Below are 56,828 nucleotides of genomic sequence, written 5' to 3'. Positions count from 1 at the left end.
TTCTGACCGGGTACATGGTCATCGCCGCAGACGGGGCCGCGTCTCGATTGGCGAAAGCAGCGGGATTGCGGGAAACACCGGAACAAGGCTATGGCACCGCGCTTCGCGGTTATGTCGATGGCTGCGGAGACACTCCGCCACTGCTGGAAATAATGCTGCCGTTGACTGATGTTACGGACCGGTATTTGTTGCCGTCCTATGGCTGGGCGTTCCCAACGGGGAAGGGAACTGCAAATGTCGGTGTCGGGCTGTTTTGCAGGGCGTTTGATGCCAATGTCAGGACATTGTTCGATCAATTTCTGGACGTGCTCCGCAAGGATTATCCGGAATATTCGGGCATTCAGTTGTCCGGCACGACCTTGGGGGCACCGCTGAGATTCGATTTCGCACCGGAACGCGCCGCCCATTCGGGTCTGTTGCTGGTTGGGGACGCCGCCGGTCTTATCAGCCCGTTTACAGGCGAAGGAATCAGCTTTGCGCTGGAATCCGGTGCGCTTGCGGCGCAAACCACTGATCGGTGCCTCCGCACCGGGGCAGGCCCCTGGGTGGCGGCGGAAGACTATGCGCTTCTGCTGGGGGATCGCTTTGCCGGGTACTTCACGCTCGGGAACCGCGCAAGCCGCCGATACGAGTTCATCTGGCGCGTGTTGGACGATACGTTCGAAAGCGAAAAGCCGGTTCACAACATGCTGCGCCGTGCCGTTTTGGTGCCTGAAGGCACTGGCGGTGATGTGGAAAGCGCCATGTTGGATGACGTATCGCCCCTTGTGCGAGTGCCCGAGATGCCGCTTGGGGACGACCTGCGCGATGTGGGCGCGCGCCTCAATCACATCGTGCGCACCGATTGGCCGTTTCTGACGCGCATGTCCTTCGCGGGCAAGCGAGCTGACATGGTTGCCTTTCGACCTTCGCTGTTGCTTTTGCTGACGTCCTATCTGGGTGATGTCGAGGCAAAAAGACGTCGGGCCGCGGCCACGGCGCTGGAACTCGCGTATCTGGGGTTTCTTGCCCAAAGCGGCATTCGGGGGATCGAGGCTGCGGCAGCAACAGCCGACGCCAAGGCCAACTGGGGCGACAAGCTTGGGATACTGACAGGCGACTACTTGTTGGCGAAAGCACACGAAGTCGGCGCACGGGACTGCCCGGATCTGGTGCCATCAATTCTGAGCGCCATGGCCTCGGCATGTGAAGGCCGAGTGTCCGAGCTTCGGTCCGCATGGCAACCGGATTTGACGGTCGAAATGCGCATCGCGCAGATCCGGCAATGTATGGCTGCATTTTTTCGACTGCCTTGCGAACTCGGTGCGATGCTTGCCGAACAATACGAACTGTCAGTCGCCTTTCGCGATTATGGCGAAAATCTTGGCCTGGCTTACCTGCTGACCGAGGATGAACTTGCCCTGGACCGCCCTGCGGGCAGCACACCTTTTGCGTCAGACCTTTCCAGCGGGCTATTCAGCGTGCCTATTCTCGAGGCGACGCGGGGGCAAACAGGGGGCGCGGCAGCCCGTGCTTTCCTTAGCCACCGCGACCCCGCGCGGTTTTTGGCAGAGCTTTCCCCGGCCACGCGCCATATCAAGAGGCAGCAATTGCCTGAAGAATACCGCGATCAGGCAATAGCGGCGCTAAGCCCCGTGCCACGGGGCGGCGTGGCAAAATCGCTTTCGGCGCTTGCAGGTTACGCGGTAAGTCGACAGGTCCCAAAACGCCGCGTGCTGTAAAAGTGTGATCCAGGTTCCGAGGTGTCCCGCTGTCGGTCAAAAGCGCAGTGATCCACCTTTCCTTACCTCATGCGCCGGATGCTTCACTCAGGGGCAGGGGGTATGTGTGGACAGCCCATGTTTCGGACGGAGGGTTCAGGTTCCAACCGGCTGCCATGAGCATGCCGCCTAGGGCGATTTCCACCCGTGGTTCAATTTGGTTCGATAATGTCGACACAGCGCCTCGTGGATGACCGCCTCTTCCGCGGCGGTTCCCCAGTGGAGGATCCGGTTGATGGACATATGAGCGAGGCTTCCCAGAAGGTCGGCCAAGCTGTTTCCCAACCGGCCATCCTGTTCTTCTCGCTGAAGGCGTCCAATATCCGGATAAAGCCTGGCCGCACGAGCGTTCCAGCGCGATGGCCGCGAATGAATGCCTTTGCCTACACCGAGTTCACTCAGAACAACGCATGCACTTTTCCATTCCTTTCCAGTAGCACGACGCGCAATCCGGCGCGACGCCGGGCCGCCCCCGTAGTTTTGTGAACAGCGCTCGGAGATCGCCAGCCGAACACCTGTGGGCAGTTCCAAATCTTCGAACAGGGCATCGATACTGGCGGCTGACGCCATCCACCGTCTGGACCGGCTGATCTTCGGATCGTTGAGTACGTCAAGCGCAGTGATCGAGTCGGCGCCGAATATCCTCTCGCATGCGCCGAGCCCCAGTTCTCCGCCGTAGCGCGCCGTTTCAGGCAGGTATTCGTCAACAAGAAACCTGTCCACCAATCCACCGGCCGTTTTCTGCAAGTGAACAAGCACCCGGTTCCTCAGAACTCTGTCATGATCGTTTGAAAACTTGATGCGGAGGCGCAGTTCAAGTTCCGGGTCTGCATATCTTACGAAGAACCAGTTCTCGATCAGGTTGCGTTTCTGCCAAAGCGTCAACCTGTTCGATTGCAGTTTCAGGAACTGTTCCAGCTTTATGGCATCCCCGAAAAGCCGCAGATACAACCATGATCCGGCCTCTTCAGTGCCGTGCCCCAGCGGTTGCCATGCGGTCGGGTTGGCATCGTATTCGACAAAGGACGTATCAACGGGCTTTGCGGGGGCATGAACCAGTTCAGAGGCCAATCGACCATGCGGTGAGTCGATCCACCAATCCTTGGGCGTTGGAAGGTACTCGCAGATTGAAAGCGGCCCTTTTTTCAGCGTCTTGATCAGGTTGGCAGTGGAAAAGGGGTTGTCCAGATCCCATGGCGTGGCCATATCGCTGGCCTCATCCGTGGGGGCCACATATCGCGGCAACTCCAGTTTTTGCCGCGTTGTTTCCAGCCAGCTTTCCGCTTTGCCTGACCTGACCACCTCTGTCGGGATACAAAGCCGCCACCGTTGCGGTGCAAGGACCACATTTCCAGCACAGACCCTGGGAAGCCGGTTCCGATTGCTTTGCGATTGCCAGGACCAGATCACCGACGGTTGCCGCATGTGCATGGCGATGTCGATGAGCAGAAGATAGACAGCGGGCGCCCCGGGAGGGCTTTGGTGCGCAGCATGCAGCTGTGGAATGACCTCGACGCCTTGGCTGCCCCAGAACAGCCGGAGCCGACTGCCATCGTGACGAATCCACAGATCGTGCAGCGGAATCCTCTGTTCGGACGGTAACCCGCTGTCGCCGAGGATCTCGATGACATACCGGGAAAGGCTGGCGCGCCTCAGGATGTTTGATGACCGGGGGTCCGTGGCGCACAGGATGTCTGCTTCGACAATTGTCGAATCCTCTTCACGCGTGGGGCTGTGTTGCATCAACGCGTCTGCGATCAACTGATTTCGCCTTGAGAAACGGCCGAAAATCGCCTTGGGCCCGCCCGGAAAAATTCCTTCGGGATAGGCCGTCCAGACGGGGTTGTGCCCGGAACTGCGTCCTACCTTGCTCAGAAGAACGCCGTCCTGGATGGCGAAAGGGGGCTGGTCCGTGTTGCGGGCATGCAGGATCTCGATATCCTGCGCGCAAAGCACCCACTTGCGCGCGTCCCAATCGGGTTCCAGAGGAAATTCCTGAAGGTTTTGCCTGGGGGCGTCACTTGACGACTCCGTACCTGTAACGAAATCCATTCGCAGCGGCATGCCGAGATATGCAAGCCCGCTTTCGGCATCCACGGCCTGACCCAGCAATACGGCGCGGTCACCGTATCGGTCAAGGAAACGCCGTTCAAATTCCAGAAAACGGTTTGGCTTTGGCACGCGAAAGCCGATCTTTTCCAAAATGTTCCATGCGTCGGTCAGTGCCTGCACCGCGCGCAGTGGAGTTTCCAACGTGCCGACGCAATGCGCATCGACATGCAGAAAATCACCTCTCCAACCCGGGGCGAAAGAGTCAGCTGTTCGCCCCAGTTGCTTTAACGCGATCATCGAAGGGGTTTCACGCGCGGCATCAAGAGCATGCCCGAGCGCCGCCAAGCCTCTCTTTTGACGGGCGGTCATATCTCTTTCCAGCCGCTTCAGGGTTCTGGCGGTTGCGTCATGCCCCAGAAGTATTGGGTCTTTCTGTGGAATCAGAGCCTCGGACCGACAGAGATCCGAGATTGTCACGGCAGATTTGAAAGGGCGGTCTTTGAGGGCCGTTTCCAGATCGGAAATCGGGACGGAATCGACATCAAAGATGAACTCTGCCAGATCGGAATCCGCCGCTGCAATGATCTGTTCGTGGTTCCAGGGCCCGTCGAGATCACCGTTGGTTATCCAGTGCAGAACGTCCTGTTCCCACCAGGCCGATGGATTGCACCGCACCCTCGTGCTTTGCGTTTCGGCGAGTCCGGCGGCAATATGAGACAAAAACCCACAGTCCAGATCCATATCCAGATGGTGGTCTGCCACGGTGACGATGTCCTTGCCTGCAACAGGTATTGCCGTGCCCACTGCCGCGAATGCGCCGAACGGCGTCGGGCGAAAACACATTCTGTAAACAAACCGATACAATGTGCCGAGGACCGCGGGGGAGAGGCCTTCGCCTTTCTCGATTTCCCGCATGACCTTCGAGAAAAAACCGGGTCGTGCTATGAACAACGACAAGGCAAAGGACGGATCGCGAATTAAATCTGAAGCACGCTTTTCCAGATCCTTTTTTCGGGTGCTTTTTGTGACTCCGCCAAGATCGTGCTTCGGTGAACGCGTACATACACGAATTCCGAGGAACGGACGAGAGCTGTGCGGTTCCGGATGGGACGGGCAGTGGACATTCTGTTCAACATCCAGCCCCATGAACTTCAGATATCCGAGGTAACCCGGGTCCCTTAGGGCAAGCAGTGCCAACAAAACGCCGCTCGACCCGGTCAAAAGATCCGTCGATTGAAACGTCTTCCAGCCTGCGCCGATCGCGGGAAGCCCGTCCGGGCTCAATTCCCGTTCAACGAGGGACAAAAGCCGTTTGGCGTGCTTTTCAATCAGAGGATCGACGTCTGCTTTGGAATAAAGCGATCGAATGGCAAGGGCCATCACCACAATTCCGGCATCGCCATGGCACAGCCCGCCGTCATTGATACCCGTCTCATGAAAAGGTCTGTCGACGCAGGATATCAGAACCCGCGATGCGACATCACGTATTTCGTCCTCCATACCCACCAGCCTCGCCGCCGCGAGCGCGGTGTATATGATGCCAAGGTCGCCATAACACCACGCAAGACGTGACGGTACCTCCCAAGCATGACTGAGCGCTGACATGCAGGGAAAGCAGGATGACAGGCCGCTGTCTGAAAACGCGCCCTGGTGCGAAAGCAGAAACAGGACCGCGTCTTTGAGGTCTTCGATGTGTCGTGGCGTGAACGCGTGCCGCCGACCCAGGCGGGCCAGAGCCAGAACGGCGCCGGGAGAACCATGCGCCAGCCCCATGTTGACGAGGTACCGCGTTGTTTTCAGGGGGCCGGTCTCGTCTTCCGGTGAGGAAAAAGGTTCTGTCCACGCAAGCCCCCGTTCTGTTCGTGCCGAGTGCCTCCAAAGCTCCTCTGACAAACGCAGGCACAGCGACTTTCCCCCAAGACGGGCCGTCCGGGATTTCGGTTCGCACAGAAATACGGATATACCCGCAAGACCGGACACGTGATCGAAGTGCCCCATCCAGGGGGCTTCGAGAAGGCGTTGCGCAACCGAACGCAGGGCACGGTCAAGCGCCAGTTGCGCTTCGGGATCGTGTGGATTGGCGTCCAGAGCATGACAGGCCAGCAACCCAAGGCCGGCGCGGCCATCGAACAGAGAAACAGGGGCTCCGCGCAGGTCTCGGTCGCAAGCCCAAATGGTCGCAAGGCGACGTGACGCGGCGGATCGCACGCGATCATCTTTCAGAAACTTGTCTGCCGCCAACAATGCCAGCGCCTCTCCGGCGACGGCGCTTCCCAGTCCGATTGCATCAGTTCTGATCGGGGCCGCAACAATCGACCCTGCAATGGACTGTATTGCCGCATCAATCCGCGTTGTCGAAATAGACATGGAACAAAACAGTTTTCTCCGCCAAACGGGATTTGTCATTCAGCAGGCGTTTGGATGGCACCCTTTGCTGCTGGCACGGATGCTGCACCAGTTCTTGCAGCAATTTTTGGCCCAGCTGAACGTGCGGCGCGTCGGAGCGCCAACGCTGCCGGCGTCAACGAAGCCGAAGGCAGGACCGGTGGACGTGGGGTTGAAATCAGAAGAATGATTACCCAGCTCGCCCAGGGATTCGATGGATGTCAAAAGCGCGTCCACACGATGTTCGACGGTTTCCAGCCTGTCTTCCGGGCCTGGTTCCATGACGCGCATCAACTGGTCGAGGCGCTGCTCGATCGCGGTCAGCCTGTCATCGACAGACCGGCATTCCGGATCTGTCTTTTCGCTTTCGGTGTATTCGTGTTCTTTGCGATTGTCGTTTTCGTCAGCACTCATTTCTCTCTCCGGAATCTGAGGTGGTCGAATAGTCGACTTGGGACCGCCTGTGGAAAAACGTGTCGTTCAAATATCAACTCCGATGGAATCGGAGCGTCTTTGTAATGAGAGATTTCAATAATATACGAAAATGACCGTTTTGTCATGAAGCCGTCAGAACAGCGCGCGGATACCTTGATGGCATTGCACACGATGCATGAGCCGGTTTCAGTCAGGCGAACCGGCGCGGTCCGCTTTGCCTATGGTTCTGTGCGTCAGCCGTTGTCCGCTTCTTTCAGCCCCTCGATCTGCAAATCGAACCCGGCCTGAATATGGGCGGTAAAGGTTTCCAGTGCTTCTGTCACGTCTCCGGTTTCAATCGCGTCGACAAGCGCCTGATGATCACCCAGAGACTGTGAAATGTCGACATTTTCGATGGCGGAAAACAGGTGAAAGGCCATGGCCTTGCCCCAGATCATGTCGAACATGTCCAGCAGGAACTTGTTTCCCGCTTCAACCATGAAGGCGCGGTGAATGCGCCGGTTGGCAATGAAATAGTCGCGCGTCGTAGGGTTGGTCAGGTTTTCCTCACGACGAATCAGCTCGCGCAAACCCTCCAGAACCGCGGGGTCTGCGTGGGCCGCAAGAATCCGGGCGGCCTGACCTTCGATCGCGGCGCGGGCCTGATACAGTTGCCGGACTTCGGCTTGATCCATGCGTGCCAGCCGGAAACCACCGCTTGCGGCGACTTCCAGAACCCCTTCGGTTTCCAGCCGCATCAGGGCTTCGCGAACCGGGGTGCGGCTGATGTTCAGTTCCGCTGCCAGCTTTTCCTGAACCAATCGATCTTCGGCAGAGATCTCGCGGCTCATTATGGCTTCGACCAACTGATCATAAACCTCGTCCGCCAGCCGTCTGCGCTGTGTTTTTATCTGTTTCAGAGCCACTCGGAGCCTCTCTTTCCGTGTTTTGTGAATTCTGTATTCAAAAAAGCATCTGGTGCCAAGGCGAATGGGCTTGCTATTGTCCGTGTACTGTATACAGTATACAAACGCAGTTGAACAGGGAGCTCTTCATGTGTGGAATCGCTGGAAGGATTCTTACCGCACCCGGGCAGGTCGGGGCGGACCTGGTAGACCTGATGGATGCGCAGGAACACCGTGGCGCAGACAGCACCGGGTTTGCAGTTTATGGGCCGCCACGAGACACCGGATATGTTTTACGAGGGATGGGATTTGACAAATCCCGGCAGGATGCTGACCTGAATGCGTTTGAGGCGGTGTTGAAGGATCACAGCTCTGGCTTTCTGTCCGATCCGAAGATCGTAACCGATGAGAACCGGCATTATTGCTTTCGTGCGGAAATCTCGGACCCGACTGATTTGCAGGCCTGGGTGCGGGATGCAGATGAGCTGACGGACCGGTTCGAAGTGCAGTCCTGCGGCCGTAGTCTTGAGATCATCAAGGATATCGGCGGGGCCGAAGCGGTTGCCGAAAAGCATGGCGTGCGCGACATCATCGGCACCCATGGTCTTGGCCACGCGCGGCTTGCGACGGAAAGCTCGGTTCTGCCCAACGCTTCACACCCGTTCTGGGCGCGGCCGTTTTCGGATGTGGCGATCGTGCATAACGGCCAGATCACCGACTATTTCACTTGGCGCGACAAGTTGAGCCGAAAGGGCTATCGCTTTCTGACCGAGAATGACAGCGAGTTGATAGCGGTCTGGGTCAGTGACCAGATGAAAGCGGGCCTGACGATGGAACAGGCGCTGAAAAAGTCGATTACCTCTATCGACGGGGTATTCACCTACATGATCGCAACGCCGGACGGGATCGGATTTGCCAAGGATCGGTTCGCGATGAAGCCGCTGGTTGTGGTCAATCGCAATGGGGATCTGGCCGCCGCGACCGAAGAACAGGCGGTGCGTCGCGTGATGACCGAGGAATGCGACGTGATCAACTATGATGGCCCATCGCTGACCGGCATCTGGGGTGTCGGCAACCGGAGCCTGGCAGCATGAGCGAGGTAGCAAGACAGATGGATGAAATCGTCATCGAAGTCGGCAAGCGGCACATTCGTGAGGTGAACCGGGATATCATAGCGGCCTGCGTATCAGGACGGCCGATCCGGGTTGTCGATACGCTGTCGCGACACAATCTGGGCGTGGGCCTGCCGGACAATGTGGACATCACTTTCGAAGGTTCGGTGGGGTACTATTGCGGCGGTCTGAACACTGGCGCCAACATTTCTATCGAACGCAATTGCGGGTGGGCCGTGGGCGAAGGGATGGCCAAGGGTCACATCACTGTCGGTGGCTATGCGGGCATGTCCTGCGGGGCGGCGATGATTGGCGGCACCATTCATGTCAAAGGTGATGCCGGGCCGCGTGTCGGTGTTGCCATGAAGGGCGGCAACATCGTGGTCGAGGGCAAGATCGGATACCAATCCGGTTTCATGGCGCATGCGGGACGCATCATTGCGCTGGGCGGTGCGGGTGAATCCTGTGCGGACGCGTTGTGGCAAGGCGAGGTTTGGGTCGCAGGCGAAGTCGACAGTCTGGGTGTGGACGTCTCGGTGATCGAACCCACTGCCGAAGAGGTGGCCGAGGTCGATGCGATCCTAGACCCTCTGGGGCTTGTCGACAGCTCTCGTAACTGGCGCAAAATGGTCTCTGGCCAGCGCCTTTGGTATTTTGAAAGCAGGGACGCAAGCGCATGGCTCATGATCTGAGTAAACCTTATGACTACCCGTTCGAAGTCGCGTCAGAGGAAGAAATACGGTTCCGCGACGCAGGCGCGGTCGATGGACGACCGGCCGGTGTGCCTTCGTCTTATGATGAGGGGGGATCAACCCGCTGGACGCCCGAAGCGATATCGGAAGTTCACGCATTGGCGCAGCTTGGGCGGTATCAGGTGCGTGGCTACAACACGTTCAACAAGCAGTTGCCGACATTCGACGATCTGACATTTGTCCCAGCGACGATGACACGCCTGCCGCTGGAAGGATACCGCGAGAGCTGCGATACGACGACGATTCTGGGCGGCGGGCGCGGATTGGTGGAACGGCCACTGGAACTGAAAATCCCGATCTATATCGCATCGATGTCTTTCGGCGCGCTCTCGGCCTCGGCCAAGGCGTCGCTTGGTTATGGTGCCTCGAAGGTGGGCACCATGACCTGCACCGGCGAAGGCGGCATGCTGGAAGAGGAGCGCGAAGCCTCCCAACGCCTGCTCTACCAGATGTCGCCCGCCCGCTATGGGGTCGATCTGGATCACCTGCGCCGCGCCGATGCACTTGAACTGGTGGTCGGGCAGGGGGCCAAACCGGGCACCGGCGGTCTGTTGCTGGGAATGAAGGTCAGCCCGCGGGTCAGCGAAATGCGCACTTTACCCGAAGGGGTCGATCAGCGATCCACTATCCGGCATCCCGATTTCCTTGGGGCCGACGATCTGGCCGTCAAAATCGAGGAATTGCGGATCGCCACGAACTATCAGGTGCCGATCTTCATCAAGATGGGGGCCACGCGACCACGGTTCGACGTGGCCGTGGCTGCAAAGGCGGGCGCGGATGTGGTTGTGGTGGATGGGGCCGAGGGCGGCACCGGTGCGTCACCCGAGTTGCTGCTGAATCACACGGGCATACCGACCATGAGTGCCATACGAGCGGCACGCGAAGCGTTGGATGAGTGCGGGATGAGCGGCAAGGTCTCGCTTGTCGCCGCGGGGGGTATTCGATCAGGGGTGGACGCGGCCAAATGTCTGGCGCTTGGGGCGGATGCGGTCATGATCGGGAATGCCGCGATGGTCGCGCTGGGATGCAATACTCCCAGATATCTGGACGATTACCAGGCGCTGGGAACATCGCCTGGGGCGTGCCATCACTGCCATACGGGCCGTTGCCCGGTTGGGATCGCAACGCAGGATCCTGACCTTGAGGCGCGAATGAACCCGCATGCAGGTGCAGAGCGCGTCGCGCGGTATCTGACCGCGATGACAATGGAGATCACGGCGCTTGCCAAGGCCTGCGGCAAATCTTCGGTGCACAATCTGGAAACCGAAGATCTGCGCGCGCTCAGCTTTCAGGCCTCGGCCTTTACCGGCGTCAAGATGGCGGGCATCGACCGGGCCTTCGACTGGTGAGGATAGCACTTCTTGAGTTGACCCTTCATCCATTGCCGCTGCTTGAGGGGCTGCCGCGTACGGCCCAGCAGATCCGCGCATGGCTTGAACCACATCTGCCCGAAGCCCGATTTTCCACGGTGGATGTGGTCGACGGCGAGGCATTGCCTCAGCTCGGGGATTTTGATGGGGTTGTTGTCGGAGGGTCCGAATTCGGCGTCTACGATGACACGGAGTGGATGCGGCCCCTTCGCGATTTCCTGGAGTTGTGCCGGGATCATGCCAAGCCGGTCTTTGGCATCTGCTTTGGTCATCAGATCATGGCGGATGTCTATGGCGGCAAAGCCGAGAAGGCCGAGATCGGCAATGTCGTCGGCGCGCGAGGCTTTGACTATGGCGGGAGCAGCGTTGATGCCTTTGTCTGGCATCAGGATCAGGTCACGCATGTTCCGCCTTCGGCGCGGGTGACAGGGTCGGCGGATCACTGCCCGGTAGGGGCCTTGGATTATGATTTCCCGGCCCGTTCCGTGCAATTCCATCCCGAATACCGGGCAAGCCATCTGCGTGAATTGTTCGTGCGCGGGCGCGACGTGTTCCTTGCACCGCAAGAGGCGGATGAGGGGCTGGCCTCGATTGAAATGGCACATGTGCCGAAGGATCTGGCCGCCGCGCAGGCGGTTGACTTGTTTCGCAAGGCCTGCGGTCGGCCGTAAGACCTGAAAACCCGCTTGATCCTGATCAATTCCGGCTTTGAAACACTGTGTATACTGTATCCATAACGTGGTGGAGGAGGCCGCGAGATGTCGGGATACACAGATTTCTTTCATAAAATAGCGCGCATTGTCAGCTCGCCTCGGGATGAAAACCTGAGTGACCGAGAGCTTTCGGACCTTGGCTTGTCCCGCGCGGATCTGGCCATGTTGCGATCGGGCGCACCGCAGGCACGAGAGCGTATACTCGCCATGGCCGGACAATTCGGACTGACCGAGGCAGACCTGAACGCGCACCCGGAGCTGGGGTTGGAACTGGCGGAAAAATGCGGGCACTGCCTTCAGGCCGAAACCTGCCGTGACGCAATTCGGGCGGGCGCGCGTCTTCCCCAGGGCAAATGCCCGAATGCTGGAATTTATCGCGCCCTTTTAGATGGTTAGCGTCCGCTGGGGCTTTCCTTCGGGCTCAGCTTTCTGCGGCCGCTGATCTTGAACCGGTCCGCGGTCCCAAAATCCTTCAGCCCAACGCCTGCGGCAAATTCTGCAAACACCGGGGCGTGCTTGAACAAATGGCCAGAGCATCCGCCGGCGAACAGCACGTTTTCATGCTCGGGGTGCCAGTCGACAATGAAATGTGTATCCGGGGTCAGAATGATCTGGTTGAACTTGGAATCCACAACCCGTTGCCCCTCCAAACCCGGAAGCCGGTGGCGGATATAGCTGCGTGTGCGGCCAAGCGTTTCCTGGCGGATCAGCCGTTCATCATTGTCCAGATCGATCTTGTCCGGGATGACAACCGCCGCCTTCACGCCGGATCCTTCGGACGAGGGCAGACCAAATGACCCTTGCCCGTGATCGATCCAGCAGGGCATCCGGCTCATGTCGAAATCCTCCGACCCGTCGGGTGTCGAAGTGTAGAGGACATTGACGCCGACCACGGTCGAGATCGGCTTGATCGTTCTGGGAAACATGTCGGCCATCCATGGGCCGGTCGCCATGATGATCAGATCAGCCTCGAGCGGTTTGCCGTCAAGCATCGGACGTTCCGATCCATCCGTGGTGACGCGACCGCGCCGTATTCTGCCTCCTGCCTTTCGGAACAGGTCCAGACCGGTCAGAACGCATCGATGGGCCATCAGCATTCCGGCTTCGGGTTCGAACAGCGCATATTCGATATCGGCGACCTTGAACTGAGGGAACCGCGATTCGATATCCTGCTGACCGAATTTGTAGTAGGGCACCCCGACCCGGTCGAAAGTCTGTGCGGTTGCGTCTTCCCAGTCGCAATGTCCCGCAGTCGCCAGAATCAAGGCGCCGCATTCGTACATCAGGTTCTGGCCGCTTTCGGCCTGCAACTCCAGCCAGCGCAGGCGGCTTTCGCGCGCCCACCGCGTATAGAACTCGTCCCGCCCGGATATGGCGCGGATCACTCTGTTGTAATCCGTTGAAGATGCACGGGAATGTCCCGGCTCCCACCTGTCGATCAATGTCACGGCCTCGCCGCGCCGTTGCAGTGTAAGCGCCGTCATGACGCCAACTATGCCGCCTCCGACAACGATGACCGAGCTTTTGGACATGGCGCAGATTTTCCTTGTTTCCTGACTGGCTTTGTGAATACTGTATACAGAATACAGCAATTATAAAGCTAAAAACAGGGAGCACGCGCAAATGAGTTCGGGGTTTGATCTGCCCGAGGGCACACATACCGTCATTCTTGGTGTCGGGGATCTCAACGGCATCATGCGTGGCAAGCGCATTCCGGCCAGCCATTGGGATCATGTCTGCAAAAGCGGCAATGCCTTGTCGATTGCGCTGCTGGCGATCGATATGACCTGCGACGTCTGGGATACGCCTTACGTCAATTTCGACAACGGCTATCCCGACATGCATGTCTTTCCGATGACAAAGCCTGTCGCTGTCCCGTGGGAACCGGGCGTGGCCGTCTGTTTTGGCCGCGCTGAGGGCATGGATCACAAACCGGTGCCGATCGATCCGCGTCAGGCTTTGGTGCGGCAGGTGGACCGGGCCCGCGACATGGGGTTCGAGGTGAATGTCGGCACGGAACTGGAATTCTATCTGCTGGACCCGGAAACCGGCCAGCCCCGCGACACGGGCATCCAGGTCTACGGCCTGGGCCGCGCCGCCCGGATGGAACACATCGTTGGCCCGATCCGTCAGCAGATCAACGAATGTGGCATTCCCATCGAACAGTCCAACCCGGAATATGCGGCCGGCCAGATCGAGGTCAACATTCGTTATGGTGAAGCCCTGGCAGCTGCGGATCGTGTCGTTCTGTTCAAATCCCTGATCCGGCAATTGGGGATCGCGCACGACTATCTGGCGACATTCATGCCCAAGCCGTTTTTTGATCAATCGGGCAACGGGTTTCATACGCATTACTCGTTGTGGAAAGACGGCAAAAACGCCTTTGCCGACAACGGCAAGATCAACGACACCGGAAAATCCTTCATCGCAGGCCTGCAAAAGCGCATGTGCGAGACGGCGATTTGCGGCAGCGGCACGGTCAACGGATATCGCCGTCGCCAGCCCTATACGTTCTGCCCGATCAACGCGAGCTGGGGCTATGACAACCGGACGGTTGGTATCCGTGTCATCGAAGGCTCGGACAGTGCCGTGCGGGTGGAAAAGCGCGATGCCGGTGCAGACGCCAACCCGTATCTGTTGCTTGCGGCCGAGATTGCCGCCGGGCTTGACGGGATCGAACAGGGGCTGTCCCCTTCGGAACCGACGACAGGCAACGGGTATGAAGAAGGGATCGGAGACCCAATTCCCACCGATTTGCCAACCGCCATCGATCTGGCGCGCGGATCGGAATGGCTGCGCGATGTCATGGGCGAAATGCAGTGGGAACTGGTCCTGCAACAGGCCGAGCGAGAGCTGGAATTCTTCAATCAACAGGTCACACAGGTCGAGCTGGACCGCTACCTGAGGGCGTTCTGATGCACTTGGGCAAGGTCGCTGGAACTGTCACGGCAACTGCCAAGGATGCCAGGCTGGTCGGAGCAAAGCTGCTGGTGACGGATCTGGTCGACAGCAAGGGCAGCCTGATCGATCCCGCGCGGGTTGCGGTCGATACCTGCGGCGCTGGGGTCGGGGATACGGTGCTGGTTGTCAGCGGGTCTGCCGCCCGCATGGCCGCCGGGTTGTCCACGGCCCCCGTGGACATGGCCATCATCGCGGTGATCGACCGCGTCTCGACGACCTGAATCACACTACGCGAAACATCTATTTTTGGAGGAACAGAAAATGGCGAAACCAGTGGCGGGGCAGATGGCCCTGGGCATGATCGAAACACGCGGCTTGGTCGGCGCGATTGAAGCCGCGGATGCGATGGTCAAGGCAGCCAGCGTTGCCATCGTGGGTCAGACCAAAGCTGGCGGCGGGCTGGTGACAACCCTTGTGCGCGGCGAGGTCGGCGCGGTCAAAGCCGCCACCGATGCAGGCGCGACAGCGGCCAACAAGGTGGGTGAGGTGGTCTCGGTTCACGTGATCGCACGGCCGCATGACGAGCTTGAGGCAATCATCGACGGGCTGGGTGCCGGGTCGTCGGCCTGATCAACCCCTTTGAGGAGGTACCATGTCAGCCGGTTTCGAGGATTTCACGCGCGCGGTGACACGTGGCGCGACACGGGATGCACCCGTTGCCCAAAGGTTTGAGCGCATTGCTGTATTGGGTGGCGGCCCGGATGCCCGTCTTCTGGCAGCGCTGTGTCTGGCCGAAGGGGCTGAGGTTACGCTGTTTTCGGCCTATGGGGCGGAACTGTCACTGCTTGCGCAATCCTCGGGCATCGGTATTCGCGGCGAAGGGCCTGTGGGCACGTATCAGGTGGATCGCGACGGGCCTTCAATCCGCACCACGGCAGAGTTGGATGCAGCAGTGCGGGACGCACAGGCGATCTTTCTGACCGGGCCGATCCACAAACAGCGCACCTATGCGATGGTGCTGGCCGATCATCTGCACGATGGGCAGGTGCTAGTTCTGGCGCCCGGTCGCTCTTTGGGCGCGGTCGAAGCGGTCTGGATGCTGCGAATAGGCGGCTGCACTGCCGACGTTACTCTGGTCGAGGCGCAGGGCCTGCCATACTGGTATCAGGCCGAAGGTGCGGGCCTGACCCTGACGCAGGCGGCACCGATGGCTGCTGCGACATTGCCACGAGGCCGCGCGGACGTTCTTGAAGCGCTGCAACCCTATCTTTCGAACATCCAGCCGCTGGATTCGGTTCTGGCCTCAGGCTTTGCCGATCTTTCCGCTGCGGTCGAGATTCCGGCGTTGATCCTTGGTGGCGCGGGGCTGGGGTCCGGTGGACCGGAGGTGCCGATGGGCGGGGTGCCGCTGGAAGGCAACCGGACATTCTCTGCGCTCATAGGGCCGGAACAGCATGAGGTGATCCACGGGTTGGCTGGCGAAAGGTGGCAGGTCGCAAAGGCCTTTGGCGTTCGAAACCTGCCCGAGACCGATGACTGGATCGCGACCTATGCCGGCGCCGAGCGGGGGGCGGGCGCGCGTCCGGTCCCGGATCGGCAGGCCGCGCGCCAATTGATGCGCGACGGCGTCTTGGGGTCATTGGTGCCCCTTGTTTCCGCCGCACAGCTCGCAGGTTTGACTGCGCCTCTGACGGAAAGCCTGATCTGCATGACAGATCGCATCCTGGGCGCTGACGTGGCCGCGTCCGGGCGCAGGCTGGAAACCATCGGAATTTCCGCAGGCGATGTCGATCAGGCCCGCCGTATCTTTGACACCATTGCCACCGGAGCCTCGTGATGGACGCTGATCTGAAATCCATCGCCGCCGCACGGCGCGCTGCTGAAACGGCTTTCGAAGCCTATCGCGCCTTTCTCGGCACCGACCCGGCACAGGTGGATGCCATCGTCGATGCCATGGCTCGGGCGATCGAACCTGAAGCCGAACGGTTGGGGCAATTGGCGGTCGAGGAAACCGGGTACGGCAACGTAGCAGACAAGCGGGTCAAGAATCTATTCAACGCCTTGTCGGTCGCCGATTACCTGCGGGATGTCACGACGCTGGGTCTGTTGTGGCGGGACGATGCGACAAAGATCGCGGCCTTCGGAGAGCCGATGGGTGTGGTCGCGGCGCTTATCCCGGTGACAAATCCGACCTCCACGATCATCTACAAGGTTCTGTCTGCGGTGAAGGCGGGAAATGCCGTTGTCTGTGCCCCGCATCCGCGCGGCGTGGAATGCGGGAAGGAAACCGTCCGCATCATGGCGCGCGTTGCCGAACAGATGGGCGCACCCAAAGGGTTGATACAATGCCTGGACGCCGTGACCATTCAGGGCACCGCCGAGTTGATGAAGCATCGCCGCACGTCGGTTGTCATGGCGACAGGTGGCCCTGCCATGGTCAAGGCCGCCTATTCCAGTGGCAAACCGACGCTTGCAGTCGGGGCGGGGAACGTGCCGTGTTACGTGCACAAGTCCAAGGCGCGCGATCTGTCCGAAGTTGCCGAGATGATCGTGACGTCAAAAAGCTTCGACTATGGCACGGCCTGTGTCAGTGAGCAGGCCGTGGTCGCCGATCCTGAAATTGCACGCGATCTGCGCCATGAACTGAAACTCAAAGGCGCCTATTTCTGCACCCTGGCCGAGGCTGATCGGCTGGCTCGGGTCATCTTCAAGGGTGTTCAGGCAATGGATCCCGAACGCGTCGGCCAAAGCCCTCAGGCGCTGGCCGATGCTGCGGGGTTCTCGATTCCGCCGCGCACGCGCTGTCTGGTGTCGGAAGAAACCGAAGTGGGGTGGCAACGCCCGCTTTCGGCCGAAAAGCTGAACCCGGTGCTGGCCTTTTACGAGGCGAAGTCCACCGATCACGGCATCGAACTGGCGCAATCCATTGCCAAATTTGAAGGTTGGGGACATTCCTCGGTCATCCATTCCGATGATCCCGAGGTGGTCGCTCGGTTTTCCACCGTGCCCACGGGGCGGGTCCTGGTGAATACGCCTGGGATCATGGGCGGCATGGGGTACTCCACCGACCTTGAACCATCCTTCATGCTGGGTACCGGTACGTGGTCGGGGTCGATCATCTCGGACAACGTCACCGCCCTGCATCTCATCAACATCAAGCGGGTTGCGTATGAAAGCAGACCCTGGCGCGACATTTACGAGGAGTATGGCGCATGAGCGAGATCACGATCCGGGCGCTGATGCAGATCGACAACCTGCAACCGAAATTCGCCGCCTACAACGGCGCGACGGTGCAAGGGTCAGTGCCTTTGTCCGGTGACACCGTGCTGATCGGAGAGTTCGCGCCGGGCAATGGCGTGTTCTCGCTGATCGACCGGGCGCTCAAGGCGTCTTCGGTCGAAGCGACGACGCAGATGGTCGAGCGCGAATTCGGCTTCTTCATCCTCCGCTCACCTTCAAACGCCGAAGTATCCGCTGCACGGGACGCGATGCTGGCCGAACTTGGGGCTTCCATGACAGACCGGTTGAAGCCTGCCATCAGTTCCACGCAAATCATCACAAGTGTCGAACCCTATCAGGCGCAGCTTTTGAACAAATGGCGCAAGGGCGCGTTGATCGTGCCGGGGCAGACGTTGGGGATCGTGGAATGCGCGCCGGCCGCATATATCTCGATTGCCGCGAATGAGGCCGAAAAGGCCGCCGAGATTGACATCGTCGAAGTGCGCGCGGTGGGGCGGTTTGGCCGCTTGTTCATCTCGGGGTCTGAAAATTCGGTCAAAACCGCCGTCGAGGCCGCGACGCGTGCAATCGAGGCGGTGGACGGACAGGACGGCTGATGGCAACCCCTCGCGTCATAGGCTCGGATGCGGTCGAGGATGCGCGCCGCCGGGGCAGGATCGTGTTCGAGGTTTTGCCGGGTGACATCGTGACGGCCCTTGCGCGTGAAACCGCAGAGCGTGTTGGTATCGCCTTGGTGGATGGCCCGCTGGAGAGACCGAAACCGCCGCGTACGGATGGTGCTGTTTCCATGCGCCGGGTGCTGTACCGCCGTTCACCCAAATGGGTTGCCCCTTCGCGTGCGCCGCGCAAAGCCCGCAGGCTGGGCAAACTTGCCTTGATCGGGGCAGGGGGTGTTGGCGGCAATGTCGCGCATCTGGCGGCGATGGCGGACATGGCGGATGAAATCGCGCTGATCGACATCACTCCGGGATTGGCGGCTTCGACTGCGCTGGATCTCAATCATACGTCCGGGATCACCGGTGCGCGGGCCCGATGTGTCGGTGGCGAAGCGATGGATCTGGTGGCCGGGGCGGATGTGGTCGTCGTCACGGCCGGACGAGCCCGCCGTCCGGGCATGACACGTGCCGATCTGATCGATGTGAATGCCCGCGTGATCCGACAGTCGGCCGAAGCGATCCGGTCGGCCGCGCCAAATGCCATCGTGATCGTGGTGACCAACCCGCTGGACGAAATGACGGTCGAGATGCTGCGTGCAACAGGTTTCCCCCGCGAACAGGTTTTGGGTATGGCAGGAACTTTGGACAGCAGCCGGTTTCGCAACGCGCTGGCGATGGCCGCGGGTGTCACGCCTGCGGACGTCGAAGCCTTCACGCTTGGCAGCCATGGGGACGAAATGGCCCCGATCCCCAGCCGTGCCAGGATCAAAGGCCGTCCGCTGGATGTATTTCTGTCCCGCGAACAGATCGAAGCCTGTGTTCAGGATGCGATCACCGGGGGCGGTCAGGTGGTTGCGCTTCGGAAGTCAGGCTCTGCAACGATAGCTCCGGCTCATGCCTCGATCGAATTGATTGATCACATTCGGGGCGCGCGCACGGGCCCGGTTCCGGTTTCGGTCATGCTGCACGGGGAATACGGCATCGACGGTGTCGTGCTGGGCGTGCCAGCCCATCTTGGTGCAGGCGGATTGGTTGAGGTCGAGGAGTTGCGGTTAACCGCCGAAGAAAATGCGGCATTGCAAAACGCGGCTGAAGCGATCCGGGTGAGGCTGGGCCTGTGACCCTGCGTTTTTGGAAATCCGGCGGACGGTTTGAAGAGGTGGCCTCGTACTCTCGGGCCAAGCGCATCGGCGCCTTTGTCTGGGTTGCCGGGACAACGGCCATCGAGCCGACGGGCCGCATCCACGCGCCCGGGGACGTTGGTGCGCAGACCTTTTACATCCTGTCACGCATCGAGGACGCACTGAAAGAGGTTGGCGCCGAACTGCGACATGTGGGGCGGGTGCGCGCCTACCTGACCGATCTGTCCCAAGCAGGCGCGTTTGCGCAGGCGCATGGCGAAGTTTTCAAGGGGATCGATCCGGTTCTGACCGCCGTTCAGGCTGGGCTGACGCAGCCGGGGCTGATGGTGGAAATCGACGTGGATGCCGTGATCCACGATGAAAACGGCGAAATCAGCGGATTCTGAACATGAGTCTTCAAGAAAGGAATTGATCGAACCATCTTCTTGTGTACTGTATACAGAATACAAGAAGGCATAATGAGACACAGGGAGCTAATGTGATGATCAAGACAGCGCTGCTCAGCGGAACATGCATCGCGCTCATGGCCTCGGCGGCCGGAGCGGAAATCAAGGTAGGATTCATTGGGTCGCTTTCCTCGGACACCGGATTGTCGACGCTGCGCGGGGCCGAGATTGCGATTGAAGAGCTCAACGCAAATGGCGGCGTGATGGGCGAACAGATCACCCTGGTCTCGGCGGATACCGGACAGGACCCGACCGAGGGCATCCGGGCCTATGAATATCTTGCGGAAACGGAAGAGGTTGATTTCATCATCTCGGGCTCGATTGACGATGTGTCTCTGGGATGGCTGCCCCGAATGCAGGAGTACCGGATTCCGACGCTGGACACCTGGACATCCTATATCGGCATCATCGACATGGTGGTCGAAGACCCTGAAAGCATGGCGCCCTATTTCATGAACATCGCCTCGGATGAGGCTCTGGCCACGTTGTACATCAACTTTGGCGCGGATGTTCTGAAGGAGAAAATGGGGTGGGATTCTGTCGTCATTCTGGCGGAAGATACGGCCTTTGGCGAGGCGATCACCGGCCTTGTCACCGAAGCGCTTGCACCAGTTGCGGGTATCGAGGTCAAGGACATCATCACTTATGACGTTGCCACCGTCGATTTTGCTCCGATCTTCAGCCGCGCGCAGGACACCGGGGCGGACTTCATCTATCAGGTCTCGTCGGTCAATTCGCAGGTTGTGTCATCGCAATACGTGAAACTCCAGGTGCCGATGGCGATGACGGGCGTGAACGTCGCTGCGCTGGGTATGGAGTATTGGGAAGATACGGGCGGTGCCGGTGGCGGTATCTCAACCCTGTCTCCGATCCCTTCGGTCGGGTTTCGGCTCGATCCGGCCAGCCAGGAGTTTGTCGATACCTATCAGGCGAAGTATGACAGCCGCCCGCTGCTGCCGCATTTCAACGGGTTCAATGCCTATCATGGGCTGAAACAGGCGATGGCCGCAGCCGAAGAGGCCGGCGGTTTCGACAATGTCGAAGGCTGGGCCGATGCGATGAAGAAACAGGATCTGGTTCTGGAACTGGATGGCCAGCTGTGGCTGCGTTACGCCTTCTGGGGCGATGACGAAGTAGAGCCCGTGACAGGCCGGACTTATCCGCACAATATCCGTTTTGACCTGTCCGAGCCGTTCGACGATGCCGCGCCGTCAATGGTCGTGGTCCAATGGTACGAGGACGGCACCGCCGCCGTTGTCTATCCCGAGAAATACGCGACGGGTGAATTCACTTTGCCAAGCTGGGTCAAACAGTAACCTGTCCGTTCGCTTAGCTTGAAATGGGTGCGCGGGTGCGCGCACCCGCAGCCAGGGATCCTTACATGTTGCAAATACTGATCCAGGGGCTTTTGCTCAGCGGTCTCTATGCGCTTATCGCAATGGGTTTCACGCTGATCTTCAGCATCGGTCGGGTCCTGAACCTGGCCTACGGTGCCTATCTGATGGTCGGCGGGTACATGTATTTCTGGGTGTCCCAGACGCTGGGAATGCCAAAGCTGATGGGCGTTGCGGTGGCCGTGGTTCTGGGCGTTCTGATGGGGGTTCTGAAATACCGCCTGATCGTCAAGACCCTGAAAGGGGATCACGTAGCCGTCGAGATCTCGACTCTGATCCTGGCGGTCGTGATTCAGGCCGGGATCGTTCTTGTATTTGGCGACAGCAGCAAGATCCTGCTGCCGATCGTGCCGGGCGTGATCAACGTGGCCGGAGCGTCCGTCACCTATAATATCCTGATCGCAACGATGATCAGTTGGGCCGTTTTGCTGGGCCTGTATGCTTTTGTCCGCCTGACACATACAGGGCGGGCGATGCAGGCGGTGTCGATGGACGCCAAGGGGGCCGCGATTTCAGGGATCGACCCGGATCGGATCAACCTGATCACATGGGGTATCTCAGGGGCACTGGGTGCGCTGGGCGGCGTGTTTTTCGCCAGCTATACGCAGCTTTCGCCGTCAATGTGGGTTGCACCTTTGATCATCTCGGTGGCCGTCGTCATTGTGGGCGGTATCGGATCGATCATCGGCACGCTGGTCGTTGCTCATATCGTCGGCTTTCTCGAAGTCATCGTTGTCGCCACCCTGGCGCCGGAACTGCGCGGTGTCTTCACCATGCTGCTGATCATCGGCGTGCTGGTGACGCGACCGCAGGGCCTGTTCGGCCGCGAGGAGTTGTAACATGGGTCTGCGCTGGTTTCACTTTGTCCTTTGGGGCGGCCTGATTGCGGGGATGCTGCTGCTGCCCCAGGTCGTTTCGAACGGGACGCTGCGCACGATGATCTTTGCCAACTATCTGGCCATCTTCGCCATCAGCTGGGATGTGCTGTCGGGCAGGACCGGGTATGTGAGTTTCGGGCATCCCTTCCTGATCGGTATCGGGGCCTATACGACTGCCATCCTGACCAAACGGTTTGACGTGCCGGTCGAAATCTCAATCCCTGTGGCCGTGTTGGTCACAATGATCGCAGGCCTAATTGTGTTGTTGCCCGCTCTGCGCATTCGCGGTAGCTACTTCGCGCTGGTCACACTGGCTTTCATGGAACTGCTCTATCAGCTGGTTCAGGTGATCCGCCCGGATCTGACCGGCGGCACACGCGGGATGTCGGGAATTCAAACTCTGACACGCGGCGCTGCAAACGGCTACTACCTGTCCACGGCCCTGATGCTCAGCGTGGCGGTCAGCATGTGGCTGCTGATGAAAACCCGGCTGGGCACTGCACTGGCCGCCATTGGAATGAATGAAGAAAGCGTGCGCGGTTCGGGGCTCAGCACCACGCGGTTGAAGGCCTTTGCGTTTCTGACCAGCGCGTTCATCGCCGGTCTTGGCGGGGCGTTCTATGTCCATTACCTGGGCTCACTCGCGCCCCGCGCGCTGTTTGACATCAACTTTCTTTTCACCATCATCGTAGCGGCATTGCTGGGCGGAACATCGACCATCATCGGCCCCATGATCGGTGCGTTCTTCATGACGTTCCTTCTGGAATACCTGCGCCCCGTGCTGCCCGGGGCTGAACGGTATTTCGTCTACGGTGCCATCGCACTGCTTCTCTACATGTATCAGCCAAAGGGATTGGTTGAACTTGTGCAACGCGGCTTTCAAAGACTGCGGAAAGGGGGGCTGGCATGACCGTTGCGCTGAAAGTTTCCGGTCTCGTCAAACGGTTCGGCGGGCTGGTGGCCACGAATGATCTGTCCTTTTCCCTGCAAGAAGGAGAGTCGCTGGGCCTGATCGGTCCGAATGGCGCGGGAAAGACGACGGTATTCAGCCAGATCATGGGCGAATTGCGGCAGAACAGCGGTACGATCGAGCTGTTCGGCAATGAGATTTCGGCACTGTCGACGCCTCAGCGTATCCGGGCCGGGGTCAGTAGAACCTATCAGATACCTCGGCCGTTCGGCGACATGAGTGTTGCAGAAAACATCAGAGTGGGTCTGATGCCGGACGACATATGGCGCATGATCGTTTCGCGGCCGGATACGGACAGGGAAAAAGAGCACGCGCTGAGTGTCGGGTTCACGGAAAGGGATCTGAGCCGCTCACCCGCCGAACTGGCCATGGGTGATCTGCGCAAGCTCGAAATGGCCCGAACCATGGCCACCGCACCGCGTGTCATGTTGCTGGACGAGGTGTTTGCAGGTTTGACAGTCGGTGAAATCGCGCAGATTTCCGATCTCATTCAATCCATGCGCAAGGACGGGATGACCTTTTTGATCGTCAGCCATGATTTGCCGGCGCTGGAACCGCTGATCGACCGCGCCATCGCCATCGAGCGGGGCACCATGATTGCCGAAGGCGCGTTCAGCGACGTGATGAACGACACGGCCGTTCAGGCCTCGTATCTGGGGAGCGTCTGATGTCCTATCTGGAAATCGAGAACCTGTCCGCGTTTTACGGCAAGGCCCGGGCGTTGACCGATATTTCGATCACGGTGCAGCCCGGCGAGATCGTCGCCGTTGTCGGCCCGAACGGTGCAGGTAAATCCACCTTGTTGGACAGCATCATGGGCCTTGTGAAAATCGAAGGCGACATCCGCTTGCGCGGGCACAGCCTTGCCGGTCGAAGCCCTTCGGAAATCGTGCGTCACGGGGTGGGCTATGCGCCCGAGCGGTTCAACCTGTTTCCCTATATGTCCGTGCGCGACAACCTGATGGTGGGGGCCTTCACCGCACGAGACGATATCGAAAACAACCTTGAGTTGGTGCACAGTCTTTTCCCGCGTCTGCAAGAACGGGAAGGGCAGGAGACGTCGACCCAATCCGGCGGGGAAAGGCAGATGGTGTCCTTTGGCAGGGCCTTGATGACCAGCCCGGAACTGCTGCTTGTCGATGAGCCGACGATCGGTCTTGCCCCGAAGATCTGTCACGAGATTGCCGAAGTCGTCCGTCAGCTGAACAAGGAATACGGGCTGACCGTCGTCATCACGGAACAGAATGCCAATTTTGCCCTGTCGCTTGCCAGCCGCATTTATGTGCTGGAGTCCGGGCGGATGCAGACGTCGGGCACGGCCGACGAATTGAGAAATGACAAACGCTTGCTCGAGGCCTATTTCGGCGGCCATTGAGTGGCGTGGTTGGCAAGCCGGGCAGGTGCTGTCCGGCCATTCGATGGCGGGTGATTTCAGTTTCAGCCAAGTGCGGCCAGAACCTCGGTGCTCACGTCGATGCCATGGGCTTCGGCGGCTGCCCGTTTTGCAAGGCGACCGTCCCCCGGAACCCGGGCGGATCCGTTGCCGGAAATCTCGGCGCAGATGCGGGCGACATATTCGTTGAAGGCCGCGTTGCCGAACCGGGTGGGATCGATGGCAATCAGGGTCGCACCACCTTTGATGTTCAGGGCGCCGAAGGACTCGCGTTCTTCGTTGTCCACGGACAGGGTCCCACCGGCCAGCGCGGCGCCCACCACCTCAACCATGAAGGCGATCGCGGCTCCCTTATGCTCTCCGAACGGCAATAGGCTGCGGGTTTCAAGGATGGCATTCGGGTCTGTTGAGGGCTCGCCTTGGGGATCAAGACCGGCAGGGCGGGGCAGGTCGTGCCCCTCGGCAGCGGCCATGCGGATATCCATGAGGGCCACCATGGACGAGGCCTGATCCCAGACCACGGGCGCGTCGCCGTCACGCGGGCAGGCAAAAGACATGGGGTTGGTGCCAAAAACCGGGCGAACCCCACCTTGCGGAACCACCATGGACAACGAGTTGATCACGGCAAAGGCCACCAATCCGGCTTCGGCCAAAGGTTCGGTGTCAAACCGTAACGCACCCAGATGGTGGCAGTTCGCACAGGTGAACGCGGCAATCCCGTTTTCCCGGGCCATCGCGATCAGGTCCTCGCGGGCCGCTGCCGCTGCAACCTGATAATACCCGTTGTCGGCATCACAGCGCAAAACGCCCGGGGCAACCTTTTCGGTTTTGGGCTTCGCGTGCCCGTTGGCGTAGCCGGACGTGAAGCTTTGGACATAGACCGGCAACATGCGCAACCCGTGACTGCGCGGGCCGTCCCGTTCAGACCGGGTGACGATATCGGCAAGTACATCACTGCTGCGCGACTCCGCCCCGGCAGAAACAAGAACCGATTTGGCCAAGTCCCGAACTTCGGCAAGTGAAAGCGTTTTTGTCAGTTGTTCGGTCATCGGTTCGAGTCCAGTCTTTCTGTTTTCGCACTCAAGCGCGCGGGCGTGTGTTTGCGGGATCAACAGCACATGTGTCGATGACCACGGCGTCGCGCATCTCATTGTGGACCAGCACCTGCATTTTCGTTCCGGGCGCCGTCATGTTCTGTGGCACTAGTGCCATCGCAATGTCGTGGTTGCAATAATAAGAGAACCCGCCCGAGGTGACACGGCCGATCAGCTTGCCCTGAGCATAGACACCCTCGTCAAACATCACCGATGTTTCGCCAAAGGGCAGTTTCAGCGTGACCAACCGCCGGTACGTCCCTTCCTTTTTCTGTTTCAAAAGAGCGGCCTTGCCTATGAAGTCGCGACCATCAGTTACCACGAACCGATCAAGGCCGGCCTCGTATGGCGTCATGTCCTTGCAAATTTCGCGATTGATGGCGCGATAGGATTTTTCAAGACGCATGGATTCCAGTGCCTCAAGCCCGAAAGGTTTCACACCGGCCTTCAGCAGCAGGTCGACAAGATGGCGGTTGTAACCGACCGGGTGATGCAGTTCCCACCCCAGCTCGCCGGTATAGGACACGCGAAGCAGATGAACGCCCTTGGCGTACCCCACTTCACCCATTTGCGCAGAAAGCCACGGGAAGGTTTCGTTCGACAGATCATTGTCGGTCAATGGTTGCAGGATCTCTCGTGCCTTGGGGCCAGCCAGAGCAATCACGCCCAATTGTTCTGAAACATCTTCAAGAAGGACAGAGCTGTCATTGGGCAGCAAACGTCGCAGTTGATCCCAGTTGTAGGCGCGCCAGTTCGGGGTGGAGACCAGGTAAAAATCATTCTCGGCATAGCGGACGACCGTATATTCCGCATCCATGCCGCCCTTTGGGTTCAACAAAAGCGACAGGGTCATTCGCCCGACTTTGGGCAGCCTGTTCGCCATGAGGCCATCCAGCCATTCGGCGGCCCCGGGTCCGCGCACGGTGAACTTGGTCATCGGTGACATCTCGATGAATCCGGCCACGTCACGGGTGGTACGCACCTCTTCCTGAACGCGTTCCATGTGGTTGGTGCGTCGGAAGGAATGTTCCGGAACAGCGTCCTCGCGCGATTTGGCGAACCAGCGCGGAAACTCATAACCGTTGAAGCTGGTCCAGACGGCACCATGCGCGCTCAGCAGATCGTAGGACCCCATCGTTTTCATCGGGCGCGCGCCGGGAAAATCTTCTCCGGGGATGTGCGCGTTCATGTGGGTTCCCCACGTTTCGCGCACCTTGTCCATGGTCCACCGCTTGGACGCGTAATCCGAAAAACGGCGGGGGTCGAGTTCGGACATGTCCATGCCCGGATCCCCATCGACAATCCAGCGGGCCAGGCGTTCGCCAACAGTGCCACCCCACAATATGCCGCCGGGCATGCCTTCGGCCAGCCACAGGTTTTCCTGGCCCGGTGCAGGCCCCGCAAGCGGTAACTCGTCCGGCGTCATCTGGAACGGACCTCGGGTGTTGGCCTTAATACCCACCTCTGCAAGTGTTGGAACCCGCTCGATGGCGCGTTCCCACTGCGTTTGGACCGCGTCGAAATCTTCGGGCAAGAGGTCGGCACCAAAGTCAGGCGGCACGCGGTCTTCGGCAAATAGCTTGAGGTCTTTGGTGAACTCATAAGGACCGAACTGAATGCCGCCCACATCTTCGCGCAGATAGGCACCGTAATCTTCATCCCGCAGGATCGGGAACTCGGGCAACCCTTGCGCGCGGCGTTCTTTCAGCAGCGGAACGGTTTCGGTTGTCCAATATTGGTGAACGATTGGAATGCAAGGCAGATCCAGACCAACACGACGCGCGTTTTCGCGGGCATAGTTTCCGGTCGCGAAGACAAGATGTTCGCAAGTGATCTCACCCTGATTGGTTGTCACCTTCCAAAGACCGTTTTCCAGTTTTTCATAAGCCTGCGCTTCGGTGTTCTGAAACACTTTGGCGCCTTTCTCGCGCGCCAGCCTGGCCATTGCCATGGTGATGTCGGCCGGGTTCACATAGCCGTCCTCGGTATGCAGGATGCCGCCGCGAATATGTTCCGATTGGTTGAGCAGAGGGTGCAGTTCGGCGATTTCTTCTGGCGTCAGCAGTTTGCAGGGCACACCGGCAGCTTCGGCAATCGAGACATAGGACAGGAACTCGTCCCAGCGTTCCTGCGTATTGGCAACACGCAGCTGGCCCACCTGGCGCAGCCCGACCGAAGCGCCGATTTTCTTTTCGACTTCGGAATAGATGCGGATGGTCTCCATCGTCATCTTCGAAACGTTGTGGGACCGCACGAATGTGACCAGCAGACCCGCCGCATGCCAGGTAGAGCCGGAGGTCAGCGTCGTTCTCTCCAGCATGACTGCATCTGTGCATCCGTGCTGCGTCAGACCATAGATAACCGAAGCCCCAACGCATCCGCCTCCAACGACGACAACCTTGGCATGTGACTGCATTCGACGCATTCCTTCCTGAGGCTGTTTTCGTTTCCAGAGGGTCAGTCAAAACGAAATCAGCGGGCTGAGAACTGATTGAACTGTTTACGTGAAATCAGCGCCAGGCAATTCGAAAAATTTTCCGGTCCAGCTGAGTTCAGTTAAACCATGATCAGGTTTGCCGATGATTTCACGCGGTCTGTGAGGCGGTGCGCAAAAATACCGGCCATCTCTTGTTTGGAATTGTTGTGTTAGCGCAAACTGTGCTGGTAAGGTCTGACATCGGCTTGGGGTGTGCTTTGTTGCGCCCGCGATCCGTGCGGCATACGAAGGGGGAAATCGCGTGTATCTCGGTCTGGATTTGGGGACGTCAGGTCTTCGGGGAATTGTGGTCAGCGAAGAGGGCAAAGTCGTTGCCGAAGCCGAGGCAGGTGTCGAGACATCGATTTTGCATCCCGGCTGGTCGGAACAAGATCCGTCCGATTGGGTAGAGGCCTGCCAAAACGTCGTTGCCCAATTACGCGCGTTGAACGGTGTTGCATTTTCTGCGGTGCGCGGCGTCGGTCTGAGCGGCCACATGCACGGTGCCACGTTGCTGGATCGGGATGGCAATGTGCTGCGGCCCTGTATCCTTTGGAACGACACGAGATCAGCGCAGGAAGCTGCGGAGCTGGATGGTCTGCCGTCGATGCGCGCGATTACCGGGAACATCGTTTTTCCGGGTTTCACCGCACCCAAGCTGGAATGGGTGCGCAGACACGAGCGCGACGTGTTTAAAAAGACATCCAAAGTGTTGCTTCCGAAGGATTATCTGCGTTTCTGGCTCACCGGTTCCTATGTCAGCGACATGTCCGACAGCGCCGGTACGGCGTGGCTGGACGTTGGAAAACGTGAATGGTCAGACACCGCGCTGGATCTAAGCCACATGCGCTGGGACCAAATGCCAGAGCTGGTAGAAGGCAGTGCGGCAGGCGGAGAACTGCGGTCAGAGATCCTTAGGCAATGGGGCCTGACCGGGCCCGTCGTGGTTGCCGGTGGGGCCGGTGACAATGCGGCGGCGGCCTGCGGTATCGGAAGTATTGGCGAGGGCAGCGGATTTCTATCCTTGGGCACTTCGGGGGTGTTGCTGGTCGCAAAGGAAAGCTATGCGCCCGCGCCGGAAACAGCCGTTCATTGTTTTTGTCACGCGGTTCCGGATCGCTGGATTCAAATGGGTGTGATCCTGTCGGCCACCAACAGTCTCAACTGGCTGTCGCGCCATCTCGGTCAACCCGTCGGTGCGCTGGCGTCGACCCTGCCGGATTCGGTGAAGGGGCCTTCAAAGATTACATTCCTTCCGTACCTGTCCGGTGAACGGACGCCTCACAACGACAGCGACATACGCGGGGCATTCCTGGGGCTGGATATCGCATCGGAACCCGCTGATCTGACGCAATCCGTGACAGAAGGGGTTTCCTTTGCCATGCGCGATTGTTTGGAGGCGCTCAAAAGCACGGGCACCAATCCCGAAAGTCTGCTGGTCGTCGGTGGCGGGGCGCGGTCGCGGTTTTGGCTGGAAACGCTGGCCACGGTTCTGAACACGCCGCTTGCTGTGCCCGATGGAAGTGGGTTCGGCGCAGCCATAGGCGCAGCGCGTCTTGCTGCATGTGCGGTGGACGGCACCGACCCCGGGGATGTCATGCTTTCCCCGGAAGTCGCTGAGCGTGTCGAACCTCGGGTCGAGCTGTCCAGCGCATATGAGGCGGAATACCAGCGGTATCGCGAGTACTATGCTGCTTTGTCCCCTCTGGCCGCGCGCTGATGGCTGATCCCAAATCCATGCCTGTCGAGCAGGTCCTTCTGGAAGACGGCAACATGTCCGTTTCCCTGTTGAATTATGGAGCAATCACGCAAGGATGGTGGCTTGGCAAAACGCCTTTGATATTGGGCTACGATAATCCGCAGGATTACCTGTCGGACCCGTTTTACCTTGGCGCGATAGTTGGGCGAGTGGCCAACCGCATCGGCGGGGCGCAGTTTGCATTGCAAGGGCACGTTCATCATCTGACAGCAAATGAAGGACCAACCACGCTGCATGGTGGTCCGGGCGGGCTGTCGCGCAAACACTGGGAAATCGTGAAAACCACTCTGAATCAGGCGGTTCTGTCTTTGACTTCGCCTGACGGTGAAGGTGGGTTTCCCGGAGAAGTCGAATTCGAGGTGCACGTCAAACTGACCTATCCGCGCCTGACTTACACGATCACGGCGCGACCGGATCGCCCCACGCCGATCAGCATCGCACAGCACAATTATTACTCTCTGGGCTGTCCAGGGGATATCCTGGGCTGCCGGCTCAGGCTAAGATCGAACCGGGTGCTGGAGTTGGACGCGCGTTCCGTTCCTTCCGGAGATATCTCCGCTGCCGGCGAAAATGTGCCAAATTTCGCGTTGTCCCGCACCGTCGGGGCAGAGGGGCGCGAGCTGGACCATTATTTTGTATTTGAGGAAAGTGGAAACCATGACCATCCGGTCGCAGAGGTCAGGGCACCTTCGGGATTGAGGATGAATGTGTATTCAGATCAACCCGGGGCGCAGGTCTATACCGGGGCACAACTGTCAGGCCGATTTAGCCCGGGTGCGGGGCTGTGTATTGAACCGTCAGGATATCCAAACGCCGTGAATATCCCTGCGTTCCCATCCGTCATCCATACGCCGGACAACCCGTATCGACAAACACTGACACTTGAGATTTCCGAGGGACGATCATGAGATTTCAGATCGCAGCAACTGCCGTGGGCATCTGGATGTCTCTTTCAGTTGCTCAGGCGCAAGACCTTGGTCCGCGCCCTGAATTCATCGAACCTGACCTTTCCAGCGTAGAGTTGGGGCAACTGCTGTTTTATGATCCGATCCTGTCGGGGAACAGGAACATCAGTTGCGCAACCTGTCATCATCCGAAACTGGGAACGTCCGACGGTCTTTCGCTGGGTATCGGCGAAGGTGGGGTCGGCCTGGGGGGAAACCGCAAGCTCACTCAAGAGAACAGGCCCGAGCAGCGTATTCCCCGAAACTCACCCGCGATGTGGAACCTCGGGGCGCTGGAATTCACGACGTTTTTCCATGACGGTCGCCTCGAGGCGGATCCGTCACAGCCCAATGGCATCAGAACCCCGTTGGGGACGCATATGAGGCCGGGGTTCAAATCGGCTTTGGCAGCGCAGGCGATGTTTCCGGTGCTGTCACCTGACGAAATGGCGGGGCACTATTCCGAAAACGAGGTTAGCAAGGCCGTACGTCTCGGCCTGCTGACCCAAGTGGGTGGCGCCTGGGATCTGATCGCCGCGCGTGTGGCGGCGATACCAGAGTATCAAAGGCGATTTGATGACATCGCGCCCGGAGAAGGCATCTCCTTTACCGCAATCGCCAATGTCATTGCCGATTTCATCGCGTTTGAGTGGCGGGCTGACAACAGCCTGTTTGATCGTGCGATGCGAGGCGAAGACAGGCTGCCCGAACAAGCGCAGCTGGGGATGGAGCTGTTCTACGGAAAGGCTGGATGCAGCGCCTGCCATTCCGGCTGGTTCCAGACCGATCACGGGTTCCATTCCATCGCCATGCCTCAGATCGGCCCCGGAAAATCAGCCCGTTTTGAAAATCATGTGCGGGATGACGGGCGACTGCGCGTCACGGGCGACAAGGATGATGCGTTCGCATTCCGCACGCCTTCGCTGCGCAACGTGACCCTGACGGCGCCATATGGCCACAGCGGTGCCTACGCACGGCTTGAGGATGTCGTGCGTCATCACCTGGATCCGGTTTCCGCGTTGCGGAACTACGCCATCGAAATGGCTGATCTGCCGGAGTTTTTCGGGGCAGAGGATCAAAAAGCTTTGCTTGATCCCCGGCATGTCGAAGCCATAGCCGCGTCAATCGATCTGGCGCCCATCGACCTGAGTGATGACGAGGTCGATGCCATCCTGAGTTTTCTGGGCACGCTGGAAGATCCGGCTGTGCGGCTGGGTGTTCCCCAAACGGTTCCCAGCGGATTGCCCGTCGATCAGTGATCAACGGCCGAGGCGGATCACCTGATTGGCATCTACCTTCTGCCAATCTCCATGTTCACCATCAGGCCAGATCACCCGTACTTCTGCGGTTTCGAGGTCTCCTAAACCAAAGTGGTGGAACCCGGCAATTCCGCTGGCGTGCCCCCCGCCAATGGTCACTTCACGGGTTTGAATGCCCTCGGGCGTCCTGACCTCGATAAAACTGCCGACTGCCTGTCTGTTGGGGTGGCTCTGGCCGAGATCAATCATGAGCCAGTTGCCGGTCGTCGGTTCATTCTGAAAAACCTCTAGGTCCGAGCCACGATTGACCACCACCAAATCCAGCCACCCATCCCCGTCGAAATCCGCCAGGGCCCCGCCGCGGGACTTTGCCATGGACGCGACACCAGCCTCTGATGCTGTTTCGACAAACTGACCGGTGAAGGTCTGCATCAACAGATTGTTGGGGTCGTTCTGCGCCGCGTCGGGCATCTGCTCGACATTGCCTTTGGCGACGAAAATGTCGTCCAGCCCATCATTGTTGACGTCCCCGAACTGTGCATGCCAGCCGGTCGAGGGGCGGCCGTCTCCTCCTGCATGTGGCCTGTGTGCCGTTGTTCCACGGTCGTAAGTCGCATCCCGCCATGTCGGCCCATCTGATGCAGGGTCAAAAACCTGGTATTTCTGGTCCCCCATGGACGTCAGATAAACATCGGAAAACCCGTCACCGGTCAGATCCCGCGAGGCGATCCCCATGCCCCAGATCGAATAGGGTAGCCATCCATCGGCCTCGCTGTACAGGCGCGGGGTGTCTTCCATGGCCCACAATTGCTCTTGCCCGCCACGCACATAGTAGTGGCGGTCATTGCTGACACGCAGATCCGCGCGACCCGTGCGCGCCCAGTCGGAAAACAGGATCGACAGGGAACAGTGACCGGGTTCCAAACGGACAGGATCGCCGTACTTTTCGCCTTGGGGTCGGTACAGAAGCGTCGGCCCGCAAGCCTCAAAAGGTCCATCCGGATTGCTTCGGTCGACATAGGTTCCAAAGGCCAGCGTTGGCAGGGTTTGCCCACGTTCCCAAGTGGCGGAAAAGCCGGTGGTCCAATGGTCCTGAGATTGAAAACTCAGTGCCGTGAACGGCTCGAACGCGCAGTTCGGTTTGCCGCGCAGCAACAGGTCTTTGCCTACGCGCAAAACCGCAAGATCCAGGAACCCGTCGCCATCAATGTCCACCGGGTATGCGCCGGTCACACCGGTCAAGGATAGATGGCCGGGCGTATCCTGAAGAAAACGGACCTCTGTGTCGGATGTGTTGATGAACAATTGCGCTGGGTTTGATCCGCCTGCCACGAACATTTCAGGGCGGTCGTCATCGTTGCAGTCGAAGACCGCGACACCCCCGCCGACGAAATGTTCCCAGCCGCCATCGTAAACATGGCCGGGGGTTTCCACCTTTTGAAAGCGGGGTGGAACGGTGTCCGCAGCGGCAGCGGAACCTGCCGCAAGCAAGATTGCCATCTTAATTCGCATGAGCCGCCAGTTCCCTGACCTTCAGGATAGAGACTTGTTCAATTCCATAAGCCGCTGCCCCTTTTGCCCACATTGAATCGCCCCAGTGGTTGACCTTGATTTCCGGCAACGGCGCGTCGACGCTGACGACGCCGTTTTGGACACGTGCCATCACCTCGTCTGAATGCAGATAATCAAATCGGCCTCTGGCGCCTGACAGGATAATGCACTCGGGGTCGAACAGATTGATCAGGTTCGAAACTCCCATCCCGAACATTTGGCCCGCGCGGGCCAGAACGGAAATGGATCGGGCGTCGCCGGCTTTTGCTGCTGCAAGTATATCGACAAGAGTGCGGGGATCCGTTGCTTCACTGGCGATCGTGGCTTCGCGGATCAGGGCGTATTCCCCCACATAGGCCTCCAGGCATCCGCGCTGGCCGCACTGGCACAAGGCACCGTCCAACTGAACTTTGAGGTGCCCGAATTCTGCGCCGCATCCGCGTTCACCGCGATAAAGCTTGCCATCAAGGACGATGCCCAGGCCGATGCCATGTTCGATCGTAACAACCAAAAAGTTCTTCAGCCCCTTTCCCAACCCAAAAAGCTGTTCCGCCTTTGCGACCAGATTGGCGTCGTTTTCGATGAAGGCGGGGCAGGGGAGCACCTTGGACAACAGCGGGCTCAAATCCACATTTCGTTCCGTCAGCGAAGATGACCAATGCACAAAGTTCTGATTTGCATCGATAAGGCCAGCGATGCCGATGCAGACACCTGACAAATCGGCAAGGGATCGGTTTGCCGAGGCGCAGGCCTGATCAAGCACGCCGCGGATCTTCTTGGCAAACGCATCCGGGGCCATGCGGGCTTGGTCCAGCGGATGCGTGTACGAAGTGATTTCGGTTCCTTCAAAATCCACGAGAATGACTGAAACCTGCTGGCGGGCGACTTTCACGCCCGCGATAAGATGTGACGCGCCATTTAGTTTCAGCTGTACCCGCGGTCTGCCGCGGCGCGCTGATTTGGAAGGTGTTTCGCTTTCTATTTCCGCAATCAGACCGGCAGACAGCAGATCGGCAGTGGCGGACGTGATGGTCGCTGGGCTGGTCTCCAACGCGGTGGCGATGTCGATTCGCGAAATGGTTCCTGTGGCCCGGATTTTTTCCAGAACGCGCAGGCGAGTGACGTTCCTTTGGTCCGTGGCATTTGAAGAAGCTTTGCTTTTCAGCATCTTGCCCTCGCGAATCTGATCCCTGTTTCAACCTAGGTGGTTTTTTCAGTTACCGATAGCATAAATATTTTACCGACTGAAATAAATATGCTACTCAGAATTATCGGGGCCACGAATCATGAAACGATGGCTCAATGAAACCGGGAGGAAATCATGAAACGAATTCTCAGCGCCTCTGTCGTGGCGGTCCTGATGGGGACAGCTGCATTCGCAGAGCCCACGGTCGGCGTAAGCTGGTCGAATTTCCAGGAAGAGCGTTGGAAGACCGACGAAGCGGCGATCAAGGCTGCACTGGAAGCGGGCGGTGCGGAATACATCTCGTCGGATGCCCAATCTTCTTCTGCCAAGCAATTGTCGGATATTGAAAGTCTGATCGCCCAGGGCGTTGATGCGCTGATCATCCTGGCGCAGGATTCCCAGGCCATCGGCCCGGCAGTGCAGGCGGCGGCTGACGAAGGCATTCCGGTCATCGCGTATGATCGTCTGATCGAAGATGACCGTGCCTTCTATCTGACATTCGATAACGTTGAAGTCGGCCGCATGCAGGCCCGCGCGGTGTTCGAGGCGATGCCGAAAGGCAACTATGTGATGATCAAGGGCTCGCCCACGGATCCGAACGCGGATTTCCTGCGCGGCGGTCAGCAAGAGATCATCCAGGCCGCCGTTGACAGCGGCGATATCGTCATCGTGGGTGAAGCTTATACCGACGGTTGGTTGCCTGCGAACGCACAGCGCAACATGGAACAGATCCTTACCGCGAATGAAAACAACGTCGATGCCGTAGTGGCCTCGAATGACGGTACTGCCGGCGGCGTTGTTGCAGCACTGACCGCGCAGGGCATGGAAGGCATTCCGGTCTCGGGTCAGGATGGCGATCACGCGGCGCTGAACCGGGTTGCCAAGGGTACGCAGACCGTTTCTGTCTGGAAAGATGCGCGTGAGCTGGGCAAAGCTGCCGGGGAAATTGCAGTTGCGTTGAGCAACGGAACAAGCCCCGAGGACATTGAAGGTGCCATCAAATGGACTTCGCCCGGCGGAACCGAGATGAATTCGGTCTTCCTTGCGCCTGTACCGATCACCAAAGACAACCTGTCCGTCGTGGTCGATGCTGGCTGGATTCCGTTGGAAGACCTGTGTCAGGGCGTCGAAAACGGCCCTGCACCTTGTAACTAAACCAAGTTCCAAACCATAATATCTCTGGCCCGCAAGGGCGGGCCAGAGATCATAGCTGAACATGAAAGATCGGATATGACCGAAACTTCGTCTCAGCCGGTACCCCAAAAAGCAAAGGCCAACCTGTTTCAGCAACTGGAACTGGATATGCGGCTATTGGGCATGATCGGCGCCTTCATCATCCTGTGCATTGGCTTCAACATCGTGACAGATGGCCGCTTTCTGACGCCCAGAAACCTGTTCAACCTGTCGATCCAGACCGTCTCGGTTGCGATCATGGCCTGCGGCATGGTGTTCATTATCGTCATGCGCCACATTGACCTGTCGGTTGGGGCGCTGCTGGCGACCACATCTGCCGTGATGGCGATGACCCAGACCGAGCTGTTGCCCAACGTACTGGGAATGGGTTTGAACCACCCGGCGACATGGGCGATCACGTTGGTGGTGGGTCTTGCGGTCGGGACATTGATCGGTGCGTTCCACGGTTGGATGGTGGGGTATCTGACCATTCCGGCTTTCATCGTAACGCTTGGTGGGTTTCTGGTCTGGCGCAACGTTGCCTGGTACATGACTGACGGCCAGACAATCGGCCCGCTGGACAGCACGTTTCTGATGTTTGGCGGCACCAACGGAACCTTGGGAACAACCGTCAGCCTCCTGTTCGGCCTTGCCGCCATGGCTGTTGCGATCTGGGCGTTGTGGAGCGGTCGCCGGTCCAAAGCGGCTCATGGGTTCCCTGTCAAGCCAGTCTGGGCCGAAGCGACACTTGCCGGGATCGTTGGCATTGCCATCATGGGCTATGTCTTTATCGTCAACAGCTATGCCATCCCGACACGTCGGCTTGAACGCATGTTCGAAGCGCGGGGCGAGACCATGCCGGAAGGGCTGGTTGTGGGATACGGCATCCCGATTTCGGTCCTGATCCTGATCATTGTGGCGGTGACGCTGACCGTCGTGGCCCGCAAAACCCGCTTTGGACGCTATATCTTTGCAACTGGCGGCAACCCGGATGCAGCCGAATTGTCTGGCATCAACACCCGTTTGATGACCGTCAAGATCTTTGCCCTGATGGGGTTTCTCTGTGCACTGTCGGCGGTTGTGGCCTCGGCCCGTCTGGCCAACCACTCGAACGATATCGGAACGCTGGATGAACTGCGCGTGATTGCCGCCGCCGTGATCGGTGGAACGGCGCTGTCCGGCGGCATCGGAACGATCTACGGCGCAATCCTTGGCGCGTTGATCATGCAGGCGCTGCAATCCGGCATGGCCATGGTTGGCGTGGATGCGCCGTTTCAGAACATCGTCGTCGGCACCGTCCTGGTTCTGGCCGTCTATATCGACATCGTCTATCGCAAACGTCTGGGGGCGAAATGATGCAAGCACAAGAAACACAGAACCGGGCTTCGGGTCGCGGATCGGCCCAGCCTCCGCTGGTGGAAATGCGCGATATCTCGATTTCCTTCGGGGGTATCAAGGCGGTAGACCATGTGTCGGTTGATCTCTACCCGGGCGAGGTCGTGGGCCTTCTGGGCCACAACGGGGCCGGCAAATCCACCCTGATCAAGGTTCTTTCGGGCGCCTATCAGATGGACCATGGCGAAATCCTGATCGACGGCAAGAAGGTCGAGATCAACAACCCCCGCGACGCGCGCGCCAACAATATCGAGACGATCTATCAGACGCTGGCGCTGGCGGACAACCTGGATGCAAGCTCGAACCTGTTTCTGGGCCGCGAAATGGTCACGCCCTTTGGTCTGGTCAACGACGCCGCGATGGAGGCGGAATGCCGCAAGATCATGGCGCAGCTGAACCCGAACTTTCAGAAGTTCAATGATCCGGTCTCGGCCCTGTCGGGCGGTCAGCGTCAATCGGTGGCCATTGCACGGGCGGTGTATTTCAACGCGCGTATCCTGATCATGGACGAGCCCACGGCCGCACTTGGCCCGCACGAAACACAGATGGTGGCGGACCTGATCCAACAGCTCAAGGCGCAGGGGATCGGGATTTTCCTGATCGACCATGATGTACACGCGGTGATGGAGCTGTGTGACCGGGCCTCGGTCATGAAGAACGGGCAATTGGTTGGAACAGTCGATATCGCAGACGTCACCGATGACGATCTGTTGTCGATGATCATTCTGGGCAAAAAGCCCGGCGAAAAGACGGAATGAGGTAAGCGAAATGACGAGCGGTTTTTTTCAGGGAATTGAAGAAGTCCAATTTGAAGGCGAGGACAGCAAGAACCCGCTCGCATTCCGTCACTACAACCCGGACGAGATCATCTTGGGCAAGCGCATGGAGGATCACCTGCGTTTTGCCGTGGCGTGGTGGCATTCCTTCGCGTGGGAGGGCGGAGATCCGTTTGGCGGCCCCACTTTCGAGCGCCCCTGGCATCCACAGGATGACATGGGCCGCGCCAAGATGAAGGCCGATATCGCGTTCGAGATGTTCCAGATTCTGGGACAGCCCTATTTCTGCTGGCATGATGCCGATATCCGACCTGAACAGGGGAACTTCGCCGACAATCTTCGCACGTTGAACGAGATCACCGACTATATCGGTGAAAAGATGCAGGCATCCGGCACCAAGCTGTTGTGGGGTACAGCCAACATGTTCAGCCATCGCCGCTGGATGGGCGGTGCCAGCACCAATCCCGATCCCGACGTCTTTGCCTTTGCTGCCGCCACGGTGAAATCCTGCATGGATGCCACCCACAAGCTGGGCGGCGAAAACTATGTGCTGTGGGGTGGGCGCGAAGGGTACGAGACGCTGCTCAACACCGACATGAAAAGCGAGCTGGATCATATGGGCCGGTTCCTGAACATGGTGGTCGAGTACAAGCACAAGATCGGGTTCAAAGGTGCGATCCTCGTCGAACCCAAACCGCAGGAGCCATCAAAGCACCAATATGATTTCGATGCCGCGACCTGCATTGGTTTCCTGCGCAAATATGGGCTTGAGAATGAGATCAAATTGAACCTCGAACAGGGGCACGCGATCCTGGCGGGACACAGTTTTGAACATGAGATTGCCGTAGCCGCGGCCGAGGGGATGCTGGGCTCCATCGACATGAACCGAAACGATTATCAATCGGGTTGGGATACGGATCAGTTCCCCAACAACACCCCCGAGGTTGCGCTGGCCTATTACCACATCCTGAAGGCGGGTGGGTTTACCACTGGCGGCACCAATTTCGACGCCAAGCTGCGCAGGCAGTCGATCGATGCCGAAGATCTGATCGCCGCGCATGTGGGCGGTATGGATATCTGTGCCCGGGGCCTGAAAGCAGCGGCAGCGATGATCGAAGATGGCGGACTGGAACAGGCGCTGGCTGATCGGTACGCGGGCTGGAATACGCCCGAGGCGCAGGCAATGCTGACCTCTGGTCTTGATGAGATTGCAGCGCGGGTGCTGGCCGAGGGTCTCAATCCAGATCCGCGCTCGGGGCGTCAGGAAATCCTCGAGAACTACGTGAACCGTTTTGTCTGATCCCTGTGGGTTCAGCCGATCCGTAAAATAACCTGTGTACAATGCCCCGGAAACGCGTGAGTTTGCTTCAGCGTTGGCCGGGGCTTTCCCTTGCTGGGCGCAACGGCATCAAAGGCCCGTCGGGGTCGAACAGGTGGGGCGAACAGGGTTTTGGCGGATCAATCGGCAGGCAAAGCGGTGTTTCTGAGCGGCAGTCTGATGCTGCATGTGACACGCATGTCATTGACCACCAGCATTGGCCTGATGGCCATTTTTGCCGTCGACTTTGTCGATATGATCTTCATCTCGATGTTGGGCAACGATGCGCTTGCGGCGGCGGTGGGCTATGCCGGTACGCTGCTGTTTTTCACCAACGCGATTAATATCGGATTGTCGATTTCCGCCGGGGCGCTGGTTGCTCGCGAACTCGGGGCCGGGCGGGCTGAACAAGCAAGGCATTACGCGTCCAGTGTGGCCGTTATTGGGCTGATTGCCGGGCTGACAACCTCGGGCCTGGTCTTGTTGAATCTCAGCTCTCTGCTGTCCTTGCTTGGCGCGGAAGGAGAGGTTCTGAGGCTGGCGACGCGTTATGTGTCGATCATCCTTCCGACCATGTTCGTGATGTCCATTGCGATGACGGCGATGGCCGTGCTGCGCGCTCATGGCGATGCGCGGAGGTCAATGATGGCCACGATCTACGGCGGAGTGGTGAATGCAGTTCTGGACCCGATACTGATCTTTGCGGTCGGGCTGGGGCTGGATGGCGCCGCTATCGCCTCGGTCCTGGCGCGGCTGTGCATGCTGGGGGCGGCGTTGTGGCCAGCGCATCGGGTGCATCGGGGATTTGCGCGCCCTTCACTGAAGCAGGTTGCAAAGGATTTGCGCCCCGTGCGGGCGATTGCAATTCCAGCGGTTCTGACAAATGTCGCCACGCCGATCGGCAATGCAATCGTTGTGCGGGAAATCGCGCAATATGGAACGGACGCGGTTGCGGGCACGGCGGTGATCGGGCGCCTTTTGCCGGTGGCGTTTTCGGTTATCTTCGCTCTGTCCGGCGCGATAGGGCCAATCATCGGACAGAATTTTGGTGCCGAAAAGTTCGATCGCGTGCGTGCTGCCTTTCTGGCAGGGATCAAGTTCACCGCCATTTATGTCGTTTGCATGTCGGCCATTTTGTTTTTGCTGCGCGCACCGATTGCGGATCTGTTTGCTGCCGAGGGCGAAACCCGCAGTCTGATCTATCTGTTCTGCGGCCCGTTGGCTTTGGCTTCGTTCTTCAATGGCGTGATCTTCGTGACAAATGCCAGCTTCAACAATCTGGGGCATCCGGTCTATTCCACATGGATAAACTGGGGTCGTCACACTATCGGCACTTGGGTTTTCGCGACGATTGGTTCACAGATCGCCGGCGCATCCGGCGTTCTGCTTGGGCAGGCGTCTGGAGGCGTCATCTTTGCAGTCATAGGCTGGGTTATGGTCGCGCGGGTCGTGGCGCGGTTGGAGCGCTCGCAAGCGCTCGAGCCTTTTTCAGATCAGGGTCGGCTTCATTCGCTGTTCGGGCGTCGCGGCTGGTGATCAGGTCGGATCAGTTCCCCTGATTGCGCGCTTCCAGCCGTTCCAGATTGACCACGGTTGACAGCATCAGGCGGTCATGGCTCCAATCTTGCGTTTGCTGGATCGACGCAGACCCCAACGCAAGAAGGGTGGCGAAGGTCAATGCCATCCCCAGGAACAGAGCGGGCAGGGTAGGCACCGCCGGCTGTGCATCGGTCAATGCAAGCACGCGCTGACGCAGCACGCGCTTGGCCTTGCCGCCCGTCACAAACGCAACATTCAGAACGCGAGGATTGTTTGCCGAGATCGTACGCGCGCAATAATCCAGCAGGCAAGCCGTGTATTCGCGCGCATCGATCCGTTTGCGGGCCACCACGGACTGGTCACATGCCAGTTCACGCAAGCGGCCGAACTGATATTTGAGCATCAAATAGGCTGGGTTCCAGAACAACAGCGGGCGCAGCATTTCAAAGCCCAGTTCCCATTCCACGTCACCCGCGCGAACATGCTGAAGCTCGTGCGCCAACGCAAAGCGCAGTTCGTGCGGGGTATCCAGCAGGTGGCTTGGCAGAACGACATGGCGACGGCGCAATCCGCGCACGGCGAACGGAACGGTGATGCGATCCGAAAGACGGATGTCAACCTTGGCCGACTGCCGCCAAAGAAAGCTGGATTTGACTGTCTGACGGATCATCGCCGCGTCCCGCAGAGCGCGGGCCGCAAACACGGCGGCGACCAAAACAAGCAGCGTCACAAGGGCAGTGATCACCGGCTGTTGCCCCGACAACGCAAGATCCACCCACCGTTCACGGGTGTTCAGCAAGGCCTCGAACTGGGTGGCGGGCATGGCGATATCGCCGCGCAGATAGGCGGCAACAGCGATGTCGCCAAGCGCCATGGCGCTGCCCGGCCATGCATAAGAGGCGAGCGATGACATGCCGAACGCAAGAAACGGGCTGATCAGAACGCACACGCACAGCGCCTTGAGCGCACGCAACTGCGCGACATAGCTGTGGCGCAGGGCTGTTCGGGTCAGGGCTGCGCGGGCCGCCAGCCAGATGACGGCTGACAAGGCCAGCACGATGTTGAGTTCGATAAATGTGTCGAGAACCGGTCTAACCGCTGTCATTTTGCAGTCTCCTTTCTACCAGTGCTCGAATTTCCTCCAGGTCGGCTTCGCTCAGCCCCGCATCATCGACAAGCCGGGCCACCAGTGTGGCGGGTGTGTCGTCAAACAGAGTGCGGGACAGGTTTTGCAGAGAACGGGCCTGATATCTGTCCTTTTCCAGAAGCGGCGTATAGATCAGGGTCTTTCCTGTCTTGCGGCTTTCCACAAAACCTTTCTCGTCCAGAATACGCAGGATCGTGGCACCGGATGTATAGGCCAGATTGCGTTCCGAAGGCAGGCGGTCCAGGACATCTCGCACCGAGCCTTGCCCGAGGGCCCAGAGCTCGTTCATGAACTCCAGTTCAACCTCGGTCAGCAGATTTGTTGTCTTTTTCTTTCGCATCGATCTCGGTGTTGTCATGTTTAGTATGCCTGCCAGACAAGCATCCTTTCGCGATTTCTCAAAGTCTAAACTTTCCAGAACACAAAAACGCCCCAGCCGATAGACAGGAAAAGAGGTGTCCATACCGGCTGCCCGACAATGCCCAGCCATGCGAGGAAGATATAGGCGGACCCCAGAAGGGTGATGAAAAGCCGATCGCCCAATGTGGTAGTCAGCCCCAGTACACCGCGCCGTTCTATGCCATCGCGATACTTGAAGCCCTCAAGAACGCCAATCAGCGCGATGGCCGAAAAGATGCCGACAAATACGGCAAGTGTCGCCGGGGTCCAGGCCATCCAGAAATCGGGCCACAGTGGTGCAGTCCAGGAAAAACCTTTTTCCTCTTGCTGGCCGACACTGCCCCATCCGGCCTGCTGGGCAAAGGCCGTAGAAGGAAGGAAAAGAAGGATGAGAAGAAGTTTACGCATATCGAACCTCACACACGTCCCATCGCGAAACCACGCGCGATGTAGTTGCGGACAAACCAGATGACGATGGCGCCGGGGATGATGGTCAGGGTGCCGGCGGCGGCCAGCAGCCCCAATTCATAGCCCGCGCTGGACGCGGTGCGGGTCATCACGGCGGCGATGGGTTTGGCCTCGACCGCGGTCAGGGTCTTGGCCAGCAGCATTTCCACCCACGAGAACATGAAACAGAAGAAGGCCGCCACGCCCACGCCCGCTTTGATATTGGGCAGGAAGATCGTCACGAAGAAACGCGGGAAGGAATAGCCGTCGACATAGGCGGTTTCATCCAGCTCTTTTGGAATGCCGCGCATGAAGCCTTCCAAAATCCAAACTGCCAGCGGCACGTTGAACAATGTATGCGCCAGTGCCACAGCCAGATGTGTGTCGAACAGGCCGATCGAAGAATAGAGCTGAAAGAACGGCAAGGCGAAGACCGCTGCCGGGGCCATCCGGTTGGTCAGCAGCCAGAAGAACAGCTGCTTGTCACCGAGGAACCGATAGCGAGAGAACGCATAAGCAGCGGGCAAGGCGACGCTGACCGAAAGCACCGTGTTCAACGTCACATAGGTGATCGAGTTGATATAGCCCCAATACCACGTCGGGTCCGTGAAGATGGTGATGTAATTCTCCAGCGTAAAGGTCTGGGGGAACAGGGAAAAGCCCGACAGGATCTCGTTCGTTGTCTTGAAGGACATCGCCACCAGCCAATAGATCGGCAGCATCAGGAACGCGATATAGAGGATCGGGATGAGAGACCGCTTCTTCATTGCGCGTCATCCTTTGTCATCAGAGTGTAGAAGAGCCACGAAACCAGCAGCGTGATGGCGAAATAGATCAGGCTCATCGCAGCCGCAGGGCCAAGGTCGAACTGCCCCAGCGCGATTTTCACAAGGTCGATCGACAGCAGGGTGGTCGAGTTGCCGGGCCCACCGCCGGTCAGCACGAACGGCTCGGTATAGATGTTGAAACTGTCCATGAACCGCAGCAGGACCGCGATCGTCAGAACCGTCTTCATCTTGGGTAGCTGGATGTAGCGGAACACCGACCATGGGCTTGCGCCGTCGATCTTGGCCGCCTGATAGTAGGCGTCCGGGATCGACACGAGGCCTGCATAGCACAGCAACACGACCAGCGACGTCCAGTGCCAGACATCCATAACGATGACGGTGATCCAGGCCGAAAGCGGCTGTTGCGTCATGTCATAGTTGATGCCCAGAACGTCATTCAGGAAATATCCCAACAGACCGATTTTGGGCAGGGTGAAGATGTTCCACATGGACCCAACGACGTTCCACGGGATCAGCATCGGCAGGGCCATCAGCACCAGACAGACAGGCACCCAGAATCCTTTGCGCGGCATCGACAGGGCCACGATGATGCCAAGAGGCACTTCGATGATCAGGATCAGGAAAGTAAACAGGAACTGTCGTCCAAGTGCGGCCTGAAACCGGTCCGACCGCAGGATCTGTTCGAACCAACCCAGGCCTTCCCAGAAAAACTGGTTGTTGCCAAAGGTTTCCTGCACCGAATAGTTGACCACCGTCATCATCGGCACCAGCGCGTTGAACGCGACCAGTGCCAGCACGGGCAGGACAAAGAACCACGCTTTTTGATTTTCTGTTCTCATTGGGCCCGCTCCTCGGTTGCGATCCACCCGTCGCGGTAGACGCGGGATTGTTCGGGTTTGAATTGCAGGAAAACCTGTGATCCGGGTTCGGGCACGCTGTGTTCGGTCACGGCCTTGAGGGCGGTATTGCCGACCATCGCGCTGACCACAAAGTGGCGACCGATGTCGGAAACCTTGGTCACATGCGCCGGGATGCCGGTCTCGCCCAAGCCGACATATTCCGGGCGAATCCCCAGATCGGTACGGCCGCCATCACCGTGAATGGGACCTTCCAGCATGACTTCGTGCCCTTCGAACAGGGCGCGGTCGCCGCGCGCCTCGCAGGGCAGCACGTTCATACCGGGCGAGCCGATGAAATGGCCCACGAACGTGTGCTGCGGGCGCTCGAACAGCTCCACCGGAGTGCCGATCTGCACCACTTCGCCCTCTTGCATCACCACGACCTCGTCCGCGAAGGTCAGGGCCTCGGTCTGGTCGTGGGTGACGTAGATCATCGTCGCCTTGACGCGCTGGTGCAGTTCTTTCAGCTTGGACCGCAGCTTCCATTTCAGATGCGGGTCAATCACGGTCAGAGGTTCATCGAACATCACCGCGTTTACGTCGTCGCGGACCAGGCCGCGACCCATCGAGATTTTCTGCTTGTTGTCCGGGCTGAGGCCGCTGGCACGGGTGTTCAGCATGTCGGTGACATCCAGCATCTCGGCGATCGCATCGACGCGGCGCTTGATCGTCGCCGGATCGACGCCGCGGTTCTTCAACGGAAAGGCCAGGTTTTCGCCCACGGTCATCGTGTCGTAAATCACCGGAAACTGGAACACCTGTGCGATGTTGCGCTGATCAGGGGGCAGAGCGGTCACGTCACGGTCGTCGAACAGGATCTGCCCTTCGGACGGGGTCAGCAGGCCCGAGATGATGTTCAGCAGCGTGGACTTGCCGCAGCCCGACGGGCCCAGCAGGGCATAGGCCCCGCCATCACGCCAGGTCACGTCGATTTCCTTCAGCGCATAATCCTCGGAGCCTTTTGGCGACGGCATGTAGCTGTGGCGGAGGTTTGAAAGTTTGATCTGTGCCATGTCAGGCCACCCTTTTGCCGTCTTGGCCGAAATACCGGCAATGGGCCGGGTTCATGAAGAATGTGTGATCCTCGCCCACCTGATAGGGATGGACTCCGGCGGCCAGCGACACCCAGGCGTCCTCGCCATGCTGGAAATGCGCGCTGGAATCCGAACCCGAAAGCTCGGTCACGATCACGCGGCCGGTCAGTTCCACGTCCGCGTCAGACGTCCGGAACGGCGTCACACGATGCGGCCGCACCGCGACCATGTAATCTCCGTCGGCCATGTCGGTGACGGCCCAGCCACCTCCACCGGCCAGTTGCGCCTGGGCAGCGGAAACGGTGATGCGTGCGACATTGATCGGGGGGTCTGAAAAGACCCGCGCGGCGGCGATGTTCTCGGGGTTGCGATAGATGTCAGCGGTTGGCCCGAACTGGGTTACGCGTCCATCTTCCATCAGGGCGGTGTAGCCGCCCAGCAGCAGCGCCTCTTCGGGCTCGGACGTGGCATAGACCACCACGGCCCCGCGCCCGGCGAACAGCTCAGGCAGTTGCTCGCGCAATTCCTCGCGCAGCTTGTAGTCCAGGTTGGCCAGCGGTTCGTCCAAGAATACCGCGCGGCTGTCCTTGGCGATGGCACGCGCCAGCGCGGTACGCTGCTGTTGGCCGCCCGACAGTTCGTGCGGACGGCGGTACAGCATCGGGCGCAGTTGCAACAGGTCGGCGGCCTCTTCCACGCGGCCTTCGATCTCGGACTGCGCCATGCCCGCCACGCGCAGGGGCGAGGCGATGTTGTCGAATACGGTCATATGTGGGTAGTTCACGAAGAACTGGTGCACGAGGCTGATTTTTCGCTTCTGCGTATTCAGCCGCGTGACGTCCTGCCCATCCATCAGGACCTTGCCCGAGGCGATCGGGTCCAGACCGGCCATCATCTTGATCAGAGAGGTCTTGCCCGAGCCCGTCGCGCCCAGCAGCACGTTGAAGTGGCCTGTTTGAAGGGTCAGGTTTGTGGGCTTGATATGGATGACGTTGCCGACCCTTTTGGTCGCGTCTTGAAGATCGATCATGTCCGTGGGTTCCGGTCCTTCAGTGCAATGCACTGGTCTTGAGGTGGGGGTGCCTGACGCGGCACCCCCGGGTTCCAACGGCTTACTTAGACTGCCAGCGCTGAACCAGTTCGTCATAGTTGACGGTCTGGCCCTGCGGCTTTTCGTTCTCAAGCTTGGCCTTGGGCGAGCCCGGCTTTTCCAGCCAGAAAGATGGGTCCTGCGGCTCGTTCAGGCGCGGACCACAGCCGCCGTAGACACCGGCGCTTTCATCAGCGGCCTGCATCCGGGCCATAGTGATGTCCATCTCTTCGGCCAGACGATCCATCGCCTCTTGCGGGGTGAAGGCGCCCGAGTTCACGTCACCGATCTGCTGCCACCAGATCTGGGCCAGCTTCGGATAGTCCGGCACGTTGATGCCGGTCGGCGACCATGCCACGCGGTCAGGTGAGCGGTAGAACTCGACCAGACCACCCAGCTTGGGCGCGCGTTCGGTGAACGACTCGTGGTTGACCGAGCTGTCGCGGATGAAGGTCAGACCCACATGGGACTTCTTCACGTCGACAGTTTTGGAGGTCACGAACTGGGCATAAAGCCAGGCTGCCTGGGCACGATCCGAGGGGGTCGATTTGAGGAACGTCCAGGAGCCCACGTCTTGGTAGCCAACCTTCTGGCCTTCTTCCCAATAGGGGCCGTGCGGGCTGGGCGCCATCCGCCACAGCGGCGTGCCTTCGTCATCCACGGTGTTGTTGCCTTCGGACTTCGGCTTGACCATGTCGGCGGTGAAGGCCGTGTACCAGAAGATCTGCTGGGCCACGTTGCCCTGGCTAAGTGCCGGCAGTGACTGGTAGAAGTCATAAGACGCGGCACCCGGAGGCGCATAGGCCCGCAGCCATTCGTCCCATTTCCGGATCGCATAGACCGCGGCCGGACCGTTTGCAGCACCACCGCGCGACACCGAAGCGCCAACAGGGTTACAGGTGCCCGCTTCCATGCGGATGCCCCATTCGTCGACAGGCACACCGTTCGGTTCGCCCTTGTCGCCGGCACCGGCCATCGACAGCCAGGCATCGGTCATGCGCCATCCGAGGTCGGGCGCGCGCTTGCCGTAATCCATGTGGCCGTAGATCGTGGTACCATCGACTTCTTTCACATCATTGGTGAAGAACTCGGCGATATCTTCATACGCGGACCAGTTGACCGGAACGCCCAGATCATAGCCGTACGTTTCTTTGAACGCGGCTTTGTTCGCCTCATCATCAAACCAGTCCTTGCGGAACCAGTAAAGGTTCGCAAACTGCTGATCGGGCAGCTGATACAGCTTGCCGTCCGGTCCGGTGGTGAACTGAATGCCCATGAAGTCATCCAGATCCAGCGTCGGCGAAGTCGTCGCGGCCCAGTCACCGCCCATCATGTCCGTCAGCGGATAGGCCAGCTGCAAACGCGAATGGGTGCCGATCAGGTCACTGTCGTTGACATAGCCGTCATACAGGTTCCGACCCGTTTGCATTTGGGTTTGAACGGCCTGAACCACCTCACCTTCACCCAGAATCTGGTGGTTGACCTTGATGCCGGTGATTTCCTCGAACGCCTTGGTCAGCACCTCGGATTCGTAGGAATGTGTCGGGATACCTTCGGACAGGACGTTGATTTCCATACCTGCGTAAGGCTGTGCAGCTTCGATGAACCACTGCATCTCGGCCATCTGTTCGTCTTTCGACAAGGTCGATGGCTGGAATTCGTCGTCGATCCAACGTTGTGCTGCGGCTTCGTCGGCCCAAGCAGGACCGTGCCCCGCAATGACGGCAGCCGCCGCCACTGCGGAAAGTAGATGTCTCCGCATCTGTCTCCTCCCAAAAATTATGGTTCTCCGGCGGAAACCGGATGACGGACAGCATCAGCGATTTCTTGCGTATGTGTCAAACTAAAAATTTAGTAATTGACGTTCAGGCATCCCGGAAGAGGTGGCGCTGAACTCGTTTGCCAATTTGTGAATTCGTTGTAAGCTAGGATTGTCATTGCAAAAATTACCGCTGAGACGTGCGGCGCGAATTACGAAAAACGACTTGGAACAGTGAGGATAGGCAATGTCCCGAAGTCTGTTGAAGTACACGCGTGTTCTGGAAATCGTCGGGGACACAATCAAGGTTCGGGTTCCGATCCAGAACAAAGGAGAGCCGGCTGTCCGGTTCAACGACCTCGCTATGATCGAGACGGTGGATGGCCGAAAAACACTGGCCCAGACGATCTTCATCGACCGGGATGTCGTCACGTTGCAGGTGTTTTCCGGCACCAAGGGCATATCGACCGAAGCAACGGCAACCTTTCTCGGTCACCCGATGCAGACACCTTATTCGGCCAACATTCTGGGCCGCGTGTTTGATGGCGCCGGTGTGGCCATTGATGGAGGCCCCGACCTGTCTGCGGAACCGCATATCGATATTGGCGGACCGACCGTCAATCCGGCGGAACGCGCGGTTCCAAACAGAATGATCCGCACGGATGTGCCGATGATCGACGTGTTCAACACATTGGTCGAGAGCCAGAAAATTCCGATCTTCTCGGTTTCAGGCGAGCCGTTCAACGCGTTCCTCAGCCGAATCGGTATTCAGGCCGACGCGGATATCGTGATCTTTGGCGGGCTGGGGCTGATTTTTGACGACTACCACACGTTTCGCACCTCGTTCGAAGATGCGGGTGTGTTTTCGCGTACCGTCATGTTCGTCAATCAGGCGATGGATCCTTTGGTGGAACGTCTTCTGGTGCCGGACATGGCATTGGCAGTGGCCGAGAAGTTCGCTGTGGAAGAGGGCAAACGCGTGCTGGTCCTGCTGACGGACATGACCGCCTATGCTGACGCGATGAAAGAGGTCGGCATCAGTCAGGAAAGGGTGCCATCTCAGCGCGGCTATATGGGGGACCTGTATTCGCAGCTTGCGCGCCGATACGAAAAAGCCTGTGACTATGCCAAAGGCGGGTCGGTCACGGTTCTGACCGTCACGACCATGCCCGGAAACGACGTGACCCACCCGGTGCCTGACAACACCGGCTATATCACCGAAGGGCAGTTCTATCTGCATTCCGGCGTGATCGATCCGTTCGGCAGCCTGTCGCGCCTCAAGCAGAACGTGATTGGCAAGACCACCCGCGAAGATCATGGGCAGATCATGAACACGATGATCCGTTTCTATTCTGAAAGCCGCGATGCCGCGCAAAAACAGGCGATGGCCTTCGACCTGTCAGACTATGATCACCAATTGCTGAAATTCGGCGGCCTGTTCCGGTCTCGGTTCATGGACATCAATGTTTCGATCCCGCTAGAAGAGGCGCTGGATCTGGGTTGGAAGACGCTGGCAGAGTGTTTTGCGCAGGAACAGTTGCTGATGAAGCAGGCATTGATCGACAAGTATTTCCCGAAGGATGTCAATGGCGCGGTTGCAGCTGAATAAATCGTCGCTTGCGCGCGAGCAGACGCAGCTGAAAAGCTATGAGCGGTTCCTGCCGTCGCTGGACCTGAAGCGACAACAGTTGATGGCTGAACGGGCCCGGGCCCGGGAAGAGGTCGACCGCCTCGAGCAAATGGTGCAGGCGCTGGTGCAGCAGGTTGGTGAAAAGCTGCCGATGCTGGCCCAGCAGGGTGTCGCTCTGGATGGGCTGGTCAAGCTCAAGGACTACAAGGTCAAAGAGGTCAATGTGGTAGGGGTCAAACTGCCTGACCTTGATCGGATCGAAGTGGCGGTGCGCCCGTATTCCGTTTTGGCCAAGCCCCATTGGGTCGATGCCGCTGCGCTTTTGCTGCACGACGTCATCGAAGCGCGGGTGCGGGTGAAGATTGCCGAAGAACGCGTTCGCATCTTCGACAAGGCGGTGGCCACCATCACCCAGCGGGTCAACTTGTTCGAAAAGGTTCTGATCCCGCGCGCCAAGGCCAACATCAAGAAAATCCGCATCTACCTGAGCGACGAACAGATGCAGGCCGTTGTGCGGTCGAAGATCTCGAAACGCAAACACGCGCAAGAGGCTTTGACATGAGCGTTGCGCGTCTGAAAAAGATGTCTCTGATCGGGCCTGCTGCCCGAAAGGCGGAAACGCTTGAGGCGCTTCAGGCCCTTGGTTGCATGCATGTTTTGCCCCTTGTTCCCACGCCGAAAGAGCCGGAAAAGATCAGTGAGCGCGGTGCAAGAGAGGCGTATAAGGCATTGCGTTTCCTTGCAGAAGTGCCTGACCCGCGCCGCCAGGTCCAGCGTGCGCCTGATTTCGACATGGATCGTTTCGTGCGCGAGGTGACCGACCTCATGCAGCGCGTTCGGGATACGATGGACCGGCGTGACTTTCTGGCGCATCGCATCGCCCAGGTGCGACCTTGGGGGGATTTGGATTTTCCGCCGACCGATGCGCTGGCTGGCAACAGGCTGTGGTTCTATCAGCTGCCGCTGAAGCACCGGGATGCATTGTCCGAGGTCAGATTCCCCTGGGCGATATTGGAGGAAGACCACCGGTACCTGTATGCCGTTCTGATTTCACCTTACGAACCCGATGATGGTGTTCTTCCTGTTCCGCGAACCCATGTCGGTTCGCTGCCAGTACACGAGCTTGAGGCCCAGTTGGAAGAGGCCGAGATCGCCCTCGAGGCGTTGGAAGCCGAACGCGTGGCGCTGACGCGCTATCTGACATTGATGCGCCGGAACCTGTCCGTCGCCGAAAGTGCCGCCGAGCTTGCCCATGCAACGCAGAAAGTGCGCGACGAAGAGGCAGTGTTTGCTTTGCAGGGGTGGGTTCCCGTGGATCAGGTGGATGCTGTTCTTGCCATGGCAAACGCCAAGGGTTCAGCCGTCCTGATTGAAGATCCGGGGCCGGGCGACGCGCCTCCGACCTTGCTGGAGCAGCCTGAAAACCGCAGGGCCGCTGTCGATCTGGCGCTGTTCTATCAGGTGCCCGGATATCAAGACTGGGACCCCAGCGTCATCGTCTCGGCGTCCTTTGCGATCTTCTTCGCCATGATCGTTGCGGATGCCGGGTACGGCGCCGTCATCCTGCTGGCGGTGCTGGCCTTTTGGAGACGGATGGACCGCACCGCTGGTCAAAGATCCTGGCGTCTGTTCGGCCTGATCATCTCGGCTGTTACGATATTTTACGGGGTCATGGTGGGCAGCTATTTTGGGGTATCACCGGCTGCGGGCTCGATTTGGGCAAGGCTCAAGGTGCTGGATTTGAACGATTTCGGCGCGATGATGATGGTCTCGATCGTCGTTGGCGTTATCCACCTTGTCCTGGCCAACGCACTTGCGGCCCGCGCGGCGTGGGGGCAACGCAAGGCGGTTGCCAATCTGGGCTGGATTGCGGCCCTGATCGGCGGGTTTGTCCTTTGGCTCGGCTACATGAACGGCAAGTCTCCGGTGCCGGGCGCAGCTATCCTGACCGCCGGCATCGTGGCGATTGTCCTGTTTTCCAGCGAGCGGGTCATCCAGAGGCCGATGGACTGGGTCTGGCGTTTGCTCGAAGGGGTTCAAAGCCTTGCCGGGGCGATGGGCGCCTTTGGGGATGTTCTAAGCTATATGCGTCTTTTCGCGCTGGGCCTTGCTTCGGCCTCGTTGGCGATCACGTTCAATGATCTGGCGGTGTCGGTCATGCAGGCCCTTAGGGGGCCGGGCATTCTGTTTGGGCTGCTGATATTGATCATAGGTCATGTTTTGAACTTCGCGCTCGCGATGATGAGCGGCGTCGTGCACGGCTTGCGTCTCAATTACATCGAATTCTTTAAATGGGGTCTGCCGGATGAAGGCGTCATCTTTCGTCCATTTACCCGCAAGGAGGTTCAGGAATGAATGAGCTTGTTCTTACACTGGGTTGGCTGGGTATTTATGCGCCAATGGCGTTGGGGGCTGCAGCCAGCGCTATTGGGTGTTCGATCGCCGGTATGGCCAGTATCGGGGCCATGACGGAAACCGAGGGCGGCTATGGCCGTTTCGTGGGTGTATCCGCGTTTCCCTCAACGATGGTCATCTATGGGATCGTCATCATGTTTACCCTGAACCGCGACGTGACACCTGAAAACGCGGGCGGTCTGTTCGGGATCGGCATCCTGTCGGGTATCGCGCTGATGTATTGCGGCATCTGGCAGGGTCGGGCCTGTGCGGCTGCGATCAATGCGACCAAGGAAAAGCCCGAGATTTTTGGCCTTGCTCTGGCCCCTGCCGCAATCATCGAAGGGTTTGGTGTTTTTGCCTTCGTGTTTGCGTTGGTCATCAGTGCGGGGATCAGCTGATGGCACAAGACAGAACGATTGCGCATGGGGTTGACGCGCTGATCGACAAATTGCGCAACGATGGGGTTGCCGCTGGTCAGGCCGAAGCCGAGAAGTTGCGCGCAGAAGCAAAAACCGAAGCCGCGCGCATCGTGGCAGAGGCAAAGCGCGAAGCCAATGAGTTGAAAAAGAAAGCCCGCACGGAGACAGACAATTACAGGGCTGCCGGCGAAGAAGCATTGAACACCGCGATGCGGGATGCCGTGCTGACCATGAAGGCGGGTCTGACGGATCGCTTCAAGGCAGATGTCGAACGCCTTGTAACCAAAGAGATGTCCGATCCCGAGCTTCTGAGGCAGATGATCCTCGAGGTGGTAGGCCGGGCCGGGGAAGGTGCAAATTTGAATGGCAGGGTTTCCGTCGTTCTTCCTGCCCGGGTCGCCACGCAGGAAGACATCAAGCAAAACGCCGATGACATTCAATCCGGCAAGCTGACAAAATATGTTCTTGGGCTGACTGCGAAGATGCTGCGCGAGAATGTCGAGTTGCACGCAGCCGATGACGTGCAGGAAGGCATCCGCGTCCGCGCAGAAGATCAGGGTTTAGTTCTGGACCTGACGGATAAGGCGGTGGCGTCGCTGTTGATGGAGCATTTGCAGCCCCGGTTCCGCGCCGTGCTGGAAGGGGTCATCCGCTGAGATGTCAAAGCAGGACGCCTATATCGCGTTGATGTGCAGCCTTCCGGGTTCGGAACGGCTGTTCGTTGCCAGGCAGCCGCCCCTGTCACGTATCAGGCTGGACCGTCGATTGACGGCTTTGACACCGGAGGACAGCAGAGTTCTGAAGGTCCTCGAGCACACGTTGAGCTGGAGCGCCTACGACATGGATGTCACCGACGCTCAGGCGATCCAGCGCTGCAAACAAGCGATGCTGGACATCCCTCAGCCCACCTTGCGCAAGCTTTTCATGGAACGCATGGAACTGCGCTCGGCGGTCGCGGCATTGCGATTGAGAAAACGCGGAGAACCAGCGCCATCAGGCCCTTTCGGGGTCGGACGATGGAGCCGCCACATTCCCGCCAATTGGAGTGATCCCAGCTTTCGGCTGGAACGGCTCATGCCCTGGATCAAAGAGGCAACCCAATTGCTGGAAAACGAAGATCCGCTGGGTCTGGAACGTCTGCTTTTGTCGATAAGCCACAAGCAGCTCAAGCGGCACGCGGCTCGTCACATGTTCGATTTCGAGGCGGTCGCCATTTACGTTCTGATCTGGAACATCTTCGACCGCTGGGCGCAAAGCAGCGCTGCGGAAGCCGCCAAGAGATTTGAGAAACTGGCACAACAGGCCATGGCCGATTTCGCTGAAGTCGATTTTGAGGGAGCAAGCGCATGACAGCCCCAATCTCAGCCAAACACTCATCGACCGCACGTGTCGTCCTGGTTCAGGAAGGGCTTGTGCGGATACAAGCCAATTCGGACACGACCGGCCACCCCGGTCAACTGGTCAAAAACGAAGTGGTTTACATATTGCCTTCGCGTTCCGGCCCCGGTGGGCGTCAGGAAAGGCTCAAAGGCGAAGTGCTGCGCGTACGTGGGGATATGGCGGACGTTCAGGTCTATGAAAGCACTGATGGGGTGGCGGTCGACGACCCGGTGGAGCAATCAGGTCAGCTTTTGTCGGTAGAGCTTGGTCCGGGGCTGCTGGGGCAGGTGTTTGACGGGTTGCAATCGCCTTTGCCCAAGGTGGCCGCCGAATTTGGAACCTTCTTGCCGCGCGGCGCAGATGTCGCGCCCTTGGATGAACATGCGAAATGGTCCTTTACGCCGTCGGTGAAGGTGGGCGATACGGTCACTGCCGGGGACAGCATCGGAACGGTGCCCGAAGGCCATTTCAGCCATAAGATCATGCTGCCGTTCAACTGGACTGGTGTGTACAAGGTGGTCTGGGTGCAAAAAGGCGCGGCCACGATCCATGACATCGTGGCCCGACTGGAAGACGAAGACGGTGGCGAGCATACGCTAACGCTTTCGCAGAAATGGCCGGTTCGGCGACCATTGCCGGAAAACATCCTGAAGCGCGCACTGTCCGAGCGGTTGTATCCCACGGAACCGGTTCTGACGTCGCAACGGCTGATCGACACGTTCTTTCCGATTGCACGCGGCGGCACCGCCTGTATTCCCGGGCCGTTCGGTGCGGGCAAGACCGTGCTGCAAAACCTGATCGCACGGAATGCGAAGGTTGATATCGTGATCGTCGTGGCCTGCGGCGAACGTGCAGGTGAGGTGGTCGAGACCATCGAGGAATTTCCGAAGATGACCGATCCAACCACCGGTGGCAGCCTGATGGATCGGACGATCATCATCTGCAACACGTCCTCCATGCCGGTTGCCGCGCGCGAGGCGTCGATCTTCACCGGGATCACGTTGGGGGAATACTACCGCCAGATGGGCAATGATGTCTTGTTGATCGCCGACAGCACCAGCCGGTGGGCGCAAGCCATGCGCGAGACCTCTGGCAAGCTCGAAGAGATCCCGGGCGAAGAGGGGTTCCCGGCCTATCTGGAAAGCTCGATCAAGGGTTTGTACGAACGCGCCGGGGCGCTGAAAACGAATGACGGCGATCTTGGCAGCCTGACGCTGATCGGAACGGTTTCGCCTGCTGGCGGCAATTTTGACGAGCCGGTAACCCAGTCAACCTTGTCGACGGTCAAGTGTTTCCTCGGGTTGTCATCCGAACGCGCCTACAAGCGGTTTTATCCAGCGGTCGATCCGATGCTCAGCTGGTCTCGGTATACCGACCAATTGTCCGACTGGTATGACAGGAACGCCGAGCCGGGTTGGACAGCCAAAGTGCGCACCCTGTTGGCCCTGATCGAAAAAGGCGAACAGGTCGATCAGATGATGCAGGTCACTGGGGAAGAGGGCGTCACAATTGACGACTTTGTAACCCAACAGAAAGCCTTGTTCGTCGATATGGTCTACTTGCAACAGGACGCATTTGACACAGTCGATGCGACAGTGCCGCTTGAACGGCAGATAAAGACGTTCAAGCTTGTGTACGATGTGACGCAATCCAAAGCGGTCTTCTCGGACAAAGCCGAAGTGAGGCAGGTGTTCACGCAGCTGACCGGGCTGATGAAAAACTTTCACTACGCGGCAGAAAACACACCCGAATACAAATCCACCTGGCAAAAGATCGAAAACCTGTGCCGAGAAAAGTTCGGAGTGTGATCAGGTGAAATGATAGCCCGAAGGGGGTAGCGTAGTTTTTTAGTAGTTCCCAAGGCTGACCAATTGCAAAATGCTCTGCTTGCAGCTTTTTTGTGAGAGCCTAACCCTTACCGCTTCCCAGACTTAAACGAAATGCGTGGGACAACGCGGTTGATGTCCTTAGTAAGTTTTGTGATCCAACTTGAGTTTGGTTTCGCACGGGAGAAACCAGATGCTGTACTGCTGACGCGTTCGATTTAGTCGTTTTAACCTGAGAACTATTGTTGGCGGTGAACGAGACATACTTGAGGTTTCGAGAAACAAACGCTTCATGCAGTTGGATAGCTTCTCTCAAGATTAAGTCTGCGTCTTCTAGAGCGGCTTCTATAGCGCGATCTCCGAACCTCTCTGAAACATAACGCAGTTCTTTGGCCTTGTTGATGAAATAATGCTCAATTTCCATTTGGCCTGAAGCATGAAGTTTCCATGCGCCGTGGGCAGCCATGTTTCGGTTTGGCAATCCTGAATGAATACGCTCAGCTAACAGAAGTAGTCGTATCCCTAACGGAGCGTAGCACTTAACGGCCGATTGCCTGAGTCTGGCAACTATGTTCCTGGTGTTTAGGGTCAGGATTCATAACCAGTATATGACGGTTGCTGCGAGTGCGATGGCCGATAGGAAGACCTTGGGACAACGGT

Annotated in this window: 51 protein-coding genes (1 of these 51 running past the window's edge); 34 read left to right on the top strand and 17 right to left on the bottom strand. The window is 58.8% G+C overall.

Translation table 11 applies throughout. The features are described from left to right. Positions 1-1,721 carry the 3' portion of a geranylgeranyl reductase family protein gene (locus tag GOW56_RS16695; RefSeq protein ID WP_171206573.1) on the top strand. The gene continues 502 nt to the left of window position 1, outside the view, so the window shows 1,721 of its 2,223 coding nt (coding positions 503-2,223); its start codon lies off the left edge, out of view; its stop codon occupies positions 1,719-1,721. Positions 1,722-1,889: 168 nt separating this feature from the next. Here GOW56_RS16695 and GOW56_RS16690 read toward each other — a convergent pair whose 3' ends face one another. From GOW56_RS16690 to GOW56_RS16680, 3 genes are all read right to left on the bottom strand, one after another. Further along, the gene (locus GOW56_RS16690) at positions 1,890-6,179 is read right to left on the bottom strand and encodes a thiopeptide-type bacteriocin biosynthesis protein (protein WP_171206572.1); all 4,290 of its coding nucleotides are present in this window, start codon (positions 6,177-6,179) and stop codon (positions 1,890-1,892) included. Positions 6,180-6,218: 39 nt separating this feature from the next. Continuing rightward, positions 6,219-6,611, bottom strand: coding sequence for a hypothetical protein (locus GOW56_RS16685; protein WP_171170450.1), 393 nt, complete (start codon positions 6,609-6,611; stop codon positions 6,219-6,221). 254 nt (positions 6,612-6,865) lie between these two features. After that, positions 6,866-7,537, bottom strand: coding sequence for a GntR family transcriptional regulator (locus GOW56_RS16680; protein WP_152457489.1), 672 nt, complete (start codon positions 7,535-7,537; stop codon positions 6,866-6,868). Between the two features lie 128 nt (positions 7,538-7,665). Between GOW56_RS16680 and GOW56_RS16675 the strand changes: the two genes are divergently transcribed. The 5 genes from GOW56_RS16675 (at position 7,666) to GOW56_RS16655 (ending at position 11,859) form a co-directional block, all read left to right on the top strand. Further along, positions 7,666-8,610, top strand: coding sequence for a glutamine amidotransferase (locus tag GOW56_RS16675; RefSeq protein ID WP_171206571.1), 945 nt, complete (start codon positions 7,666-7,668; stop codon positions 8,608-8,610). Then, entirely contained in the window at positions 8,607-9,320 is a 714-nt protein-coding gene (locus GOW56_RS16670) for a hypothetical protein (protein ID WP_171206570.1), read from the top strand. Before GOW56_RS16675 ends, GOW56_RS16670 begins: the two co-directional genes overlap by 4 nt. Continuing rightward, complete coding sequence (locus GOW56_RS16665) at positions 9,305-10,729, top strand: FMN-binding glutamate synthase family protein (RefSeq protein WP_171119481.1); 1,425 nt, start codon at positions 9,305-9,307, stop codon at positions 10,727-10,729. The genes GOW56_RS16670 and GOW56_RS16665 overlap by 16 nt, the downstream gene beginning before the upstream one ends. Positions 10,730-10,746: 17 nt before the next feature. Then, positions 10,747-11,421 carry a type 1 glutamine amidotransferase gene (locus GOW56_RS16660; protein WP_217358826.1) on the top strand — a complete coding sequence of 225 codons (675 nt, stop codon included), beginning with the start codon at positions 10,747-10,749 and terminating at the stop codon, positions 11,419-11,421. Between the two features lie 87 nt (positions 11,422-11,508). Next, positions 11,509-11,859: a DUF1127 domain-containing protein gene (locus GOW56_RS16655; protein WP_171119483.1), complete on the top strand. Its 351-nt coding sequence runs from the start codon at positions 11,509-11,511 to the stop codon at positions 11,857-11,859. On the opposite strand, the gene GOW56_RS16650 is transcribed toward GOW56_RS16655, so the two are convergent. Continuing rightward, entirely contained in the window at positions 11,856-12,995 is a 1,140-nt protein-coding gene (locus tag GOW56_RS16650; RefSeq protein ID WP_171206568.1) for an FAD-dependent oxidoreductase, read from the bottom strand. The genes GOW56_RS16655 and GOW56_RS16650 overlap by 4 nt on opposite strands. Positions 12,996-13,086: 91 nt before the next feature. On the opposite strand from GOW56_RS16650, the gene GOW56_RS16645 reads away from it, so the two are divergent. The 13 genes from GOW56_RS16645 to GOW56_RS16585 all read left to right on the top strand — a co-directional run bounded on the left by GOW56_RS16645 (position 13,087) and on the right by GOW56_RS16585 (position 24,465). After that, positions 13,087-14,379, top strand: coding sequence for a glutamine synthetase family protein (locus GOW56_RS16645; RefSeq protein ID WP_171119485.1), 1,293 nt, complete (start codon positions 13,087-13,089; stop codon positions 14,377-14,379). Beyond that, on the top strand, positions 14,379-14,645 hold the full coding sequence (locus GOW56_RS16640; RefSeq protein ID WP_152457497.1) for a EutN/CcmL family microcompartment protein: 267 nt from the start codon (positions 14,379-14,381) through the stop codon (positions 14,643-14,645). Before GOW56_RS16645 ends, GOW56_RS16640 begins: the two co-directional genes overlap by 1 nt. Before the next feature lie 40 nt (positions 14,646-14,685). Next, the gene (locus tag GOW56_RS16635) at positions 14,686-14,994 is read left to right on the top strand and encodes a BMC domain-containing protein (RefSeq protein WP_117869464.1); all 309 of its coding nucleotides are present in this window, start codon (positions 14,686-14,688) and stop codon (positions 14,992-14,994) included. Positions 14,995-15,016: 22 nt separating this feature from the next. Continuing rightward, entirely contained in the window at positions 15,017-16,201 is a 1,185-nt protein-coding gene (locus GOW56_RS16630) for a hypothetical protein (protein ID WP_171206567.1), read from the top strand. Beyond that, the gene (locus tag GOW56_RS16625) at positions 16,201-17,580 is read left to right on the top strand and encodes an aldehyde dehydrogenase family protein (RefSeq protein ID WP_171206566.1); all 1,380 of its coding nucleotides are present in this window, start codon (positions 16,201-16,203) and stop codon (positions 17,578-17,580) included. The genes GOW56_RS16630 and GOW56_RS16625 overlap by 1 nt, the downstream gene beginning before the upstream one ends. Then, positions 17,577-18,200, top strand: a complete 624-nt coding sequence (locus GOW56_RS16620; protein ID WP_152457501.1) for a BMC domain-containing protein — start codon at positions 17,577-17,579, stop codon at positions 18,198-18,200. The genes GOW56_RS16625 and GOW56_RS16620 overlap by 4 nt, the downstream gene beginning before the upstream one ends. Continuing rightward, complete coding sequence (locus GOW56_RS16615) at positions 18,200-19,381, top strand: malate dehydrogenase (RefSeq protein ID WP_171206565.1); 1,182 nt, start codon at positions 18,200-18,202, stop codon at positions 19,379-19,381. The genes GOW56_RS16620 and GOW56_RS16615 overlap by 1 nt, the downstream gene beginning before the upstream one ends. After that, positions 19,378-19,788 (top strand): Rid family hydrolase, encoded by a 411-nt coding sequence (locus tag GOW56_RS16610; protein ID WP_171119491.1) that lies wholly within the window; start codon positions 19,378-19,380, stop codon positions 19,786-19,788. Before GOW56_RS16615 ends, GOW56_RS16610 begins: the two co-directional genes overlap by 4 nt. 95 nt (positions 19,789-19,883) lie before the next feature. Then, entirely contained in the window at positions 19,884-21,164 is a 1,281-nt protein-coding gene (locus GOW56_RS16605; RefSeq protein WP_171170476.1) for an ABC transporter substrate-binding protein, read from the top strand. A gap of 65 nt (positions 21,165-21,229) precedes the next feature. Then, positions 21,230-22,081, top strand: coding sequence for a branched-chain amino acid ABC transporter permease (locus tag GOW56_RS16600; protein ID WP_171206564.1), 852 nt, complete (start codon positions 21,230-21,232; stop codon positions 22,079-22,081). A gap of 1 nt (position 22,082) precedes the next feature. After that, complete coding sequence (locus tag GOW56_RS16595; protein ID WP_171119494.1) at positions 22,083-23,030, top strand: branched-chain amino acid ABC transporter permease; 948 nt, start codon at positions 22,083-22,085, stop codon at positions 23,028-23,030. Then, on the top strand, positions 23,027-23,758 hold the full coding sequence (locus GOW56_RS16590) for an ABC transporter ATP-binding protein (protein ID WP_171206563.1): 732 nt from the start codon (positions 23,027-23,029) through the stop codon (positions 23,756-23,758). Before GOW56_RS16595 ends, GOW56_RS16590 begins: the two co-directional genes overlap by 4 nt. Continuing rightward, the gene (locus GOW56_RS16585) at positions 23,758-24,465 is read left to right on the top strand and encodes an ABC transporter ATP-binding protein (protein WP_171206562.1); all 708 of its coding nucleotides are present in this window, start codon (positions 23,758-23,760) and stop codon (positions 24,463-24,465) included. The genes GOW56_RS16590 and GOW56_RS16585 overlap by 1 nt, the downstream gene beginning before the upstream one ends. A gap of 62 nt (positions 24,466-24,527) precedes the next feature. Here the strand turns inward: GOW56_RS16585 and GOW56_RS16580 are convergent, their stop codons facing one another. Both GOW56_RS16580 and GOW56_RS16575 read right to left on the bottom strand, forming a co-directional pair. Further along, positions 24,528-25,532 (bottom strand): Ldh family oxidoreductase, encoded by a 1,005-nt coding sequence (locus GOW56_RS16580; RefSeq protein ID WP_171206561.1) that lies wholly within the window; start codon positions 25,530-25,532, stop codon positions 24,528-24,530. A gap of 31 nt (positions 25,533-25,563) precedes the next feature. Then, positions 25,564-27,993: an FAD-dependent oxidoreductase gene (locus GOW56_RS16575; RefSeq protein ID WP_171206560.1), complete on the bottom strand. Its 2,430-nt coding sequence runs from the start codon at positions 27,991-27,993 to the stop codon at positions 25,564-25,566. A gap of 322 nt (positions 27,994-28,315) precedes the next feature. Here GOW56_RS16575 and xylB point away from each other — a divergent pair, with 322 nt between their 5' ends. Genes xylB through GOW56_RS16560 form a run of 3 tightly spaced genes read left to right on the top strand, consistent with a single transcriptional unit; the run spans position 28,316 to position 32,015 of the window. Continuing rightward, positions 28,316-29,773, top strand: coding sequence for a xylulokinase (xylB, locus tag GOW56_RS16570; protein WP_171206559.1), 1,458 nt, complete (start codon positions 28,316-28,318; stop codon positions 29,771-29,773). Beyond that, on the top strand, positions 29,773-30,720 hold the full coding sequence (locus GOW56_RS16565; RefSeq protein ID WP_171206558.1) for an aldose epimerase family protein: 948 nt from the start codon (positions 29,773-29,775) through the stop codon (positions 30,718-30,720). Before xylB ends, GOW56_RS16565 begins: the two co-directional genes overlap by 1 nt. Further along, on the top strand, positions 30,717-32,015 hold the full coding sequence (locus tag GOW56_RS16560; RefSeq protein WP_171206557.1) for a cytochrome-c peroxidase: 1,299 nt from the start codon (positions 30,717-30,719) through the stop codon (positions 32,013-32,015). Before GOW56_RS16565 ends, GOW56_RS16560 begins: the two co-directional genes overlap by 4 nt. Here the strand turns inward: GOW56_RS16560 and GOW56_RS16555 are convergent, their stop codons facing one another. Further along, complete coding sequence (locus GOW56_RS16555; RefSeq protein ID WP_254441713.1) at positions 32,016-33,515, bottom strand: CRTAC1 family protein; 1,500 nt, start codon at positions 33,513-33,515, stop codon at positions 32,016-32,018. It abuts the gene before it with no gap. Position 33,516: 1 nt separating this feature from the next. Then, on the bottom strand, positions 33,517-34,734 hold the full coding sequence (locus GOW56_RS16550; protein WP_152457514.1) for an ROK family transcriptional regulator: 1,218 nt from the start codon (positions 34,732-34,734) through the stop codon (positions 33,517-33,519). A 153-nt stretch (positions 34,735-34,887) separates the two neighbouring features. Here GOW56_RS16550 and xylF point away from each other — a divergent pair, with 153 nt between their 5' ends. The 5 genes from xylF to GOW56_RS16525 all read left to right on the top strand — a co-directional run bounded on the left by xylF (position 34,888) and on the right by GOW56_RS16525 (position 40,950). After that, entirely contained in the window at positions 34,888-35,907 is a 1,020-nt protein-coding gene (gene xylF / locus GOW56_RS16545; protein WP_152457515.1) for a D-xylose ABC transporter substrate-binding protein, read from the top strand. 75 nt (positions 35,908-35,982) lie between these two features. Then, complete coding sequence (locus tag GOW56_RS16540) at positions 35,983-37,281, top strand: sugar ABC transporter permease (RefSeq protein WP_171206556.1); 1,299 nt, start codon at positions 35,983-35,985, stop codon at positions 37,279-37,281. Beyond that, positions 37,281-38,078 carry an ATP-binding cassette domain-containing protein gene (locus tag GOW56_RS16535; protein WP_171206555.1) on the top strand — a complete coding sequence of 266 codons (798 nt, stop codon included), beginning with the start codon at positions 37,281-37,283 and terminating at the stop codon, positions 38,076-38,078. Before GOW56_RS16540 ends, GOW56_RS16535 begins: the two co-directional genes overlap by 1 nt. Positions 38,079-38,088: 10 nt before the next feature. Next, complete coding sequence (xylA, locus tag GOW56_RS16530; protein WP_171206554.1) at positions 38,089-39,396, top strand: xylose isomerase; 1,308 nt, start codon at positions 38,089-38,091, stop codon at positions 39,394-39,396. Between the two features lie 198 nt (positions 39,397-39,594). After that, complete coding sequence (locus GOW56_RS16525) at positions 39,595-40,950, top strand: MATE family efflux transporter (RefSeq protein WP_171206553.1); 1,356 nt, start codon at positions 39,595-39,597, stop codon at positions 40,948-40,950. Positions 40,951-40,960: 10 nt separating this feature from the next. Here the strand turns inward: GOW56_RS16525 and GOW56_RS16520 are convergent, their stop codons facing one another. From GOW56_RS16520 to GOW56_RS16485, 8 genes are all read right to left on the bottom strand, one after another. Further along, the gene (locus GOW56_RS16520) at positions 40,961-42,058 is read right to left on the bottom strand and encodes a M56 family metallopeptidase (RefSeq protein WP_171206552.1); all 1,098 of its coding nucleotides are present in this window, start codon (positions 42,056-42,058) and stop codon (positions 40,961-40,963) included. Beyond that, a complete protein-coding gene (locus tag GOW56_RS16515; RefSeq protein WP_170346648.1) occupies positions 42,045-42,440 on the bottom strand; it encodes a BlaI/MecI/CopY family transcriptional regulator in 396 nt (131 codons plus the stop codon). Before GOW56_RS16515 ends, GOW56_RS16520 begins: the two co-directional genes overlap by 14 nt. 65 nt (positions 42,441-42,505) lie before the next feature. Continuing rightward, positions 42,506-42,907, bottom strand: coding sequence for a DUF2160 domain-containing protein (locus GOW56_RS16510; RefSeq protein WP_171206551.1), 402 nt, complete (start codon positions 42,905-42,907; stop codon positions 42,506-42,508). 8 nt (positions 42,908-42,915) lie between these two features. Further along, a complete protein-coding gene (locus GOW56_RS16505; RefSeq protein ID WP_152457520.1) occupies positions 42,916-43,713 on the bottom strand; it encodes a carbohydrate ABC transporter permease in 798 nt (265 codons plus the stop codon). Next, entirely contained in the window at positions 43,710-44,573 is an 864-nt protein-coding gene (locus GOW56_RS16500; RefSeq protein WP_152457521.1) for a carbohydrate ABC transporter permease, read from the bottom strand. The genes GOW56_RS16505 and GOW56_RS16500 overlap by 4 nt, the downstream gene beginning before the upstream one ends. Beyond that, positions 44,570-45,646: an ABC transporter ATP-binding protein gene (locus tag GOW56_RS16495; protein ID WP_171206550.1), complete on the bottom strand. Its 1,077-nt coding sequence runs from the start codon at positions 45,644-45,646 to the stop codon at positions 44,570-44,572. The genes GOW56_RS16500 and GOW56_RS16495 overlap by 4 nt, the downstream gene beginning before the upstream one ends. 1 nt (position 45,647) lies before the next feature. Continuing rightward, the gene (locus tag GOW56_RS16490; protein ID WP_171206549.1) at positions 45,648-46,697 is read right to left on the bottom strand and encodes an ABC transporter ATP-binding protein; all 1,050 of its coding nucleotides are present in this window, start codon (positions 46,695-46,697) and stop codon (positions 45,648-45,650) included. Between the two features lie 82 nt (positions 46,698-46,779). Beyond that, positions 46,780-48,519, bottom strand: coding sequence for an ABC transporter substrate-binding protein (locus tag GOW56_RS16485; protein WP_171206548.1), 1,740 nt, complete (start codon positions 48,517-48,519; stop codon positions 46,780-46,782). A 244-nt stretch (positions 48,520-48,763) separates the two neighbouring features. Between GOW56_RS16485 and GOW56_RS16480 the strand changes: the two genes are divergently transcribed. The 7 genes from GOW56_RS16480 to GOW56_RS16450 are packed head-to-tail and all read left to right on the top strand — an operon-like array spanning position 48,764 to position 56,150. Next, positions 48,764-50,125, top strand: a complete 1,362-nt coding sequence (locus tag GOW56_RS16480) for a V-type ATP synthase subunit B (RefSeq protein WP_171170509.1) — start codon at positions 48,764-48,766, stop codon at positions 50,123-50,125. Then, a complete protein-coding gene (locus tag GOW56_RS16475; protein ID WP_152457526.1) occupies positions 50,103-50,708 on the top strand; it encodes a V-type ATP synthase subunit D in 606 nt (201 codons plus the stop codon). The genes GOW56_RS16480 and GOW56_RS16475 overlap by 23 nt, the downstream gene beginning before the upstream one ends. After that, positions 50,705-52,501, top strand: a complete 1,797-nt coding sequence (locus tag GOW56_RS16470) for a V-type ATP synthase subunit I (protein ID WP_171206547.1) — start codon at positions 50,705-50,707, stop codon at positions 52,499-52,501. The genes GOW56_RS16475 and GOW56_RS16470 overlap by 4 nt, the downstream gene beginning before the upstream one ends. Beyond that, on the top strand, positions 52,498-52,941 hold the full coding sequence (locus GOW56_RS16465; RefSeq protein WP_152457528.1) for an ATP synthase subunit C: 444 nt from the start codon (positions 52,498-52,500) through the stop codon (positions 52,939-52,941). Before GOW56_RS16470 ends, GOW56_RS16465 begins: the two co-directional genes overlap by 4 nt. Beyond that, positions 52,941-53,618, top strand: coding sequence for a hypothetical protein (locus tag GOW56_RS16460; protein WP_171206546.1), 678 nt, complete (start codon positions 52,941-52,943; stop codon positions 53,616-53,618). Before GOW56_RS16465 ends, GOW56_RS16460 begins: the two co-directional genes overlap by 1 nt. A 1-nt stretch (position 53,619) precedes the next feature. Then, a complete protein-coding gene (locus GOW56_RS16455; protein WP_171206545.1) occupies positions 53,620-54,312 on the top strand; it encodes a hypothetical protein in 693 nt (230 codons plus the stop codon). Then, positions 54,309-56,150, top strand: coding sequence for a V-type ATP synthase subunit A (locus tag GOW56_RS16450; RefSeq protein WP_171206544.1), 1,842 nt, complete (start codon positions 54,309-54,311; stop codon positions 56,148-56,150). The genes GOW56_RS16455 and GOW56_RS16450 overlap by 4 nt, the downstream gene beginning before the upstream one ends. A gap of 100 nt (positions 56,151-56,250) precedes the next feature. On the opposite strand, the gene GOW56_RS16445 is transcribed toward GOW56_RS16450, so the two are convergent. Continuing rightward, positions 56,251-56,634, bottom strand: coding sequence for a hypothetical protein (locus GOW56_RS16445; protein WP_171119516.1), 384 nt, complete (start codon positions 56,632-56,634; stop codon positions 56,251-56,253). Between the last annotated feature and the right edge of the window lie 194 nt (positions 56,635-56,828).

The sequence above is a fragment of the Ruegeria sp. HKCCA0235A genome (genome assembly GCF_013033235.1).
In the GTDB taxonomy this organism is placed as follows: domain Bacteria; phylum Pseudomonadota; class Alphaproteobacteria; order Rhodobacterales; family Rhodobacteraceae; genus Ruegeria.
The sequence above is the reverse complement of the archived record's forward strand: the minus strand, read 5'-3'. Positions and strand labels throughout refer to the sequence as shown.

What these genes read in the sequence shown, in the direction of transcription:
- GOW56_RS16445 (WP_171119516.1), bottom strand. Translation starts at nt 56,634, where the DNA reads ATGGCTGCCCACGGCGCATGGAAACTTCATGCTTCAGGCCAAATGGAA.
- GOW56_RS16630 (WP_171206567.1), top strand. Translation starts at nt 15,017, where the DNA reads ATGTCAGCCGGTTTCGAGGATTTCACGCGCGCGGTGACACGTGGCGCG.
- GOW56_RS16475 (WP_152457526.1), top strand. Translation starts at nt 50,103, where the DNA reads ATGGCGCGGTTGCAGCTGAATAAATCGTCGCTTGCGCGCGAGCAGACG.
- GOW56_RS16595 (WP_171119494.1), top strand. Translation starts at nt 22,083, where the DNA reads ATGGGTCTGCGCTGGTTTCACTTTGTCCTTTGGGGCGGCCTGATTGCG.
- GOW56_RS16575 (WP_171206560.1), bottom strand. Translation starts at nt 27,993, where the DNA reads ATGCAGTCACATGCCAAGGTTGTCGTCGTTGGAGGCGGATGCGTTGGG.
- xylF (WP_152457515.1), top strand. Translation starts at nt 34,888, where the DNA reads ATGAAACGAATTCTCAGCGCCTCTGTCGTGGCGGTCCTGATGGGGACA.
- GOW56_RS16635 (WP_117869464.1), top strand. Translation starts at nt 14,686, where the DNA reads ATGGCGAAACCAGTGGCGGGGCAGATGGCCCTGGGCATGATCGAAACA.
- GOW56_RS16535 (WP_171206555.1), top strand. Translation starts at nt 37,281, where the DNA reads ATGCAAGCACAAGAAACACAGAACCGGGCTTCGGGTCGCGGATCGGCC.
- GOW56_RS16455 (WP_171206545.1), top strand. Translation starts at nt 53,620, where the DNA reads ATGTCAAAGCAGGACGCCTATATCGCGTTGATGTGCAGCCTTCCGGGT.
- GOW56_RS16625 (WP_171206566.1), top strand. Translation starts at nt 16,201, where the DNA reads ATGGACGCTGATCTGAAATCCATCGCCGCCGCACGGCGCGCTGCTGAA.
- GOW56_RS16450 (WP_171206544.1), top strand. Translation starts at nt 54,309, where the DNA reads ATGACAGCCCCAATCTCAGCCAAACACTCATCGACCGCACGTGTCGTC.
- GOW56_RS16490 (WP_171206549.1), bottom strand. Translation starts at nt 46,697, where the DNA reads ATGATCGATCTTCAAGACGCGACCAAAAGGGTCGGCAACGTCATCCAT.
- GOW56_RS16605 (WP_171170476.1), top strand. Translation starts at nt 19,884, where the DNA reads ATGATCAAGACAGCGCTGCTCAGCGGAACATGCATCGCGCTCATGGCC.
- GOW56_RS16620 (WP_152457501.1), top strand. Translation starts at nt 17,577, where the DNA reads ATGAGCGAGATCACGATCCGGGCGCTGATGCAGATCGACAACCTGCAA.
- GOW56_RS16510 (WP_171206551.1), bottom strand. Translation starts at nt 42,907, where the DNA reads ATGCGTAAACTTCTTCTCATCCTTCTTTTCCTTCCTTCTACGGCCTTT.
- GOW56_RS16460 (WP_171206546.1), top strand. Translation starts at nt 52,941, where the DNA reads ATGGCACAAGACAGAACGATTGCGCATGGGGTTGACGCGCTGATCGAC.
- GOW56_RS16580 (WP_171206561.1), bottom strand. Translation starts at nt 25,532, where the DNA reads ATGACCGAACAACTGACAAAAACGCTTTCACTTGCCGAAGTTCGGGAC.
- GOW56_RS16565 (WP_171206558.1), top strand. Translation starts at nt 29,773, where the DNA reads ATGGCTGATCCCAAATCCATGCCTGTCGAGCAGGTCCTTCTGGAAGAC.
- GOW56_RS16495 (WP_171206550.1), bottom strand. Translation starts at nt 45,646, where the DNA reads ATGGCACAGATCAAACTTTCAAACCTCCGCCACAGCTACATGCCGTCG.
- GOW56_RS16655 (WP_171119483.1), top strand. Translation starts at nt 11,509, where the DNA reads ATGTCGGGATACACAGATTTCTTTCATAAAATAGCGCGCATTGTCAGC.
- GOW56_RS16675 (WP_171206571.1), top strand. Translation starts at nt 7,666, where the DNA reads ATGTGTGGAATCGCTGGAAGGATTCTTACCGCACCCGGGCAGGTCGGG.
- GOW56_RS16600 (WP_171206564.1), top strand. Translation starts at nt 21,230, where the DNA reads ATGTTGCAAATACTGATCCAGGGGCTTTTGCTCAGCGGTCTCTATGCG.
- GOW56_RS16540 (WP_171206556.1), top strand. Translation starts at nt 35,983, where the DNA reads ATGACCGAAACTTCGTCTCAGCCGGTACCCCAAAAAGCAAAGGCCAAC.
- GOW56_RS16685 (WP_171170450.1), bottom strand. Translation starts at nt 6,611, where the DNA reads ATGAGTGCTGACGAAAACGACAATCGCAAAGAACACGAATACACCGAA.
- GOW56_RS16465 (WP_152457528.1), top strand. Translation starts at nt 52,498, where the DNA reads ATGAATGAGCTTGTTCTTACACTGGGTTGGCTGGGTATTTATGCGCCA.
- GOW56_RS16690 (WP_171206572.1), bottom strand. Translation starts at nt 6,179, where the DNA reads ATGTCTATTTCGACAACGCGGATTGATGCGGCAATACAGTCCATTGCA.
- GOW56_RS16520 (WP_171206552.1), bottom strand. Translation starts at nt 42,058, where the DNA reads ATGACAGCGGTTAGACCGGTTCTCGACACATTTATCGAACTCAACATC.
- GOW56_RS16525 (WP_171206553.1), top strand. Translation starts at nt 39,595, where the DNA reads ATGCTGCATGTGACACGCATGTCATTGACCACCAGCATTGGCCTGATG.
- GOW56_RS16485 (WP_171206548.1), bottom strand. Translation starts at nt 48,519, where the DNA reads ATGCGGAGACATCTACTTTCCGCAGTGGCGGCGGCTGCCGTCATTGCG.
- GOW56_RS16670 (WP_171206570.1), top strand. Translation starts at nt 8,607, where the DNA reads ATGAGCGAGGTAGCAAGACAGATGGATGAAATCGTCATCGAAGTCGGC.
- GOW56_RS16560 (WP_171206557.1), top strand. Translation starts at nt 30,717, where the DNA reads ATGAGATTTCAGATCGCAGCAACTGCCGTGGGCATCTGGATGTCTCTT.
- GOW56_RS16650 (WP_171206568.1), bottom strand. Translation starts at nt 12,995, where the DNA reads ATGTCCAAAAGCTCGGTCATCGTTGTCGGAGGCGGCATAGTTGGCGTC.
- GOW56_RS16585 (WP_171206562.1), top strand. Translation starts at nt 23,758, where the DNA reads ATGTCCTATCTGGAAATCGAGAACCTGTCCGCGTTTTACGGCAAGGCC.
- GOW56_RS16505 (WP_152457520.1), bottom strand. Translation starts at nt 43,713, where the DNA reads ATGAAGAAGCGGTCTCTCATCCCGATCCTCTATATCGCGTTCCTGATG.
- GOW56_RS16640 (WP_152457497.1), top strand. Translation starts at nt 14,379, where the DNA reads ATGCACTTGGGCAAGGTCGCTGGAACTGTCACGGCAACTGCCAAGGAT.
- GOW56_RS16480 (WP_171170509.1), top strand. Translation starts at nt 48,764, where the DNA reads ATGTCCCGAAGTCTGTTGAAGTACACGCGTGTTCTGGAAATCGTCGGG.
- GOW56_RS16590 (WP_171206563.1), top strand. Translation starts at nt 23,027, where the DNA reads ATGACCGTTGCGCTGAAAGTTTCCGGTCTCGTCAAACGGTTCGGCGGG.
- GOW56_RS16470 (WP_171206547.1), top strand. Translation starts at nt 50,705, where the DNA reads ATGAGCGTTGCGCGTCTGAAAAAGATGTCTCTGATCGGGCCTGCTGCC.
- GOW56_RS16665 (WP_171119481.1), top strand. Translation starts at nt 9,305, where the DNA reads ATGGCTCATGATCTGAGTAAACCTTATGACTACCCGTTCGAAGTCGCG.
- GOW56_RS16515 (WP_170346648.1), bottom strand. Translation starts at nt 42,440, where the DNA reads ATGCGAAAGAAAAAGACAACAAATCTGCTGACCGAGGTTGAACTGGAG.
- xylA (WP_171206554.1), top strand. Translation starts at nt 38,089, where the DNA reads ATGACGAGCGGTTTTTTTCAGGGAATTGAAGAAGTCCAATTTGAAGGC.
- GOW56_RS16615 (WP_171206565.1), top strand. Translation starts at nt 18,200, where the DNA reads ATGGCAACCCCTCGCGTCATAGGCTCGGATGCGGTCGAGGATGCGCGC.
- GOW56_RS16500 (WP_152457521.1), bottom strand. Translation starts at nt 44,573, where the DNA reads ATGAGAACAGAAAATCAAAAAGCGTGGTTCTTTGTCCTGCCCGTGCTG.
- GOW56_RS16550 (WP_152457514.1), bottom strand. Translation starts at nt 34,734, where the DNA reads ATGCTGAAAAGCAAAGCTTCTTCAAATGCCACGGACCAAAGGAACGTC.
- GOW56_RS16555 (WP_254441713.1), bottom strand. Translation starts at nt 33,515, where the DNA reads ATGGCAATCTTGCTTGCGGCAGGTTCCGCTGCCGCTGCGGACACCGTT.
- GOW56_RS16645 (WP_171119485.1), top strand. Translation starts at nt 13,087, where the DNA reads ATGAGTTCGGGGTTTGATCTGCCCGAGGGCACACATACCGTCATTCTT.